Annotated in this window: 50 protein-coding genes, 3 pseudogenes and 2 other annotated features (1 of these 55 running past the window's edge); of the genes and pseudogenes, 13 read left to right on the forward strand and 40 right to left on the reverse strand. The window is 39.8% G+C overall.

Features of this window, described 5'->3' with window-relative positions; translation table 11 throughout:
* Positions 1-1,083 (reverse strand): HD domain-containing protein (locus J416_RS03550; RefSeq protein WP_003465121.1); only part of this gene is annotated, 1,083 nt, incomplete at its 3' end.
* A 126-nt stretch (positions 1,084-1,209) separates the two neighbouring features.
* Between J416_RS03550 and J416_RS03555 the strand changes: the two genes are divergently transcribed.
* Positions 1,210-2,040, forward strand: coding sequence for a lipoate--protein ligase family protein (locus J416_RS03555; protein ID WP_003465123.1), 831 nt, complete (start codon positions 1,210-1,212; stop codon positions 2,038-2,040).
* Positions 2,041-2,043: 3 nt separating this feature from the next.
* Here the strand turns inward: J416_RS03555 and menC are convergent, their stop codons facing one another.
* The 4 genes from menC to pta all read right to left on the reverse strand — a co-directional run bounded on the left by menC (position 2,044) and on the right by pta (position 4,792).
* The gene (menC, locus tag J416_RS03560) at positions 2,044-3,171 is read right to left on the reverse strand and encodes an o-succinylbenzoate synthase (protein WP_003465125.1); all 1,128 of its coding nucleotides are present in this window, start codon (positions 3,169-3,171) and stop codon (positions 2,044-2,046) included.
* Between the two features lie 137 nt (positions 3,172-3,308).
* Positions 3,309-3,524: a hypothetical protein gene (locus J416_RS03565; RefSeq protein ID WP_003465126.1), complete on the reverse strand. Its 216-nt coding sequence runs from the start codon at positions 3,522-3,524 to the stop codon at positions 3,309-3,311.
* A 6-nt stretch (positions 3,525-3,530) separates the two neighbouring features.
* Positions 3,531-3,695: a hypothetical protein gene (locus J416_RS15655; protein ID WP_156809502.1), complete on the reverse strand. Its 165-nt coding sequence runs from the start codon at positions 3,693-3,695 to the stop codon at positions 3,531-3,533.
* A gap of 116 nt (positions 3,696-3,811) precedes the next feature.
* Entirely contained in the window at positions 3,812-4,792 is a 981-nt protein-coding gene (gene pta, locus J416_RS03570) for a phosphate acetyltransferase (protein WP_003465128.1), read from the reverse strand.
* A 223-nt stretch (positions 4,793-5,015) separates the two neighbouring features.
* On the opposite strand from pta, the pseudogene hemQ reads away from it, so the two are divergent.
* A pseudogene (gene hemQ, locus J416_RS03575) lies at positions 5,016-5,761 on the forward strand (hydrogen peroxide-dependent heme synthase).
* A gap of 257 nt (positions 5,762-6,018) precedes the next feature.
* Entirely contained in the window at positions 6,019-6,528 is a 510-nt protein-coding gene (gene gerQ / locus J416_RS03580; RefSeq protein WP_003465131.1) for a spore coat protein GerQ, read from the forward strand.
* Between the two features lie 55 nt (positions 6,529-6,583).
* Here gerQ and J416_RS03585 read toward each other — a convergent pair whose 3' ends face one another.
* From J416_RS03585 to J416_RS03595, 3 genes are read right to left on the reverse strand one after another with little or no spacing between them, the layout of a single operon-like run.
* Positions 6,584-6,952 (reverse strand): DUF423 domain-containing protein, encoded by a 369-nt coding sequence (locus J416_RS03585; RefSeq protein ID WP_040512872.1) that lies wholly within the window; start codon positions 6,950-6,952, stop codon positions 6,584-6,586.
* 18 nt (positions 6,953-6,970) lie between these two features.
* Positions 6,971-7,276 (reverse strand): YwdI family protein, encoded by a 306-nt coding sequence (locus J416_RS03590; protein WP_003465137.1) that lies wholly within the window; start codon positions 7,274-7,276, stop codon positions 6,971-6,973.
* 24 nt (positions 7,277-7,300) lie between these two features.
* The gene (locus tag J416_RS03595) at positions 7,301-8,638 is read right to left on the reverse strand and encodes a sodium-dependent transporter (RefSeq protein ID WP_003465138.1); all 1,338 of its coding nucleotides are present in this window, start codon (positions 8,636-8,638) and stop codon (positions 7,301-7,303) included.
* A 118-nt stretch (positions 8,639-8,756) separates the two neighbouring features.
* Between J416_RS03595 and J416_RS03600 the strand changes: the two genes are divergently transcribed.
* Positions 8,757-9,626, forward strand: coding sequence for a fructosamine kinase family protein (locus J416_RS03600; protein WP_003465139.1), 870 nt, complete (start codon positions 8,757-8,759; stop codon positions 9,624-9,626).
* Positions 9,627-9,691: 65 nt separating this feature from the next.
* On the opposite strand, the gene J416_RS16145 is transcribed toward J416_RS03600, so the two are convergent.
* Both J416_RS16145 and J416_RS16150 read right to left on the reverse strand, forming a co-directional pair.
* Positions 9,692-10,282 carry an acyltransferase family protein gene (locus tag J416_RS16145; protein WP_240407249.1) on the reverse strand — a complete coding sequence of 197 codons (591 nt, stop codon included), beginning with the start codon at positions 10,280-10,282 and terminating at the stop codon, positions 9,692-9,694.
* Entirely contained in the window at positions 10,279-10,719 is a 441-nt protein-coding gene (locus J416_RS16150; RefSeq protein WP_240407250.1) for an acyltransferase family protein, read from the reverse strand. The genes J416_RS16145 and J416_RS16150 overlap by 4 nt, the downstream gene beginning before the upstream one ends.
* A 227-nt stretch (positions 10,720-10,946) precedes the next feature.
* Here J416_RS16150 and J416_RS03610 point away from each other — a divergent pair, with 227 nt between their 5' ends.
* The gene (locus J416_RS03610) at positions 10,947-14,003 is read left to right on the forward strand and encodes an efflux RND transporter permease subunit (protein ID WP_003465140.1); all 3,057 of its coding nucleotides are present in this window, start codon (positions 10,947-10,949) and stop codon (positions 14,001-14,003) included.
* Here J416_RS03610 and J416_RS03615 read toward each other — a convergent pair.
* The 4 genes and pseudogenes from J416_RS03615 to J416_RS03630 all read right to left on the reverse strand — a co-directional run bounded on the left by J416_RS03615 (position 13,949) and on the right by J416_RS03630 (position 17,771).
* Entirely contained in the window at positions 13,949-14,410 is a 462-nt protein-coding gene (locus tag J416_RS03615) for a hypothetical protein (protein ID WP_003465141.1), read from the reverse strand. The genes J416_RS03610 and J416_RS03615 overlap by 55 nt on opposite strands.
* A gap of 79 nt (positions 14,411-14,489) precedes the next feature.
* Entirely contained in the window at positions 14,490-14,936 is a 447-nt protein-coding gene (locus J416_RS03620; protein ID WP_003465142.1) for an OsmC family protein, read from the reverse strand.
* A 60-nt stretch (positions 14,937-14,996) separates the two neighbouring features.
* Positions 14,997-15,769: pseudogene (locus J416_RS03625) on the reverse strand (TerC family protein).
* A 265-nt stretch (positions 15,770-16,034) separates the two neighbouring features.
* Positions 16,035-17,771 (reverse strand): phospho-sugar mutase, encoded by a 1,737-nt coding sequence (locus J416_RS03630; protein WP_003465162.1) that lies wholly within the window; start codon positions 17,769-17,771, stop codon positions 16,035-16,037.
* A 172-nt stretch (positions 17,772-17,943) separates the two neighbouring features.
* Here J416_RS03630 and J416_RS03635 point away from each other — a divergent pair, with 172 nt between their 5' ends.
* On the forward strand, positions 17,944-19,026 hold the full coding sequence (locus J416_RS03635; RefSeq protein WP_003465163.1) for an AI-2E family transporter: 1,083 nt from the start codon (positions 17,944-17,946) through the stop codon (positions 19,024-19,026).
* 73 nt (positions 19,027-19,099) lie between these two features.
* Here J416_RS03635 and dctP read toward each other — a convergent pair whose 3' ends face one another.
* From dctP to J416_RS03650, 3 genes are all read right to left on the reverse strand, one after another.
* Positions 19,100-20,239, reverse strand: a complete 1,140-nt coding sequence (gene dctP / locus J416_RS03640) for a TRAP transporter substrate-binding protein DctP (protein ID WP_003465165.1) — start codon at positions 20,237-20,239, stop codon at positions 19,100-19,102.
* A gap of 69 nt (positions 20,240-20,308) precedes the next feature.
* Positions 20,309-21,586: a TRAP transporter large permease gene (locus J416_RS03645; RefSeq protein ID WP_003465167.1), complete on the reverse strand. Its 1,278-nt coding sequence runs from the start codon at positions 21,584-21,586 to the stop codon at positions 20,309-20,311.
* Between the two features lie 97 nt (positions 21,587-21,683).
* Entirely contained in the window at positions 21,684-22,253 is a 570-nt protein-coding gene (locus tag J416_RS03650; RefSeq protein WP_003465169.1) for a TRAP transporter small permease, read from the reverse strand.
* Between the two features lie 389 nt (positions 22,254-22,642).
* Between J416_RS03650 and J416_RS03655 the strand changes: the two genes are divergently transcribed.
* Positions 22,643-22,828 (forward strand): SE1832 family protein, encoded by a 186-nt coding sequence (locus J416_RS03655; RefSeq protein WP_003465171.1) that lies wholly within the window; start codon positions 22,643-22,645, stop codon positions 22,826-22,828.
* Between the two features lie 16 nt (positions 22,829-22,844).
* On the opposite strand, the gene J416_RS03660 is transcribed toward J416_RS03655, so the two are convergent.
* The 5 genes and pseudogenes from J416_RS03660 to J416_RS03680 form a co-directional block, all read right to left on the reverse strand.
* Complete coding sequence (locus J416_RS03660) at positions 22,845-24,704, reverse strand: cation:proton antiporter (protein WP_003465174.1); 1,860 nt, start codon at positions 24,702-24,704, stop codon at positions 22,845-22,847.
* 421 nt (positions 24,705-25,125) lie between these two features.
* A complete protein-coding gene (locus J416_RS03665) occupies positions 25,126-26,367 on the reverse strand; it encodes an aminopeptidase (RefSeq protein WP_003465176.1) in 1,242 nt (413 codons plus the stop codon).
* 3 nt (positions 26,368-26,370) lie between these two features.
* Positions 26,371-28,260: an ABC-F family ATP-binding cassette domain-containing protein gene (locus J416_RS03670; RefSeq protein WP_003465178.1), complete on the reverse strand. Its 1,890-nt coding sequence runs from the start codon at positions 28,258-28,260 to the stop codon at positions 26,371-26,373.
* Between the two features lie 28 nt (positions 28,261-28,288).
* Positions 28,289-29,730, reverse strand: a pseudogene (cls, locus tag J416_RS03675) (cardiolipin synthase).
* A gap of 104 nt (positions 29,731-29,834) precedes the next feature.
* Entirely contained in the window at positions 29,835-30,305 is a 471-nt protein-coding gene (locus J416_RS03680) for an Hsp20/alpha crystallin family protein (RefSeq protein WP_003465179.1), read from the reverse strand.
* A 141-nt stretch (positions 30,306-30,446) separates the two neighbouring features.
* On the opposite strand from J416_RS03680, the gene J416_RS03685 reads away from it, so the two are divergent.
* The 3 genes from J416_RS03685 to J416_RS03695 all read left to right on the forward strand — a co-directional run bounded on the left by J416_RS03685 (position 30,447) and on the right by J416_RS03695 (position 33,909).
* Complete coding sequence (locus J416_RS03685) at positions 30,447-32,153, forward strand: PLP-dependent aspartate aminotransferase family protein (protein WP_003465180.1); 1,707 nt, start codon at positions 30,447-30,449, stop codon at positions 32,151-32,153.
* Positions 32,154-32,382: 229 nt separating this feature from the next.
* Positions 32,383-33,297 carry a DUF459 domain-containing protein gene (locus J416_RS03690; RefSeq protein WP_003465181.1) on the forward strand — a complete coding sequence of 305 codons (915 nt, stop codon included), beginning with the start codon at positions 32,383-32,385 and terminating at the stop codon, positions 33,295-33,297.
* A gap of 9 nt (positions 33,298-33,306) precedes the next feature.
* Positions 33,307-33,909: a YpmS family protein gene (locus J416_RS03695; protein ID WP_003465182.1), complete on the forward strand. Its 603-nt coding sequence runs from the start codon at positions 33,307-33,309 to the stop codon at positions 33,907-33,909.
* 165 nt (positions 33,910-34,074) lie between these two features.
* Here the strand turns inward: J416_RS03695 and J416_RS03700 are convergent, their stop codons facing one another.
* Positions 34,075-36,249, reverse strand: coding sequence for a DNA topoisomerase III (locus tag J416_RS03700; RefSeq protein WP_003465183.1), 2,175 nt, complete (start codon positions 36,247-36,249; stop codon positions 34,075-34,077).
* A gap of 120 nt (positions 36,250-36,369) precedes the next feature.
* Between J416_RS03700 and J416_RS03705 the strand changes: the two genes are divergently transcribed.
* Positions 36,370-37,026 (forward strand): haloacid dehalogenase type II, encoded by a 657-nt coding sequence (locus tag J416_RS03705; protein ID WP_003465184.1) that lies wholly within the window; start codon positions 36,370-36,372, stop codon positions 37,024-37,026.
* A gap of 39 nt (positions 37,027-37,065) precedes the next feature.
* Here J416_RS03705 and J416_RS03710 read toward each other — a convergent pair whose 3' ends face one another.
* The 6 genes from J416_RS03710 to J416_RS03735 form a co-directional block, all read right to left on the reverse strand.
* Positions 37,066-37,629: a peroxiredoxin family protein gene (locus J416_RS03710; RefSeq protein ID WP_003465185.1), complete on the reverse strand. Its 564-nt coding sequence runs from the start codon at positions 37,627-37,629 to the stop codon at positions 37,066-37,068.
* Positions 37,626-38,324 carry a hypothetical protein gene (locus tag J416_RS15020; RefSeq protein WP_003465186.1) on the reverse strand — a complete coding sequence of 233 codons (699 nt, stop codon included), beginning with the start codon at positions 38,322-38,324 and terminating at the stop codon, positions 37,626-37,628. The genes J416_RS03710 and J416_RS15020 overlap by 4 nt, the downstream gene beginning before the upstream one ends.
* 104 nt (positions 38,325-38,428) lie before the next feature.
* Positions 38,429-39,208, reverse strand: a complete 780-nt coding sequence (locus J416_RS03720; RefSeq protein ID WP_003465187.1) for a sulfite exporter TauE/SafE family protein — start codon at positions 39,206-39,208, stop codon at positions 38,429-38,431.
* A 121-nt stretch (positions 39,209-39,329) separates the two neighbouring features.
* Positions 39,330-39,557: a sulfurtransferase TusA family protein gene (locus tag J416_RS03725; protein ID WP_003465190.1), complete on the reverse strand. Its 228-nt coding sequence runs from the start codon at positions 39,555-39,557 to the stop codon at positions 39,330-39,332.
* A 55-nt stretch (positions 39,558-39,612) separates the two neighbouring features.
* On the reverse strand, positions 39,613-40,740 hold the full coding sequence (locus J416_RS03730) for an MBL fold metallo-hydrolase (RefSeq protein ID WP_003465193.1): 1,128 nt from the start codon (positions 40,738-40,740) through the stop codon (positions 39,613-39,615).
* A 103-nt stretch (positions 40,741-40,843) separates the two neighbouring features.
* Entirely contained in the window at positions 40,844-41,419 is a 576-nt protein-coding gene (locus J416_RS03735; protein WP_003465196.1) for a sulfurtransferase TusA family protein, read from the reverse strand.
* 245 nt (positions 41,420-41,664) lie between these two features.
* Here J416_RS03735 and J416_RS03740 point away from each other — a divergent pair, with 245 nt between their 5' ends.
* Complete coding sequence (locus J416_RS03740) at positions 41,665-43,287, forward strand: ABC-F family ATP-binding cassette domain-containing protein (protein ID WP_003465197.1); 1,623 nt, start codon at positions 41,665-41,667, stop codon at positions 43,285-43,287.
* A gap of 250 nt (positions 43,288-43,537) precedes the next feature.
* On the opposite strand, the gene trpA is transcribed toward J416_RS03740, so the two are convergent.
* The 11 genes from trpA to J416_RS03795 form a co-directional block, all read right to left on the reverse strand.
* Positions 43,538-44,314: a tryptophan synthase subunit alpha gene (gene trpA / locus J416_RS03745; protein WP_003465199.1), complete on the reverse strand. Its 777-nt coding sequence runs from the start codon at positions 44,312-44,314 to the stop codon at positions 43,538-43,540.
* Positions 44,307-45,512, reverse strand: coding sequence for a tryptophan synthase subunit beta (gene trpB, locus J416_RS03750; RefSeq protein WP_003465201.1), 1,206 nt, complete (start codon positions 45,510-45,512; stop codon positions 44,307-44,309). Before trpB ends, trpA begins: the two co-directional genes overlap by 8 nt.
* A 1-nt stretch (position 45,513) precedes the next feature.
* Positions 45,514-46,125, reverse strand: coding sequence for a phosphoribosylanthranilate isomerase (locus J416_RS15660; protein ID WP_003465203.1), 612 nt, complete (start codon positions 46,123-46,125; stop codon positions 45,514-45,516).
* A 3-nt stretch (positions 46,126-46,128) separates the two neighbouring features.
* Positions 46,129-46,908, reverse strand: a complete 780-nt coding sequence (gene trpC, locus J416_RS15665; protein WP_003465205.1) for an indole-3-glycerol phosphate synthase TrpC — start codon at positions 46,906-46,908, stop codon at positions 46,129-46,131.
* Position 46,909: 1 nt separating this feature from the next.
* The gene (trpD, locus tag J416_RS03765) at positions 46,910-47,935 is read right to left on the reverse strand and encodes an anthranilate phosphoribosyltransferase (RefSeq protein WP_003465206.1); all 1,026 of its coding nucleotides are present in this window, start codon (positions 47,933-47,935) and stop codon (positions 46,910-46,912) included.
* Positions 47,932-48,522, reverse strand: a complete 591-nt coding sequence (locus J416_RS03770; RefSeq protein ID WP_003465208.1) for an anthranilate synthase component II — start codon at positions 48,520-48,522, stop codon at positions 47,932-47,934. The genes trpD and J416_RS03770 overlap by 4 nt, the downstream gene beginning before the upstream one ends.
* Positions 48,519-49,898 (reverse strand): anthranilate synthase component I, encoded by a 1,380-nt coding sequence (trpE, locus tag J416_RS03775; protein ID WP_003465210.1) that lies wholly within the window; start codon positions 49,896-49,898, stop codon positions 48,519-48,521. The genes J416_RS03770 and trpE overlap by 4 nt, the downstream gene beginning before the upstream one ends.
* Before the next feature lie 63 nt (positions 49,899-49,961).
* Positions 49,962-50,181, reverse strand: a binding site (T-box leader).
* Positions 50,182-50,252: 71 nt separating this feature from the next.
* Positions 50,253-50,504, reverse strand: a binding site (T-box leader).
* Positions 50,505-50,560: 56 nt separating this feature from the next.
* Positions 50,561-51,109, reverse strand: coding sequence for a 3-dehydroquinate synthase II domain-containing protein (locus J416_RS03780; protein ID WP_003465211.1), 549 nt, complete (start codon positions 51,107-51,109; stop codon positions 50,561-50,563).
* 541 nt (positions 51,110-51,650) lie between these two features.
* A complete protein-coding gene (locus J416_RS03785; protein ID WP_003465212.1) occupies positions 51,651-52,934 on the reverse strand; it encodes a Gfo/Idh/MocA family protein in 1,284 nt (427 codons plus the stop codon).
* A gap of 186 nt (positions 52,935-53,120) precedes the next feature.
* Positions 53,121-53,897 (reverse strand): 3D domain-containing protein, encoded by a 777-nt coding sequence (locus tag J416_RS03790; RefSeq protein ID WP_003465213.1) that lies wholly within the window; start codon positions 53,895-53,897, stop codon positions 53,121-53,123.
* 209 nt (positions 53,898-54,106) lie between these two features.
* Entirely contained in the window at positions 54,107-55,663 is a 1,557-nt protein-coding gene (locus tag J416_RS03795) for a bifunctional metallophosphatase/5'-nucleotidase (protein ID WP_003465214.1), read from the reverse strand.
* Between the two features lie 314 nt (positions 55,664-55,977).
* Between J416_RS03795 and J416_RS03800 the strand changes: the two genes are divergently transcribed.
* On the forward strand, positions 55,978-57,671 hold the 5' portion of the coding sequence (locus tag J416_RS03800; protein ID WP_003465220.1) for a bifunctional homocysteine S-methyltransferase/methylenetetrahydrofolate reductase. Its footprint extends 172 nt past the window's final position; 1,694 of the gene's 1,866 nt are visible here — the first part of the coding sequence; it begins with the start codon at positions 55,978-55,980; its stop codon lies off the right edge, out of view.

The raw sequence follows: 57,671 nt of genomic DNA on the forward strand, positions 1-57,671 counted from the left end.
AAAATCATACGGTAAGTCAGACGATGAATCAACGACTAAATAGTAATCAGGATCAAGCCCAATATCATGAAATAATTGATGTAATTCCATCCATTCCTTCATTTGTAAGTTCGGATTAAATTCCACATATTTAAATAGCCTGCGATTGATAAAACGATAGGTTAAATCCCGTAAAATAATGTCATCCTCTTCGGCCCACATTTGAAAATAATAGAGAACAACCGATTCATCTAATCGAATATAGTCTTGTAAACTGACATCCCCTTCAAAAAACGACAGGAAATGGGTTGGCTCGACTTTAAATCTATATCCTTCATCATACAATTGCTTCACTCGGTGTAAAATTTTCGTTAAAATCACTTCCGCACTACGAGTAACCGGATGAAAATAGACTTGCCAATACATTTGATACCGACTCATAATATAATCTTCTACTGCATGCATGCCGGAAGCTTTGATGACGACTTGATCTTCCATTGGGCGCATCACCCGTAGAATACGCTCCATATCAAAGTGACCATAGCTCACACCCGTAAAATAAGCATCACGCTGTAAATAATCCATCCGATCGGCATCAATCTGGCTCGAAATCAAGCTAATAACGAGCTTGTCATGATACGTCTTATTAATTACATCCGCTACCTTTTTCGGAAAATCTTCACTTACCTTTTCCAAAATGTGACGCACTTCTGTGTCGCCTAAAATAATCGCTCGGGTGAAAAATTCGTGATCGAGTTTAAATACTTTTTCAAACGAATGCGAAAACGGACCGTGCCCTAAATCATGAAGCAAGGCTGCGCAAAGACATAAGAGACGTTCTTCTCGATTCCAATTCGGGCGATCGTCAAAGTTAATTAAAATGCGGCGGACAATTTCATATACCCCAAGTGAATGGTTAAACCGACTATGTTCAGCTCCATGAAAGGTTAAATATGAGGTTCCGAGTTGTTTGATGCGACGTAATCGCTGAAATTCTTTCGTTCCGATTAAGTCCCATATTACACGATCTCTCACATGAACATAACGATGCACAGGGTCTTTAAATACTTTTTCTTCATGCAATTGTTCGTCTTTATAAGTCATGACATTACCTTCCCTTTTTATCTTATATTCAGTATAATATAATTTCAGTCAAACGAAAACCTGTGATTGATTTTTCTGATATAATAAGAGCGCAATAGATGTGAACACTTCAAAGGATGGGACGAAATGAACGGACATACATTTTTTGAACATAAACAGATACGATTGATCGATCATAGTCATCCAGGCGCACTTCAGACGGCTATGGCTTCTTTCGCAGTCGATGATACGTTATGTCAAACCATCGGAAAAAGCACAAATGACGTAGCGGTACGATTTTGGGTGCATCCGAAAACCGTTGTGCTCGGTGCCATTGATACGAGACTACCAGCATTCGCTGAGGCACATTCTTTTTTGCAACAACAAGGATATGAAGTCGTCGTAAGGAATTCCGGCGGCTTAGCGGTGAATCTGGACGATGGTGTGTTAAATGTTTCATTCATTATACCTGATACGCCGGAAATGGGGATTCATTCGGGGTATGCGTTAATGACTGATTCGATTCGTAGCCTTTTTTCTTCATGGACGAAGGACATTGAAGCATATGAAATTACGGGATCTTATTGTCCTGGCGATTATGACCTGAGTATTGATGGCAAGAAATTCGCTGGCATTTCACAACGTCGGGTAAAAGGCGGCATTGCTGTTCAGATTTATATATGCGTTGAAGGAAGCGGCAGTGAACGAGCCGCACTGATTCGTGATTTTTACACTTACGGAAAAGCGAACGTATCTGAGCGTTTCACCTACCCTACGGTTGATCCACAAACGATGCGTTCTGTGAATGAACTTTTACATACCGATTTTTCAACTGCTAAAGTGCAGCAACTCATCATGCAGTGGTTATCTGATACAGGAGCATTTCTTTATGAACATGATATACAAGATGAGGAACTGCTTGAATTTGAGAAACGAATGACACAAATGGTCGAACGAAACGCAAAAGCACTCGAGTAATCTTTAACGTAACCGAGTGCTTTTTTGGTGTACGATTTGTTGGATTCGGTATTGTTCTAATACATCCCAATTGATTTCTCGACCGATTCCTGGCATCTTGGAAAGTTGAACATGCCCGTTTTCAACAGTTACTTCCGGATCGATTATATCTTGATGCCAGTACCGGCTTGACGCTCCAGGATCTGCTGGAAAGCGGAAATTTTCAAGTGTCGCAAGCGCTAAACTTTGCAACCTTCCCACACCCGCTTCCAACATTCCTCCGCACCAAACTGGTATGTGATGCGCGGCACAGTAATCATGAATCTGAATCGCATGCGTGAAGCCGCCAACTTTTCCTAACTTTATACTCATCACTTGGCAACTATGAAGCGCAATCGCCGTTTTCGCATCAGCCAACGTATGAATGCTTTCATCTAAACAAATCGGTGTTTTTAATTTTTCTTGAAGTTTGGCGTGATCCACAAAATCATGAGGCGCAAACGGCTGCTCGATCATCATAAGTTGATACTCGTCGAATTTTTTTAAATGATCGATATTTTCTACACGGTAAGCTGAATTGGCATCTACCATCAGTGGCAAATCTGGATAATGTTGACGAACAAGTTCGAGCGTATGTAAGTCATGTTGCGGTGACACCTTTAATTTTATCCGTTGATACCCTTGATTGAGCGCTGATTGCATCTTTTCCAGCAAATGTTGATCCGTTGCCTGCATTCCAATCGTAGCACCCACTGGAATTTGCGAACGCACACCACCGATCACCTCATAAAGCGGCTTTCTCTGTCGCTTCGCATAGAGATCCCACACTGCGGTTTCGATCGCCGCCTTGGCCATTTGATGACGACGCACGTGTTGAAAGAGAGTGACGAGATCATTCGGATGAACAATGGAAGCGGATTGAAGCGCTGGTATGAGATGCTGCTCCATAATTACGCGGGTTGTTTCCGTTGTTTCTTCTGTATACCAAGGCGAATCAAAGGCGACGGTTTCTCCATAGCCTCTGATCCCGTCTTGATCAACGAGTTCGATGATATAGAGATCTTTGTCCGTGACGGTCGTTAGACTATTGGTAAAAGGATTCTTTAATGGCATATGTACATGGTGTAAAATCACGCGTTCGATTTGGATCATAGACGTTTCATCCTTTTTCGTAATTCTTGACTGCCATGAGTATATCATGTTTCGAGCAATCAGCGGGTGCCAAGGTGAAAATTCCGTTGGATAGATAAAATCCCCTATACATATCATATAGGAGATTCATGCAGGGATTATTTAATTAAATTTTGAAGAGTTTTATTTGTTTGTTCAATTCTTTCTTTATTCTGTTCTTTATAGTTTTTAATAAATTCTCTTGTTTGACGATCGACTTCTTTTTTTTCTTTAGGATCTGTAACAGGATAAGCATAAACGCCATTATGGTACTTATCAATTTCAATAGCTGTTTGACGAATACCTTCTTTATCAATAGAACGTTGTTTCATCATAAGGAATCACACTCCTTTTTTATAGTATAACGTAAGTAAATCATGCGATGTAACGTCATCGATAACTAATCGATAAAATGATATTGGGATAGCTCCAAATCGTTGATAAGAAACTGGTACCACATCCGCTTCATACGTCTCTTGATTATCCTTTGTACTTACAATATACATGGCTTATTTCTCCTCATATACTTTTGTATAAGTATAGCATATAACTTGTAGGAAAAATTACAACAGGTCTCAAATTCCAATACGTTATGCAAAAAAATGCACAGAGGGAAAAATCCCTACTGTGCATCGTATGCTTGTGCTGCGGTAATAACCGCCAATTTGTAGGCGTCATCTGCGCTACAACCACGTGATAAATCATTCACTGGTTTGTTTAAGCCTTGTAAAATAGGTCCAACTGCATCAAATCCACCAAGACGCTGTACCATTTTATAGCCAATGTTTCCTGCTTCTAAGCCCGGGAATACAAATACGTTCGCATCACCTTTGATATCTGAGTCTGGCGCTTTTTTCTCTGCAACGGATGGTACAAAGGCTGCGTCAAATTGGAATTCACCATCTAATGTTAATTCAGGTGCTTTTTCTTTTGCGATTTGCACAGCTTCAGCCACTTTTTCTGTTTCAGGTGATTTCGCCGACCCTTTCGTGGAAAAGCTAAGCATCGCTACGCGCGGATCGACGTCGAATAATGAAGCCGTTTCTGCACTCGTCATAGCAATTTCAGCAAGGTCTTGGGCTTCTGGCGCAATATTAATCGCACAATCAGCAAATACATAACGTTCATCATCACGCACCATGACAAATACCCCTGATGTTTTGCTTATTCCTGGTTTGGTTTTAATAATTTGTAAAGCTGGGCGTACAGTATCCGCTGTTGAATGCGCAGCCCCACTTACTAAACCATCTGCTTGATCCATATATACGAGCATCGTGCCAAAGTAATTGGCATTCAACAATTTCTCACGCGCATCTTCCTCGGTAGCTTTTCCTTTCCGACGCTCGACAAAGGCCGCAACCATCTGATCAAATGCAGCGTACGTGTGCGGATCAATCATATCTACACCATCTAATGGGCACGACAATTCTTCAGCCTTCTGTTCTATTTTTTCTTCGTTTCCGATTAATACAGGTTGAATAATACCCTCTTGACCTAGTTGGCTAGCTGCCGTTAAGATCCTTTCATCTAATCCTTCAGGAAAAACGATTTTACTAGCATTACCAGACAACTTATTTTTCATTTCTGTAAACATATCGCTCATATATTAACCCTCCATATGATATCTGTATTATATATTAACGCTTTTTGTGTTATAATGAAACCCTCATGAAAAATGTATGCGTTTTTATCTAGAAAAATTTTCGAGTGTTCACGCGTTTGTCAAAAACATTGAATTTTATCGGTCATTCGGATAGCGAATCTATGATTAATTTTCCCTATATATGTTATATTAAACGAAACAAGCCATAAAGGAGAGATGAACCATGCCTGAAGCAGTTGAAACCATGGATGGCTGGTATTGCTTCATGATTTGAGAAAAATCGATTGGATCAAATGGAAACAAGCTTCTGAATCTGAGCGAACACAAGCCGTAAAAGAATTACAAGATATGCTCACTGCTTGGGAGGATGTTGAGGAAAATCGCGAAGGAAGTCACGCTTTCTACAGTATTATGGGGCACAAGGCTGACTTCATCCTCATGATTTTGCGTCCGACGATACAGGAAGTTAGTGATATTGAATTACGTTTTAATAAATCGAAATTTGCAGAGTTTACGATACCTAGTTATTCTTACGTTTCTGTCGTCGAATTATCGAAATATATGGCTAAAGAAGGCGAAAATCCAGAAGATAACCCTGGCGTTCGCGCTCGATTGAAACCGCGCTTACCAAAGTGGGAACACATTTGTTTCTATCCAATGGACAAGCGCCGGGAAGGAAATGATAATTGGTACATGTTACCGATGGATGAGCGTCGCCAACTTATGTATGAACATAGCTTCACCGGCCGTAAATATGCTGGAAAAGTAAAACAGATTATTACTGGATCGATGGGGCTCGATGACTGGGAATGGAGTGTTACGTTATTTGCAAAGGATATGCTACAAATTAAAAAATTGATCTATGAAATGCGTTTTGATGTCGTCAGTGCCCGGTACGGAGAATTCGGTTCGTTCTATGTCGGTAATCTTTTAACGATTGATGACATTCCTGATTACTTCGCCGTGTAGAGCTTGCGACAAAGAATATTGAATGATAACCACCCAAATGTTAATTGATTTTGATCCGTTAGCATTTGGGTTTATTTTTGGATATCTCGAGAACACTGCTTCGTCAATATCCTTTCATTTTTAGCTTAGGCTAGTTAGAAACATATATCCCAATCTTTTTTCATTGAAGAAAAGCATGAATCCCTCATTCGGTGCATAGATATGCTTAGTAGGAATGTGTAAAAGCACGCATTAATTATCGCAAGGGGGAACGATCCATGAGTAAAAATCAAGGCGATTTCAGGCAACAGCCCTATCAACAAGGCGGCGGTATGTACAACCCACAACAGTTTTATCCGATGCAAGGCGCACAACAAGGCGGGTATAGTGGGTATCCTTACGGCGGTCAAGGATTTTCTCAAATGCCTATGCAACAACAACCTCAACAGCAGCAACCACAACAACAGCAACAACAACAACAACAGCAACAACAGACGAGTATATCTGACACACCAGGGATGTTACCGATACAAGAATCATATATCGAGAACATCCTCCGCTTGAATAAAGGGAAACGAGCGACTGTTTATATGACATTTGAGAATAACGAACGTTGGAATGCCAAAATTTTCAAAGGAATTATTGAAGCAGCTGGTCGTGATCACATTATTTTAAGCGATCCCGAAACAGGCAAGCGTTATTTACTACTGATGATCTACCTAGACTATATCACCTTTGACGAAGAAATTAACTACCAATATCCATTTGGCCCAGGGTCTAATCAATAATATGACATAAAAAGCACAAGCAATCAATGACTGCTTGTGCTTCTTTTTGTATACTTTAAACAAATTTCATAACGACATAACCAAGTAATATCCAGCCGATTAAAAAGGCGACACCACCAATTGGCGTAATCATTGCAAATCCCTTTAAACCTGATACAGAATAGATATATAGACTACCAGAGAATAATACAACACCAATGAAAAAGAACCAGCCAGCTGTTGTTAAGCTAACAGCATTGATCCGCTGTAATAATAAGCCCGTGACCAATAACGCCATCGTATGAAACATTTGATAATTGACGGCCTTTTCCCATGTTGATAGCATTTTCTCCGATAAACGACTTTCTAATCCGTGCGCACCAAAGGCACCTAGAGCTACCGCTAAAAATCCATTAAGTGCACCAAGTACGAGAAACAACTTCACCATATTTTCATCCCCCGATTAAAAATCAAATATTGAATCGCCATTCGCTTCTTCTTCTCGCGACGTCGATGGCTGTTTCGCATTTTTCTTATCATGCGTACGAGGTAAATCCCCCATCATTTGTTGCATTTCTGCTTGATTCATTGCTGGCTCTACACTCGAAGGCCGCGTACCAGCCACAGACGTATGACTTTTATCTTCCGTCAATAATTCGGTTAATGTTTGAATCGCTCGTGCATGTTCTCTCACATTGCTTTCATGTTCCATCGCTTGATGACACTCAGCAATAATTTTATTAAAAACCGCTTGATTGGAAATCGTCATCGCACTTCACCCTCTCTTCTTTCATTATACAATGCCAATTGCATTTAGGAAAATAAGAAGGATGAGAAGTGGCGCAATATATTTGATCACTGTATACCAAATAGGACCGATGGCCGTGTTCGTTAAGTCACTGGCATCCAATGCTTGTTGTTTCGTAAAATACCAACCGACAAAGAGCGCCATCGTTAATCCGCCAATAGGTAAAAACAGATTGGAAGCGAGAAAATCCATGGAATCCATAATATTGTTATTACCGATGATCGTCACGTCACTCCATCGTCCCATACCCAGCGAAACAGCTGCTCCTGAAAAGAAAATCACGACACCTACAAGCAGTGAAGCGCTTCTTCGTTTCATTTTTGCTGCACGCATTAAATACGCAACAGGTACTTCTAACAATGAAATCGATGAAGAAATGGACGCTAAACTTAACGCGGTGAAAAAGACAAAGCCAATCACACCACCAAACGCCATTTGATGAAAAATCTCTGGCAATGTAATAAATACAAGCGGTGGCCCAGATGATGGCTCAATACCAAATGCAAACACCGCAGGAAAAATCACAATCCCTGAAATCACAGCAAACAGTGTATCCATTATGCCAATCCCTGCTGTTGCGCTAGGAAGTTTATGTTGTTTCGTTAAATAACTCCCATACGTCATCATCGTACCTACACCGAGACTAAGCGAGAAGAATGCTTGTCCTAATGCCGCAATATAGACGGATGGATTTTCTAATACTGACCAATCTGGCTGAAATAAGAACCTCATCCCTTCTGCTGCGCCAGGTAATGTTAAACTGTAAACAGCTAAAGCGACCATCATAATTGCCAAAATCGGCATTAACACTTTATTTGCCATTTCAATCCCTTTTTTGACTCCGACAAGTACAATGATCATCGTAATGCCTAAAAACAATGCATGCCACAATAGTGGGGAATAATCTTGGCTTGTAAATGTACTAAACGCAGCCCCGTAGCCGCCTTCTGGTCGATTGAAGAGCGCTCCGGTTAAATAACCCCACCAGTAATAAATCGCCCATCCAGCAACAACGCTGTAAAAGCTTAAAATTAAAAAAGCACTAATGACACCAAGATAACCGAACATATACCACGGTTTCTTCGGCGCTAATTTTTGATAAGAACCAACGATATCTTGTTGCGCTTTTCGTCCAATACTCACTTCGACAAGTAATAAAGGAATACCTATGACCAATACACTAAGAATATATAAAAGCAAAAAGGCTCCTCCACCATTTTCACCAGCTACATAGGAAAAGCGCCAGATATTCCCTAATCCAACAGCTGATCCCATTGCTGCCAGCATAAAGCCTAGTCTGGAGGCCCAATTTTCTCGTTGCATGTAATAAACACCTCTATCTAAACCATAATTGAAACCTATCCTATTGTACACAACATGTTCTAGCATTTCCATAGTTTTTTTCATCATGTATACTAATCACAAAAGGAGTGATTCATAGATGAAAGCACTGATAGCCGAAAAATTACGACATATTGGCGATGAAAGTTCGATTATATCGATTCAACCCATTGCTGGCGGAGATATCAATCAAGCTTATTATGTCGAAACAGCGAAAGAAATATATTTTATCAAAGCCAATCGAAATGTGCCGCAGAATTTCTTTCAGGCAGAAGCAGAAGGGTTACAACGCATCCAAGAGACGAATACCATTCATGTTCCAAATGTGTATCACTATGACAATACCTCTAACACAGATATGCAAGTTCTTATTTTAGAATGGATTGAGGGAAAGTCACATGCAAATACCGCTCGTCAGTTAGGAGAAAACTTAGCGCGCCTGCATTCTGCTGAAGTTGGAGAAAAATATGGCTTTAATCAGACAACCTTTGTCGGCGAATTAACGCAAAACAATCAATTCCACTCATCTTGGACAAGCTATTATCGTGATCAACGTTTGATTCCACAATTTGAACGAGCGCTTGAGAAAGGAAGAATGCCTCAAAAACGCAAAAAACAAATGGAGTCATTGTTCGAAAAAATGGAGCACCTCGTACCACAACACCCTGGTGTTTCGCTATTACATGGTGATTTATGGGGTGGTAACTGGATTGTTGGGCCGAAGGGCACACCTTATGTCATTGATCCATCTGTTTTATATGGTGATCGTGCATTTGAGATTGCATTTACTGAATTATTCGGAGGGTTTCCACGAGATTTTTATCAAGCGTATCAAGAACATCTTCGTTTACCGGATGATTATCAAGACGTCAAACCACTGTATCAATTATTTTACTTACTGGTCCACTTGAACCTCTTCGGTGAAGCATACGGAAGCGCTGTCGACCGCATTTTGGGTTATTATGTATAAAGTAAGCAGAGATATCTCTGCTTACTTTCATAGGATGTGATATAGTGTTTTTTCTGGCGTGCGTTTTATTTTTCTAGCTCCGCATGATTTTTTGTAGCTTGAATCTTATTTTTCCTAACTTCATTCTGTAATTTGTCCGTTTTCAATTCAATCAAGGGTTGCGTAAGCGTTATAACCCATTTGGATGATAAAAATAGCACAATCGCTGCTGCAATAACAGCCAAACCAATCGTGTCCAAGTTATGATCGAGTTGCAACAGATTAGCCTCTCGTACATATTGAACCACCACACCATGTAACAAGTAAACATACAAGGTATATTGACCGATTGTTGTATAATCGTATCTCTTGTGCGGTATTAATACGAGCAATGAAAATGTCATCAGAATCGCTACAGCATATAACCCCATACGAATGACGCCACCCATTAGGCCAACATCTAAATCTTGATAGGCATACGATCCAAATAACCAATGGGGATGAATCGCTGGTGTGTACATACTCATTAGGAATATAGCCATCAATATGCCTATAGATGACAGTTGCACTTTCCATCCTTTCCATTGATATAATCGTTCTTTCGATAACCAATATCCTATTAAGAAGAAGGGAAAGAACACAAACGTCCGTGATAGACTGAATTCATTCCCAATCATGGCAGATACCCCACTAATAAACCTATTCCAAAGGCAAGTGCAATCCCTGTTATTGGTGTAAGTCGTTTAAACCCAATCAGCAGCATATGCCAACTAAACAAACTTAACAGAAACCACAAGCCCCAATTCGGATCAAAAAAACTCGATTGCCAATCGTTTTTGCCGATCATCATATAATAACCGGAATAAAGCACTTGAAAAATCATATATGGTACCAATATTCGTTTTGCTATCTTTTTTATATAATCCGTATCACCGATCCCTTTAGCAAAAAAGCCACTCACTAAAATAAATGCTGGCATATGAAAAAGGAAAATCCATTGATACATCGCATCGACAGCTTCGATTTCTTGTTTTAACGGTTGAATCAAATGCCCAAACACCACAAGAAAGATCAGAACCACTTTTGCATTGTCAACGTATGCCTCTCGTTTCATTCGCCTCAAATCTCCCTTGTCTGGAACTTACTTATATTTTATCGATTCACTGATTGCAACAAAACCATGTCGATACAAATGTTATTTAATTGTTAATTGTATTTTAAGTCTTTGTAAAAAATCACATAGAATTTCCATTTTCTTATCCAGGGATTGGTTGTTTACCGTTTACTTATGAAAGGAATTGTGTCAATAATAGAATATATGAATGATTAGGGGGGCTATGAATGGCAAGATTATTACAATACCGGAAAATTGTCTGGGTGTTTCTTTTATTATTTTTCATTACGGGAATTTTTACGTATACACAAATCCCAAAGCGAGACATTCCTGAAATCAAGCAAAACATCGCCTCCATCACGACAAGCTATCCCGGTAGTAGTCCAGAAACAGTAGAGGAAACCATTACGTCGCCAATGGAAGAGGTTTTATTAGATGTATCTGGTGTTGAACAGGTATCTTCTGCCTCTTTAAATGGCTTTTCTTCCGTTACAGTCGTAGTCGAAAATAGTACAAATAGCGAGTCGACCTACGCTTCGATTCAACAGTCAGTGCAAGATATACAAAGTGATCTGCCTGAAGAAGCACGTCCACCTCAGGTCAAAACCGACGTCGTGACTTCGAGTGTAGCAACGTATCATCTGTTAAGTGATGAACGTTCATCTTTATATGAGTTACGTCATGAAATCAATGATTGGAAAGAAACACTTTCAAATATTCATGGTGTCTCTTCAATTCAGGTAAAAGGACTCCCTGAGCAACGTATGCTCGTATCCCTCGATCAAGAACAGTTGGCTGAGGCGAACGTCCAACCGAATCATGTCATTGATCTCATCCAAAATGAATTGCGTCCTGTTGCCCTAGGGACAGAAGAAAACGATCAACAAAACTATTTATTACAACTCTCGTCTTTAAGTGAGCGAGAGCAGTTAGAAAATCTATTGATTAAACAACACAATGGTCAGCCGCTATATTTAGACGATGTAGCGTCCATTGAAGTCAACGAGCAACCGATCGATGATAAAATTACGTATGAGGGACAACCAGCATTATCACTCACGATTTATGCTGAAGAAGGTGTAAACGTTCGTTCGCTACAAGAACAAATTACTGAAAAAGTGAATGCATTACAAACGTCTTTACCAGAAGACGTTTCCGTGGATCAGTATTATTCACAGAGCACCATCATAGACGAAGTATATTCGAACTTGTTTGTTTCATTTGCAATATCGATGCTTGCTGTCATTCTCGTTATGGTGCTTGGACTCCCGATATCTTCAGCGATTATCGTCGGAGGTGCCATACCTGCTTCCATTTTAATTGGTTTTATCCCTTTACCTTATAGTGGTGTTGATCTAAATCAAATCTCTGTTATCGGGATCATTGTAGCATTAGGTATACTTGTGGATGACGCGATTGTCATTAATGATAATATGATGAGACGGTTTCAACTTGGAGATAGCCCCCTTGAAGCGACGAAACGTAGTATGAGAGAAGTCGGTGTATCCATCATCACTTCTACCCTTTTAATCGTGTTTAGTTTCTTTCCGCTCACATTTTTATCGGGGAGTAATGGCGATTTTATTCGTGCGTTACCAATCGCACTGATTAGTACCGTGTTGGCGTCTACCTTAATCGCTTTGACGGTCATTCCTACGATTCAATATACAAGACAACTGAAGTGGTACCATACGAAGAAAAGAAGAATCGGTGTGCTGTCTCGTTTATTTCGCAACTTGGAACAATTTTATACGGAAACGGTTCTTCCCCTTGTACTTAAAAAACCACTCGCAACTGTCATCAGTGGTATCATCGTTTGTTGTTTATTATTGCTTTTGGTCGTCAAAGTACCTTTTGAATTCTTCCCTGCTGCTGATCGACAGGAAGTCACGTTATCGTTAACGTTAGACGAAGGTACACCGATCGAAGAAACCGATCAAACATTAGAAAACATCGAATCCTATATTTTAAAACATACAGAACACGTGACAGAAACAACCCGTTACACGGGCGGAGGACTACCGAATATATTCAGTTCAAGTCTTGAGCGTCCCGGTGAGAACACAGGGCAATTAGTCGTCAGAATCAATCGTGACAAAACATCCGCCGCTACTTTTATTGAAAACTATCAATCTGACTTGCGCGAGGCTTTTCCTGAAGGTGAAATTTTCTTAGAAACGATCGTATCAGGTCCACCTCCTTCTGCTGATCTAGAACTGCAATTGCAAGGTGATCACATGGCGACGATATGGGAAGAAGCTCGTGCCATTAAAGAAGATTTTGAAAAACAGTCTTCTGTAGCACTGGCCCGTTTAAATACTGGATCCGAACAACCCGTTAAGGAATATACAATCGACCAGGACTTTTTAGAAGAGCACAATTTCAACCAGCGTCAAATCACACAAACGATGCAACTTGCCAATGTCGGCATGCCTATTTCTGAAATACGCGTCGACCAATCTAGAATGCCGTTACAAGTTACGTTAGATGAAGGAAAAGCTGATGGGATTGATTTAAGCGCCCTTACGTTGGTAAATACAAACGGTGAACTTTTTACTTATGATCAATTTGTATCGGAAGAGACGCGTGATCAAATTGCCATGATACCGCATTTAAATGGGAAACGAACGATTACACTTTCCGTTTATGCCAAGTCGGATCAAAAGACACGTTTTGACACAGATGCAAATTCCGTTATAGATCAAGCGAATCAACGGTTATCGGATGATGTAACAATGATTGAAGAAGGTGAAGCAAGTGCAGAGAATGAATTTTTCCTTGAAGTCGCTAAATTGTTCGTCATTGTCTTGTTTCTCATTTACCTTACGCTTGCGATTCAGTTTAATTCACTGCTAACACCCGTATTAATTACGAGTACAGTTTTACTAGCTGTTACTGGTGCAATCGCTGGACTGTTTGTGACGAATCAACCATTAAGCTTTTTAGCGGTATTAGGTATTGTTTCCTTATCAGGCATCGTTGTCCGCAATTCCATTTTAATGATCGAATTTATTGAACAACAGAAGGCCAAAGACAAACCATTAATGGAAGCGATCGTTCTTGCAGGAAAAGCGCGATTACGTCCGATTATTTTAACAACATTAACTTCAATTGCTGCATTAACACCGATTATTTTTGTTGGGGATGTGCTATTCCGACCACTTGCTATTTCGATTGTCTCTGGGATTATATTCTCGAGCACATTAACCTTACTTTTATTGCCACCGCTTTACGTAACAATGACAAAATTACGTAAACGAAAATCTATGCACGCGAGAAAATAAGCCATTTTGATGCGAAAACTTGCTTGAGCAGATGTCGCAGTCCATGGCACAGCCTTGAGTCCCTTGCGCCGAGGGAAATCACTTAGAAGCGATATGAATAGAGAAGCAGATGCGATGCAAACAGCTACTTTCTTTTTCGCTGTTTGACGCGAATCTACTTTTTTGAGGCAAACAGCTAGCTTCCTTTGCTCTGTTTGACGCGAATCGCCTTTTTCGAGGCAAACAGCTACTTTCTTTTTCGCTGTTTGACGCGAATCGCCTTTTTCGAGGCAAACAGCTAGCTTCCTTTCCTCCGTTTGACGCGAATCCACTTTTTCGAGGCAAACAGCGGCTTCCCTTCTCTCTGTTTGACGCGTATCCCGCCAAATAAAACGATACGCAACAATTTGAATATCATCTCGATACATTTTCTCGTCTTTTATAATGACGTGTAGATAACAAAAAAGCGGGTGTGAATCAAGCCACATCCGCTTTTTTCTGATTCTTTTATTCGATGGCCAATTGTTCCTCTAATTCAATTGCAACATTTCCTTGGATGGCTCGAGAAATCATACATGAAGATTCCGCTTTTTTTACAAGAGTTTGCAGTTTATCGAGATCAGCTTGTGTCGCTTCTGAGCGTAACGTTACTGACGGTTTGTGAATGATTTTTTTATACGTGAACACACCGTTTGTCACATCCACTTCACCGACAGAACGTAATGCTAGATGGCGTAACGGCAATTCAGCACGTTCAATCATCGCTGCCAGCGTAATTACGTAACAAGTAGACGCTGCGCCTAATAACATTTCATCAGGATTCGTACCGACACCAGGACCATCCATTTCTGGCGGGATCGATATTTTGGTATCTAAGTTCCCTGCATGTATACGGCCTACTTCATTTCTCCCGCCTGGCCATGTCGCATCTAAATGAAATTGGTGAATCGTCATTTGTATCAACTCCCTTTTACGTATTATAAAAGAAAGCCTGTCATCCCTACAATCTTTTGATTAATCGGTCTGCTTGTCAACTTCGTGTTTATCCGATAAAAACCAACCTGCAACTGCAATAATGACAAGCACACTATAAAAGATCAGTTTCCAAAGCCCTGAGTGAACAAACCCTTCAGGAATAATATGCAACGCTTCGTGTCCTAACACGCTAACAACGAGTTTCACACCGACCCAGCCGACGATGATAAATGCAGCAACTTCAAGGCCTGGTCTCTCTTTCAATAAATTAACAAATACGTTGGCGGCAAAACGCATAATAATCAGACCGATCATACCTCCTGCTAGCACAACCGCAAATTGACCACCATCTAAACTTCCGATATTCGGTAACCCGGTTGGCGGAAGAGCAACGGCTAAAGCAACGGCTGCCAAAATAGAATCGACCGCAAATGCTAAGTCAGCAAATTCCACTTTTAGTACCGTCATCCAAAATCCACTGCCACTCGCTTCTGCTTCATCCTCCACGGCTTCTTCTGTATCCGTATCTTTATTTTTGTACGTATCATATAAATGTTTCCCTGATATCAATAATAAGTAAGCCGCTCCAATGGCTTGCACTTGCCATACATCAACTAAGAACGAAATAATAAACAATGAACCAAAGCGAAGAACAAACGCTCCAGCTAACCCATAAAATAGCGCTCTTTTTCGTTGTTTTTTCGGTAAATGTTTCACCATGATGGCAAGTACGAGGCATTATCGGCTGCCAAAATTCCCTCCAAACCAATTAATACAAGTAGTACCCAAGCATATTCAAAAAATAGTTCCAATTACCTCACCTCTACTATGATTGATTTCGAGTGGTAAAGACGCAAAAAAGCGAGACCTTTACCACTAATGGTAAAGGTCTCGCTAACAACACATGTTGCCAATGGCGCCGGAGAGAAAACTCTCGAAATGACGACAACCATTGCTTCTAGCTACTCCCCTTTATGTATGTACATCACTATACGTTTTTTCGCGTCAATTGTCAACTTATTCGAAATCCTTTTGTCCATTAGGGTGTTAGGGATAGGTTTGTCATAACGAGTGAACTTATACTTGTTCCCCTAAAACTTCTTCCATGCGTTGTTCGACTTCTTCTTGAATCTGTTGAATAAATGATTCACTTTTGGCTTGATCATTTGTTTTGACACCAAAATAACTCTTCATTTTTGGTTCTGTACCTGATGGCCGGAAGCACACCCAACCCTCATCTTCTAATAAAAACTTTACGACATTTTCTTTCGGTAATTGGATCGTTTCTTTGTTCTTCGATTGTGTATACAAACGTTGACTTGAAGCATAATCCTCTACCGCAAACACTTTTTGATTCGCAAGCGTTTCGAATGGATACTCACGGATATTATTCATTATCTTCGCTATTTGCTCAGCGCCGTTAATTCCTTTTAAAGTGAGGGATTTCATCTTTTCTAAATAGTATCCATGCTTTTCATATAAACTTGTTAGTGCTTGTTTGAGTGTTTTTCCTTGTCTTTTCCAATAATCAGCCATTTCACATGCAGCAATCGCGCATTGAACAGCATCTTTATCACGTACGAAGTCACCGATTAAATACCCATAGCTTTCTTCATATCCAAACAAGAAATGGTCTTCAGTGGATTCAAATTGTTTCATTTTCTCACCAATGAATTTGAATCCTGTTAACGTATCAATCGTTTCAACACCGTAATGCTCAGCTACCGCTCGTCCCATTTCTGTTGTTACAATGGTTTTAATGACTTTCCCGTTTTGGCGATCTGTTTCGTTCATATGGGCTAATGTATAGTCTAATAATAGTGTGCCTAGTTGATTGCCAGTTAGTACTTGATAAGACCCATCGCCATCCTTCACCGCTACACCAAGTCGATCAGCGTCTGGATCTGTTCCGATTAAAATATCAGCATCGATTTCTTTTCCTTGCTTCATCGCCATTTCAAATGCTTGATGTTCTTCTGGATTCGGCGATGAAACCGTTGAAAATTCGGGATCTGGTTTGGCTTGTTCATCTACAATTTCTAATCGTTCAAATCCTGTTTGTTTCAAACCTCGAACGACAAGATCATAGGCTGTGCCATGCAACGGTGTAAAAACGATTTTTAATGGATGGCTATGTTGTTCATTCACGTTAGTTTTCTGAATGGATTGTAATTCTTTTAGGTATGCTTCATCAATATCGTTACCAACCCACTTAAGTAGTCCGTCTGCTTCGATCTCATCCTGTGGTTGAACATCAATCTGGAGTTCATCTTCCACACGGTTCACTTCTTCTATAATAGCCTCGGCTTCTTTTGGCGGGATTTGCCCACCATCTTCGTTATACACTTTAAATCCGTTATATTCTGGAGGATTATGGCTAGCTGTAATCATAATGCCCGCAGCCGTTTGTAAGTAGCGCACAGCAAATGATAATAATGGTGTAGGGCGTAATGATTCAAATACATATGCTTGTATTTGATGCTGTCCTAAGACGCGAGCCGATTCAATAGCAAATTCCTTCGACATATACCGTGAATCGTAGGCGATGACAACGCCTCTTGTCTTTGCTTGATCGACATGTTTTTCTATGTAATTGGCTAACCCTTCAACAGCTTTACGGATCGTGTAAATATTCATCCGATTGGTACCTGGTCCAAGTTCTCCGCGCATACCACCCGTTCCGAATGTCAATGATTGATAAAAAGCATCTTCTAGTTGCGCTTTGTCCTGTTCCATTGTTGTTAATTGTTTTTTCAACGATTCATCTAACTGATGAAAATTCGACCATTTTTTCCATTGATCCTGCCATGACATGTTTTCCCCTCCATGTATTTATATAATCTATCCGTTTACATCTTAGCATAGATTGGGGGTTTTTTCTATTTGTTTCTGCTACAATGTCATTTCCTGTATCTCTTACTTTTATGATAGAATAAAGTTAACATTTTGATAGGATCTAATCTATAAATAAAAGGTGTGAGCATGTTTGTTTCAGAAAAAAAGTATACGAATCTTAGTGACGTTGATTCTTGTTTTTGCATTAATTTTCCTTATTTATAAAACACGTTTTATTTTCCAACCCATTGGTGCATATGTAGCAGCTATCGCCGTACCGATTATCGGTTCTGGGATCATTTTCTATATTACCAATCCGATCGTGAATTGGTTAGAAAGAAGAAAGGTTCCACGAATGATCGGAACTTTTATTGTCTTTCTACTGATTGTGACAGCCATATCAGTTATTACTATATATATCGCACCAATTGTTCAAAAGCAATTTACAAATCTCATTGATAATATTCCGCGGATGGCTAACAATGCAACGAGAGTGATTGAGCTTTGGCAAGATAATCAAAATATTATACCACCACAAGTTGAGAGTAGCATTAATCATATGCTCGATAATTTAAACGTGTATGCTGAACGGTTAACATCAGCTGTTTTTGATATTATTGGCCAAGTGTTTAGCTTTGTGTTTTCATTTTTCCTTATTCCATTCTTTTTGTTTTTCATGTTAAAAGATGGATACAAGTTCATTCCATTTGTGACTCAATTTTTAAGTCCTGGGAAAGCTAACAGTTTCAAAACATTAGCAACGAATATTAATCATACGTTATCTTCTTTTATTCAAGGACAATTTATCGTCAGTATTTGTGTCGGGGTGATGCTGTATATAGGTTATAATATCATTCAATTAGACTATTCATTATCACTTGCATTATTTGGCTTGGTGATGAATTTTATTCCTTTTGCAGGCCCGTTTTTATCGGCTATTCCTGCTATTATTGTTGGTTTCTTACAAGAACCGATATTAGCATTATGGGCAACGGTTGTGATGGTCGTTGCACAACAAATTGAAAGTAATTTGATCTCACCAAATGTGATGGGAAGAGCATTATCATTGCATCCTTTAACTGTGATTACACTAATTCTTGCAGCCGGTGGTATCGCTGGTTTTATTGGTCTACTGTTTGTTATTCCTGCTTATGCTGTCGTCAAAACGATCATCGCCCACTTTTATCATGAATGGCAAAGAAAACAACCAGAAGAAGACCCTGACCTTATGTAAAACTGTTTTTGCAAACGATGAAAAGGTCATAAAAACCCCCTTAGGCATTTGTGGCCCAAGGGGGTTTTTTCTTTTATTCTCCAGTTACTTCTGCAATTTCTTCTTTTAACTTATCATAAATGTCTGCATCAATTTCTTGTTCAGTCAATTCATTATTACGATACTGTTCATGAACAGGTTCTGCTTTTTCTTTGAATGCAGTAATCTGATCTTCTGTCAGTTCAATGATATCTGTTGAACCTTCTTCTTCAATTGCTGCTAGACCTTCTTCATTTTGACGTTTCTGTTCTTCAAATACCCATTCTTGCATTTCTGTTACAGTTTCATCAACGAGCTGTTTTTCTGCATCTCCTAGACTATTGTACCATTCTGTATTAGCTGTTGTCATAGCAACATAGTTGTTGTGGTTAGAAATAGTTAGTGTATCTTGTACTTCATGGAAACTTGCTGAGTTAATAAAGAACAGTGGGTTCTCTTGTGCATCAACTGTTTCACGGTCTAATGCTGTGTACAACTCACTCCAGCTAATAGATTGTACAGTAGCCCCATAAGCCGCATATGTTTCACGCATTAACGGTGACTCTTGTACACGCATATTTAAGCCTTCCCAATCAGAAGGTGATTCAATTCCTTGGTTACTTGTCCAAGCCATCGCACCTTCTGTCCAATAAGCAAGCGGACTGATGCTATGTTCTTCATATTTGGCACGAAGATCTTCATTAAGTGCTTCACTATTTGTTAGCACCTCTTGTGTCTGCTCTGGATCAGCAGGGAAGAAATAGTGTAATGAGAAGATTTGACCGTCAGCGACTTGCCCACCAGTAAAACCTGGCGACATCACTGCCATTTCAACACCGCCTTGCATTAATAAATCGGCTTGGTCGGCTTCGCTACCGATCGTACCATATTCGTATGGCGTCACTGTAATGGCACCGTTTGTTTTCTCTTCGATACGACTTGCAAATTCAGCCGCATACTCATACTGAACCTCCCCTTGAAGTTCTTCAGTCACCATCTCCCATTCTTGCTCTTCATATTCCGTTGCTTCCTCACCGGAACCTTCATCGCTGCCTTCGGTTTCTGAACCTGTATCTTCACCTTCGTTGTTACTGGCTCCTTCTTCTGATTCTCCTCCACCACAAGCTACTAATAAAACGCTCAGTGTGAAAATCGAGATCAGCATTAACAAAAGTTTTTTGTTAAAAATGATCATTACCCCCTAGTAAAAAATATTTTTATATTAAGCGGCTAGCCATCTATTAAACTAGCACACCTTAATACCTTAATTCGGAACAAGCATTAGCGATAACTGTGGAAATAGCACTAATAATACACCAATTACCAATAAGATGATAATAAACGGTGGCGTGCTTCGTATCACTTCTAAATATGGTTTCTTAAACACCGCACTAGCTGTAAATATGTCCACACCAAATGGCGGTGTTGCTGAACCTAACGCTGCTTGGAATGTCACAATAATCCCTAAATGAATCAAATTGACATCTGCTGCTTCGGCTGCTGGGACAAAGATTGGTGTTAATACTAAGATCACCACAATCGGATCCACGAACATACAACCAATAAAGAAAAAGACACTGACAATTAATAAAACAAATAATGCACTTGGATCTGTTCCGAGTACGGCTTCGGTTATTTGTTGCGGAATCCGTTCAATCCCTAACACCCATGTAAACACTTGTCCACCAGCGACTAAAACAAAGACAGCTGAAGTAACTAGACCAGTGGATAATGCAATACCTGGTATTTTTTTTATATGAATCGTTCGATAAATAAGCACTTCTAAAATAAAAGCATATAATACGGAAATACCAGACGCTTCTACGGGTGTAAATGTACCTGTATAAATACCACCAATAATAACGATTGGAAAACCAAGTGGTAGTAATGATTTACGGAAAGCTATTAACCTTTCACGCCAGCTAACACGATCCGCTAGTGGAATATCTTTTACTTTTGCATAGACGATACTATAAATGGCAAAAGATAAAAACACCATCAACCCAGGTATAATACCCGCGATAAATAAATCACCAACGGAAACCCCTGATCCTGCTGCAAGAGCATACATAATCATACCAATACTTGGTGGAACTAATAATGCAGCATCACTTGCATTAATAATCAGTGCCATTGCATTGGAATCTTTATATCCGATTTTCAATAATCGTTCACGCATCGGGCGGCCAATCGCTACAACCGTCGCTTGGGTTGAACCAGAAATCGCACCAAACATGGTACATGCAGCGGCTGTCGTTACAGCATACCCACCACGAATGTGTCCCACAAATGCACCAATAAAATCGAGCAATCGTTGTGACGTTCGACCAGAAGTCATAATGTCAGCTGCAAAAATGAATAATGGCACGCATAATAACACGGGCGATTCAATTCCGGTTATAAGTTGCCCCATCAATATATCTGTACTCATGACAGGGTTGTAAATTAACAAGATAACTAGTGGTGCAACAATCAATGGTATCATCATTGGAAAATTTAACAACAGCAATACGATCATAATTGCTAATAATGTACCTAACATATCCGTTTCCTCTCTAACGTTTATCATTTTTATTGAACTCTATCGTGCCCACGCAAACGAAACCTTCTGCGATCAGTTTCGTAGAGATCGGTTGTACCTAAACTGATAAATCTTCTAATTCTACATCTCGATCATCTTTGTCATTATAATCGACAGCATCTACACCTAAATACACTTTATCCTTAGCTTTTGCGGTAAAGTTAACGATGGTGTTACGAAGAAATTGTATACCTGCCATAAAAAATCCAATTGGCAGAAACATTGCCATCCAATATGTAGGCAGCTGTAATGAGGTTGTTAGTTCACCTGATCCATACTCAAACATGGTATATTTATAGGTGAAATACGTTAAGGCGAACATAACGATCGACGTAATAAAGTTGATCAGTATCATCATGACTTTTCGCACTTTAAACGGAGCAAAGTCATAAAAGGCTGACATACTGATATGGCGCCCCTTTCTAGCGGCATAGCTAATCCCCATAAATGTGGCAATAACGATGGCAAATTGGCTCACTTCATAACTGAAGTAAAAAGCCCCCGACTCAAAAACTTCACGAGCGATCACATTCCCAACGATCATAATCGATATAAGAATAATCGCAAAGCTTAAGATAAATTCCTCAAGCTTCATTATCAATTGATCTATCCATCGAAACAGCTTCAAAGCTTCTATTCCTCCTCTATAGTCTCACGTACATGCAAAAATTGTTATTCATTATGTTACAGAATTATTTCATTTTCTACAAATTTACTATGCCCTTATAAATTGGGATCTAACCACAAATATTCGTGTAAGCGATAAATGAATGCTTAACATGGATATATAGTGGCAAATGCTTGCAATTCTTTCTATATACTTGAACATCTTTATGGGCTATCGTTACATTCACCTCCCTTTTCCCTATTGCATATGTGATAACATTTCGATAGTCTGATAGTAAAGTAAATTGTACCAAACAAATTCAATCGTATACAATCATTGGGATGTTAAAAATGTACAGAAGCCTTGCCTTTGGCTTGATTACATCTCATATATGAAGGGAGTAGAGTGAGTTGACTATTAAGGAATTAGAAGATAAAATCAACGACTTAAAAGCTGACCATATGCGACTTTCAGGCGACATGGAAAAGCTCGTCTATGTTGGTAGTAATCCTGAATCCACCGAAAAAGAACTCGCCCAACTGGAATCACAAATTTCAGAACTACGCCAACAATTAGCAGATGCAAAAAAAAGCTAGCAACTTTCCTTTGTTGCTAGCTTTTTTTCGTTTCATCATCTTCTCTTTTCTTCTCTAATTTCTCTTGAATTTTATGAAATTCTTTGCTTGGTGGTGTGAAACTGACAATCGTATCACCTGGGGCTGCTGTGATATCTCCATTTTTAGTAAAAAACGCAATTTGTTTTGATTTTCTTAAAATAAATAATAATACAGTTTCTTCTTCACGGTCCTTCATGTATTGTTGGAAAGTATATTGTGACGTAATCTGTGTCTTACGAAAGACATAGCCACCTTTTTGCTTATACTTTAATTCTTCAAGGCCGTACTTTGGCGAAAATAGTTCTCGCCCACCTAAGGCATGATCGATTTCATGAATTTGATCACCACTTAAATTTTGTTTCGATAATTGATAGACATTATTTCGACCAAATTCAGCCACAAATGTCGAGCAAACAAGCGCATTATATGAATCATATTCGGTTGCACTGATTAAATAATCATACGGTGTAAAATCAATCGTGTAATCCGTCTGTTCTGATAAAATCTCGCAATGGGTGTGCTTAATCCCGGCTCGTCTCGCCTTATATAACCGGTCCCAAGAATTATCGACGACAAGGATCGGTATTTCTAATTCTTCCATGACCTTCGCAAGTGCGATAGAGAAACGATTGGAACCCACAATCAAAGCACCTGGTTTTCCTTCGGCAGATAGATTCAGTTTTTTGGCGAGCCAACCAATCGAAAAACCGTGCACACAAACCGTCGCAAACACTAACGCAAAGGTTAGCGAAGTCACAATGGACGCCCCACGAAATCCTTCATCTTGCAATACCGATGCAAAATAACTAGCTACCGTCAACGCTACAATCCCTCGTGGCGCAATCCAACCGACTAACAGTTTTTCCCGAATCGATAGACCAGAATTAATCGTTGAAATGAAAATCGATAACGGACGAACCACAAATAACATCAATAATACATAGCCAATAATTTCTGGACGAAATACATCAAGCAACGTATTTGTTGTCAGTGATGACGTTAATAGAATAAATACAGACGATAATAAGAGCATGGAGATATTTTCTTTAAAATGCCGCATTTCTTTCAAAGAAGAAATCCCCATATTGGCAAATGTCATCCCCATGGCTGTCACCGCAAGTAGCCCAGTTTCATGTTTGATCTCATCAGCAATCGTAAAACACGCCACCACCGCTGTAAACACAGCAGGAGATTTCAAATATTCTGGAATATGGCCGATTTCGAGTAACCAGCCAATTAACTTGGCAAAGAAATAACCTAACACGACAGCAAAAACTGAAGCAGCAAGGAATAATAATAGTGCTGATGCATCATGACCATCTCCTGTTAAGAAGAGAATCGTTTCAAAGGCAAATACGGCGATGAGTGCGCCAAATGGATCAACAATAATTCCTTCCCACTTTAATATTTTTGCTGGTGTGGACTTCAATTTTGATTGCCTGAGCAGCGGAAGTATAACGGTTGGACCTGTTACAATAAAAATCCCGCCAATGACAAACGAAACAGCCCAAGATAAATCGGCAACAAAATAGGCCGTTAAGGACCCCAATATCCATGCTAAAAAGGCACCCCATGTGACAATTCGGAACACAGGTTTTCCAAGGCCCCTTATTTCTTTAATATTTAGATTCAAGCTACCCTCAAATAAAATAATGGCTACAGCAATCGAGACCATCGGACGAAACAAGTCACCGAAATCTTCAGCTGGATTCATAACGCCAAAGATAGGACCAACCAACAAGCCTGCAATTGACATGACAACGATCGCTGGTAATTGAAACTTCCATGCCATCCATTGCGAAGCGATTCCTAAGACGACAACGAGCATTAACACAAGTAACAGTGATTCCACCATCGTACTCCCCCCTCTTGTCTTACATATCATATTTTGAATCAAAATAGGAAAAATATTTCATTCCATTTTGAAAACTGTACAAATACCGCTTTTATAGAATAATGGTTATAAACACGAAATGCAATCAAAAAAAACCATTTGAAATCAAATTTTAAATTTTCACCCATCATAAGTTCCATTTCCGCTGAATTACTTTCATTTTTGGTACGTATGCACCTTTTTCAATATCATTTTCATGTTGGAAGCTGTATTCATTCCTTTTGTTATGTGAAGAAATTGGAACAAAAGTGATGACCTCGTAGGCGATATACTTGAGTATAATAGGAAATGTATATTTCCAAAAAGAAAATAAAATATCCTCAGTCAAGAAGGGGGTTATCTTCAAAACTGGGGATATTCGTAAAATCACTTGTCATCATTTTTAGCTGTTAAAATCAATCGCCCATGCGCCGTTACGGAAAACAGGTTCTCTTGTACCATCTTCCGTGATGCCATCAATATCTAAATCAGCTGAACCGATCATAAAGTCAACATGTATCAAGCTATCATTCACACCATGTTGATCCAGTTCCTCATTATTCATATCTGATCCGCCTTCAACGTTCGTTGGATAGGCTTTACCAAGCGCAATGTGACAAGATGCATTCTCATCAAACAAGGTATTATAGAAGATAAGCCCAGATTGTGAAATGGGTGATGCATGAGGCACAAGAGCCAATTCACCGAGATGCTTTGCACCTTCATCTGTTTCCAATAAGTGCTTCAATGTGTCATAGCCTTGTTCAGCATCAAAATCGACAACTTTGCCATTTTCAAAAGTCATACTGAAACCGTCAATCATGTTACCGCCATGAACAAGTGGTTTCGTTGCCGTAACCGTTCCGTTCACACCGTATTTATCAGGCAAGGTAAACACCTCTTCTGTTGGCATATTCGGGTTAAATGCATTCCCTTCTGGCGTCTGGGCTGCACCACCTTTCCAAATATGCCCTTTCGGTAAATCAAATCGAATATTCGTACCTTCTGATTGGAAGACAAGGGCTTGGTATGATTTTTGATTTAAATATTCACGTGCTTGGTGCAACACTCGGTTGTGTTCATCCCAAGCAGCTACTGGATCTTCACGATCGACGCGAACAATCTTGAAAATTTCTTCCCACAAGCTTTCTTTGGCTTCTTCTTCCGACAGATCTGGATAAATCTTTTTCGCCCAGTCACCAGTTGGTATCGAAATGATAGACCAAGGAATACGATCATTCATAATGTATTGACGAAATTCTTTCATCGCTGTAGCACTCGCTTTATTTGCTTTTGCGACACGTTCTGGATCGATATCTTTTAACAGATCTGGATTCGTTGATCGAATCGACAATAAAGCAGCGCCGTCTTTAGCAAAATATAAATGCTTATCAATTTGCCATTGCGGGATTTCCGTTAACACTTCGTCAGGGACATTTTCAAACTTCATTAATGTCAAATCATCGTCTGTCCAATTCACATGGACATTTTTAGCGCCTAATTCGTAAGCTTTTCGTACAACAATTTTCGTAAAATCAGCACCTTCAATCGATGAATTGATCACCAACGCCTGATTCTCTTGTACATTCACACCAGTACGCAGGGCCAGTTCTGCATATTTTTCCAAGGATGTAAGGTCTGCCATGGATTATTCCTCCTTTAATTGTTCAATAAGTAATGATAGTTCTTCCCAACGATTCATTTTCTCTTCTAATTGATCCTCTAACTCTTGTTGTTTTTCATATAATGGCTGAATCGTTTCTGCGTCACTACCAGCTTCAGCAATCTCCTGCTCCACATTTTCAATTTCAGTTTCGATTGCTGTGATATCATCTTCAATCGTTGCCCATTCTTGTTGCTGCTGATAGGACAGCTTCTTTCGCTTACGTGCAGGTCGATGAGACGTCTTTTCTTGTGTTTGCTTCGCTTCTGCTTCTTTTTCTTTTTGCCATTTGCGAAAATCGCTGTAATTCCCATAATAATGTTCTAATTGCTTATCCCCCGTAAATGCAATCAGTTGGTCGACCGTTTTATCAAGGAAGTAACGATCATGAGAAACGGTAACAACAACACCAGGAAACTGCTGCAAATAGTCTTCCAATACAGTTAATGTTTCGGTATCTAAGTCGTTTGTCGGTTCATCTAAAAATAACACATTCGGTTGCTGCATTAAGACCTTCAATAAGTATAACCGCTTGCGCTCACCACCTGATAGTTGGCGAATATTGACCCATTGCTGCGGTCGCGGAAATAAGAATCGCTCTAACATTTGTTCAGCCGTTATTTCATCTCCATCCACCGTCGTCACAACGGACGCTTCTTCACGGATAAAATCAATCACTGTCATCGACTCATCAAGCGCTGGGTGTTCTTGCGTATAATAGCCAATTTTGACTGTTTCACCGACATCAATGGTCCCTTGATCCGCTTTTATCCGTCCAGCAAGAATATGTAATAACGTTGTCTTACCACTTCCATTGATGCCAACAATACCAATCCGATCTCCCGACTGAAATAAAAAGTGAAAATCTTCAAACAATACATGGCCATCAAAACTTTTGCGTAACCCTTCTACTTCAATTACTTTTTTACCGAGACGACTCGCACCGATTGGCACATCAATGTGTTCTTCTTTGGTATCAAACGTCTTTTCCTTCATGGCCTCTACTCGGTCGATACGCGCTTTTTGTTTCGTTCCTCTAGCTTTTACCCCACTTTTTAGCCAGGCGATCTCTTGTTTTAACATGTTTTGGTGCTTTCTCTCAGCACGTGCCTCTTGCTCCTGTCTGATCGCTTTTTGTTCGAGAAATGTCTCATAATTGCCTTCATACGTATATAATGTACCCTTGTCGAGTTCAAAGATACGATTTGTTATTCGGTTAAGAAAATAGCGATCGTGCGTCACAAGTAATATAGCGCCTCGATATTGGGGCAAATATTGTTCTAACCACTCAATCGTATCATTATCTAAATGGTTGGTCGGCTCATCTAATAACAGTAAATCAGCTGGTTGAATCAACGCCTTGGCAATCGCCACACGCTTTTTCTGTCCACCAGATAACGATTGTACCGACTGATTGAGCTTAGGCACACCGAGTTGTGTCAAAATCGCCTTCGCACGCGTCATTTCGTCCCATGCATCCGCTTGATCCATTTGTTCTTGCAAGTGTATGAGTTCCTCTTGCAGTGATTCATTTTCAGGTTGATTCTCTAATGCCAACGCCGTACGTTCATATTTCCGAAGCAAGCTCATCCGCTCTGTTGCGCCATAATAAATTTCATCAAGAATCGTATCTTCTGATAACACTGGCTCTTGCTCCAAATATTCAATATGATAATCTTTTGGATGATCAAATGAACCTTTCTCTACTGTATCACGTCCAGCCAACACTTTTAATAACGACGATTTCCCCGTACCATTGACACCAATCAGTCCGACACGATCTTCTGTCGTTAATGCAAACGTGAGATCCATAAATAATTGTTTATCACCATACGTTTTATCTATATGTTCGACTTTTAATGTGCGGATACGCATCACCTCCTACTTTCAAACAAATGGTCTCTTATAAAATAGGCGAAATCAAACGTGAGAAGGACTCTTTGATTCGAATCCATATCGATCGCTTTTTATATGTCTCAAGCGTTAACTCTGTTACATGATCCATATCTTTTTCAAATTCATCGACGAGCATTTCGGCAATCGTTTCATTAAATAAAAAGGCATTGACTTCAAAATTCAATCGAAAACTTCGCACATCGATATTCGCTGTTCCTACCGATGCAATTTTACTATCGACAATAATCATTTTGGCATGTAAAAAGCCGTTTTCATAAATATACACCTTCGCACCTGCATCAAGCAATTCTCCGATATACGAATACGTCGCCCAATAAACAAATGGGTGATCGGGCTTATTCGGAATCATAATACGCACATCTACCCCTGATAGTGTCGCCACACGTAATGCATCTAATAAACTGTCATCTGGGATAAAATAAGGTGTTTGAATATAGACGTAATCTTTGGCTGACATAATCATTTTGATATAACCGTGTTTAATTTGTTCATAGTCAGAATCAGGACCACTGGAGACAATTTGCATGCCGACATGACCAGCAGATTCTGCGTCATAATAACGATCTTGGTAAGGGATATCATGACGTGAAGCTTGGTTCCAATCGAGAATAAAACGCGTTTGCATATGTTTCACAGCACTACCTTTTATCCGCAAATGGGTATCACGCCAATGGCCAAATCGCTTATCAACGCCTAAATATTCATCGCCAATATTAAAACCACCTATGTACCTATTTTACCATCAATAATGGCCAGTTTCCGATGATTTCGATGGTTAATTTTGAAATTGACTTTGGGAATTAACGGTGGAAAAAAACCTTCCACTTCAGCTCCAGCATGGCGCATGTCACGCATCAATCGTCGGCTCAGTTTCCTTGAACCTAAATCATCATAGAGCAGGCGAACCTCAATACCTTCACGTGCCTTTTCTTTTATCACATTTACGAGACGGTTGCCTAAATGATCAGAACGTACGATGTAATATTGTAAATGAACATGATCTTTGGCTGCTTTAATGTCTTCCATGAGAGATTCAAATTTACGGTTGCCATCGGTAAAGATATCCACATCATTATCTTGGGAAAAAATCGCATCATTGTTACGAAGATGTAAGTAATATAAATCTTTATACGCCATTAAGCGTGGGTCATGAAGATAAAATTTCCCATTTTCGATATTACGCATTTGGTGTTGAACAGCGTGTTTGACACCTAATTTACTTTTGGTATCCCACGTGAATATCGTTTTGTTACTTAGCTTTCGCCCAAAAATAAGATATAAAATAAAGCCAAATATCGGTATAAACGTTAACACCATAATCCAGGCCCATGTTGCTGTGGCATTTTTACGCTCTAGGAAAATAATCGTGAGTGAAAGAATAATATTAAATAATAACAATGAGCTAATCACAAGTTGTAAAATTTCCACTTGCATCCCCCTCCTTTCTATCTAAGGGTTATAGCTTTAATATACCATATATTGTCGAATATGACTCGGCTTTCACCTTAGCGATTTGGTGAAAGCCTTTTCTGCTACAAAATATCTATTTGTTCATTTTTGGGATGTTCTTTCGGTCCTCGTATTTCTAACACACCGTGGTGTAATCGCGCCTTAGCTGTTGCTTTATCGACTTGATAAGGGACACTGATGGTTCGTTCTCTTTTTTCGCGCCTGCGTTCTTTTTGATAATACTTGTTGGATTCATCATATCTTTCAGTTTCTTGATCATCATCCACTGCAATGCGGATTTGATTACCAGTTAGCTGCAATTGAATTTGATCTTTCTCCACTCCTGGTAATTCAGCAGTTACGATCCATTCTTTGTCGGTTTCCTTGCGATCGACTGGCATACGACCTGGTAGATTCGCTTTCTGAAAAAAGTGATCCATCGTATTTAACAGATTATTCGATGGCTTTTCATGGAAGAAAGCATCCATCTTTTTCAGTAAATCTTCGCTCATCTGGCGAAAATCACTCGGCTTGTGTTGATTTGATTCACTCATCGATTATACCCCTTTCCTACATTTATCTTTTTTATTTTATGTATGTAGCTTGCACATGGAATGGGCGCTACTCATGGCACGCTTTCATTGACGTTGAAAGCCGTTTCACATATAATGATGGTTATTGAGGAGGGGATTATTTTGACAAGTGAATTTAACCTTTATGGAAATGAAACGAATCTTCTGCATGCCGGACAACAGGTAGACCCAGCGACAGGTGCACGTGCGGTACCCATCTATCAAACGACTTCTTACGTATTCCGCGACAGTGAGCACGCACAAAATTTATTTGCACTCGCCGAAGAAGGAAATATTTATTCTCGCATTATGAATCCGACACTCGACGCATTTGAAAAACGAATGGCGGTACTTGAAGATGGCGTGGCAGCGGTTGCTACAGCTTCTGGTGCTTCTGCTATTACACTATCTATCTTAAATCTCGCGAACAGTGGCGATGAAATTATTGCAGATAGTAATTTATATGGTGGCACATTTAATTTGTTTAATACAACGTTGCCAAAGTACGGCATTGATGTAACATTTGTCGATGGCACCGACCCAGAAAACTTTCGCCGTGCCATTTCAGATAAAACAAAAGCGATTTTCGGGGAAGTCATTACAAATCCTAGCTTGAACGTATTTGATATGGAAGCTGTTGCTGATATCGCTCATGAGCATGATATTCCGCTCATTATTGATAATACGTTTGCGACTCCTTATGTGTGCAAACCGATTAAATGGGGAGCAGACATCGTCGTTCACTCTGCCACAAAGTGGATTGGCGGACATGGCACGTCCATCGGGGGAATTGTTGTTGATGGCGGCCGTTTTAATTGGAATCATCCGAAGTTCCCTGGATTTATTGAGCCTGATGAAACCTATCACGGGGTTCGCTTTGGCATTGACCTCGGACCGCCTGCGTTTGCACTAAAACTAAGAGTACAGCTTTTGCGTGATATTGGAGCAGCACTCAGTCCACAAAACGCATTTTATTTCTTACAAGGTTTAGAAACATTGCATTTACGCATGAAACGTCACAGCGAGAATACAGAAAAAGTTGCCAACTACTTACAAGAGCATCCGCAAGTGGAATGGGTATCTTATCCTGGATTAGAAAATCACCCTTCCCACCAACTGGCGAAAAAATATTTGCATGACCATTTCGGTTCAATTATTGTATTCGGCATTAAAGGCGGACGTGACATAGGGCGACAAGTCATTGATAACGTCACATTATGGTCTCATGTTGCCAATGTCGGTGATGCGAAATCGTTAATCATTCACCCGGCATCCACCACACATCAACAATTGAGTGCCGATGAATTAAAATTATCAGGTGTAACCGAAGAATTAATTCGTTTATCTGTCGGTATTGAATCAGCTGATGATATGATTAACGATCTCGATCAAGCGATTGCCACAGCCACAGGTACTGAACCTAGGATACGCGTGACGGAAGAACAAGCCATCAATTGGGCCTTGTCTTCACCTTTTGCTCGAGAAGAAGCAGGGATCCGTCAAAAAACCATCGCGATTGCTGGTTATCAAGCAGCAAAAGCCGATACCATCAAAAAGTTGCAAAAACTGGGCTATCAAATCGTGCCTATTAGCCGTCAAGAAACGTCCTTATATGGCATGGAAACGATCGCTCACACCAAAGATATGGAAGATGTCGTTGATATTTTATATATCGTTGATGCCAACGAAGCAGAAGGGCAAATCAATGAACAAACCAAAATCGTTTGGTTTGCTGAAGGACAAGCGAACGAAAGCTTGAAACAAGATGCGAGCGGAAAAGTCATCATCGAAAATCGTTGCCCTTTTGAAGAAGCCAATCAATTACGATAACACATAGTTGCAAAGCCACGAATGGTCGTCATTCGTGGCTTTTTATCATTATTTTCGATGGAGTTGAGAATAAATCCGGCAAAGTTGAGAATAAATCACCTAAACTTGAGAATAAAACCATCGCAACATGTTTACGAAAATTCATGCATATGGTTATAAAAGCAGGGATGTTACAATATAGGTAGGAAAGGGTATATAGATGGTAGAACAACAATTGTAGGTGTTAGTCATGAAGAAAAAATGGGCACTATTTATTATCGTCTTCACTCTCTTAAGTTTTATTTTTATTTTCACAATTAGCCAAAAAGAACGTCCGCTCCCATCATCATCAGAAAAGACGCCCGCACAAGTGAATTCTGAAGCAAGCGATCAACAAGACCAACATGAGACTTCAGAAGATACAAATCAAGATGCGGAGCCAGAACAAGATAATCAAAACGGAATTACCGATCAAATAAAAAATGTCGTCACAGAAGCGATTCAAATTTTTCAAAAAGAAACCAATATTGTAGCGATTGGTGACTCGCTAACGCAAGGGGTTGGTGATGAGGCTGGTAATGGTGGCTATGTCGGCATACTCGAAAACAGGTTAGATAGCCAAAACGTCAAAGTATCGATTGAAAATTTTGGGAAAAGAGGCAATCGAACGGATCAATTATACGAGCGATTAAATAACGAGGATATTGTTGCATCGATAGAGCAAGCCGATATTGTCCTCATTACGATAGGCGCCAATGATATTATGAAGATTGTAAAAGATAACTTTATGAATTTAACCGAACAGCCATTTATTGAAGCTCGCGGTCCATATCGCCATCGATTAGAACAAATTTTACAACAAATTCAAACAATACAACCAGATGCTCAAGTGTATTTATTAGGTTTCTTCAATCCTTTTGAAAAATATTTTAATGATATTGAGGCATTAGACCGTATTATGACACGATGGAATAATGAAAGTAAAAATGTCGCCAATCAATTTGAACAAACGACATTCATTCCGATGAAAAATATCTTTCAAGGAAGATCAGAAAACGTATTTGCAGAAGACAATTTTCATCCAAATCAGCGTGGCTACCGAATCATGGCTGAACGTGTCATTTCCTATTTACAAGAAGATGTCGATGCAGGTAGTGATGAGTAGGTGAAGTAGATGAAATCAAAGATATTATCATGGAAATATTTATTTTTTATTCTCGTAACAGTGAATCTTGTTTGTATACTTGGCGTGCTTGCATTCATTTTTTGGCCCGTATCGAGTAATGAGATGCCGAATAAAGAGTATATTGAAGATGAATCAGGCGCAACTTTTACCGTCCACTCAAGTAAAGAAAATTTAAACGAATTGGTGAACGCCTATCTGGATAAAGAATTAGGAGCTAATGGCAGTGATTACACCATTCGCTTTGACGAAGACGTTCAGTTGATGGGATCGATTATAGCTTTTGAAACCGAAGTCCCTGTTAATATTACGTTTGAACCAGATGTTCAAGAAAATGGGGATATCATCTTACAATCCACCGAAATGTCTTTAGGTCTGCTACGACTGCCTAAAAACAAAATTCTTGAATATGTTGATAAGCGGATTGATACACCGGAATGGCTAACGATAAATCCAAAAGAAGAACAAATCTATATTGCCGTCACTCAAATTGAGATGAACAATAACTTCCGTGCCAAAGTCCAACGATTTGACTTAGAAAATGATCAAATTTCGTTCCGGATTAAAGTACCGAATCAAAAATTAGGCTTGTAACGACGCTCAACCAGCGATCATTTTGCGAAATTGGTAATATTTTCGCGAAACATCATTTAATTTTGCGAAATCGCTAATAATCTTGCGAAACATCATATATTTTTGCGAAATCTCTAATAATCTTGCGAAACCTAAAAAAACAAGCGCTCAAACAAAAGCGCTTGTTTATTCATCTTGTTTTTTCAATTTTGATAATGCTTCTGCTAATGCAGGGTTGGTAAATTCATCATCTTGTTGTTTCATATATTTGTTAACGTCTCGTTTGCTTGCTTTTTCTTGTCCTTGTTGATTCTTTCGTTTTTGAAAGGCAGACATTTTCTCACGATAACCACAGACACAAGAAAAAGTTTGTGCCTCTCCTTGTCCGCGCAGTTCCATTTTCTTATGACATTTGGGACAACGGGCATTCGTCTTTTTCGCGATTGGTTTACGTTCACCACAAGATCTGTCTTGGCAAACGAGCATACGACCTTTCTTCCCATTCACCTCAAGCATAAGCTGGCCACAACTCGGGCATTTGGTCCCCGTCATATTATCATGTTTATATTTCGCATCACTTGTCTTAATTTCCTGTACTACTTGCTTCGTATAACCTTTGATCTCGCCTATAAATGATTGCTTATCTAATGTTCCGTTTGCAATTTTCGCTAATTTTTCTTCCCATTCCGCTGTAAGAAGCGGTGATCTCAATTCTTCCGGTACTAAATCTAATAATTGCTTCCCTTTCGACGTTAAATAGAGATACTTTCCTTTTTTCTCGATGTAAAATGTGTTAAAAAGTTTCTCAATAATGTCTGCTCTTGTCGCAACTGTTCCGAGTCCACCCGTTGCCTTTAACGTTTGGGTCGCTTGCTGTTTGCTGTGATCCATAAACTTACTCGGGTTCTCCATCGCTTGAAGCAATGTCCCCTCTGTAAAACGTTCAGGCGGCTGAGTCTCCCCTTCTTCTAATGCGATCTTCGGTTGTTTCCAACGCATGTCTTTTTCAACAGTTGTCATTGGTTGCTCTGTTTCTTCCTGCTCATCATTGGTAGCAAATACCGCTTTAAATCCTTGCTTTAATTCATTGTTTCCGCGTGCGGTAAAGGTTTCACCACCGATTTCTGCTGTTACATCAATTTGTTCATATTCATAAGGCGGTAACAGTACGGCTAAAAATCGTTTCACGACAAGATCGTATATTTTTTGTTCTTGATGAGATAACTTGTCCAACCGCACACGCTCTTCTGTCGGAATAATCGCATGGTGATCAGATACTTTATCATTATGAACAAACGATTTATTTGTTTGAATCGGTTGTTTTTTTATTTGAGCTGCTGCCTTTGCATACGGTCCAACACCACAAGCGTCGACTCTTTCCTTCAATGTCGGAACAATGTCTGTCGAAAGATATTTTGAATCCGTTCGCGGGTACGTGACCACTTTATGTTGCTCGTAAAGCTTTTGCATGATGGATAATGTTTGTTTCCCAGAGAAACCAAAGATCCGATTGGCGTCACGTTGCAAGTCTGTCAAATCATACAGCGACGGTGCATACTGTTTCTTTCGTTTCTTATCAACTTGTTTGACAACGGCATCTTGTCCGTTTAATTGTTCTCTTAAGCGTTGTGCCTGCTTCTGATCAAAGATCCGTGATTGATTGTTTTGATTCTTCCATGTTAAACGAATACCATCTTTCGTTTTTGCTTTCAGTTGATAAAAAGGTTGTGGCTGAAACTGCTTAATTTCTTGTTCTCTTCTTGCGATCATGGCTAATGTTGGTGTTTGTACGCGCCCCGTCGATAATTGTGCATTGAATTTTGTCGTCAACGCCCTTGTTGCATTCAAACCTACATACCAATCCGCTTCTGAGCGAGCAACAGCTGAAGCATATAAGTTCTCATACTGTTTGCCCGGTTTTAATTGTTGAAAACCTTGTCGGATGGCTTGATCTGTGACGGAGGAAATCCATAACCGTTTGACCGGCTTTTTTACATGCGCTTTGTGTAAAATCCATCGAGCGACTAATTCCCCTTCTCGCCCTGCATCAGTAGCGATCACGACTTGATCAACATCTTTACGTGTCAATTGTGATTTTACCGTTTGAAACTGTTTTCCCGTTTTCTTGATCACGACTAATTTTAGTTGCTCAGGAAGCATTGGTAAGTCATCAAGCTTCCATGTTTTGTATTTGTCATCATATGCACCGGGGTCAGCTAAGGTAACGAGGTGTCCTAATGCCCATGTGACAATATATTTTGACCCTTCCATATATCCATTATGTTTCTTACCACAGTTCAAAACACGAGCGATATCACGACCAACGGAAGGTTTTTCAGCTAATACCACTGTTTTACTCATAACTACACATCCTCCTATAATTCCACTCTACTATAGCATAATAATAGGAAGACTTGAAACTGGACAAGTTCTTCAAACACGAGATAAGCTAGAATAAAAATCAAAGGAGAGCAGTCTCTTATGATCAAAGCTTACGTATTTGATGTATATGGAACGCTATTTGACGTTCATTCCGTCATTCATAAATGTAATCAGTTTTTCCCTCATAAAGGAAGCAAAATTAGCCACACATGGAGAGAGAAACAGTTAGAGTATTCATATCTCAGGCAATTAATGGGCAATTACACATCCTTTTCTACAGTGACAAAAGATGCTTTACGTTATGCAGTTCACAAACACGGTGAACAGTTAGACCCACAAACTGAAAAAGAGCTGTTCCATGCTTATTTCCATTTAGATCCTTATCCAGAAGTAAAAGAAGTGTTATCTCAATTACAACACAAGAAACTTGCTGTATTCTCCAATGGATCACATGATATGCTTGACCCTTTAATTGCACAATCAGAGTTACATCATCTATTTGATGAAATCATTAGTGTCGATGAAATACAGCAGTTTAAACCAACGCTCGCTTCCTATGAACACGCGAGAAAATGTTTAAACGTCAAACCAGAAGAAGTACTCTTTATGTCTTCCAATGGATGGGACATAACAGGTGCAAAAAACTATGGGTTCCAAACCGCCTGGATTAACAGACATCACCTTCCTGTTGAGGAGTTAAACCTGGAGCCTCATACCATCTATTCAAATTTATCTGGTATTTTAGAATGGGAATAAGGGATCACTGGCGTTGGTCAAAAGCATGTCCTTCGCCTGTTATTCCAATTGATTATACTCTAACATCATACCTTCATAATCTAACGGGCCGAAGATGCGAAACTGAATGACCCCTTTCGAATCAATCATATAAGACGTCGGTAGCGGGTGGATTTGATACGTAACAGCTACCTTATCCTCTGAATCTACTAAAATAGGAAACGACAGTTGATATTCATCAATGAAATCACGCACATCACCGATATTCTGTTCAGTAGTCGTCATATTTATGCCTAATACGACTGCATCACTATCTTGATAAAAGGCTTGCAAATCTGGCATCTCTTCTCGACAGGGCGGACACCACGTGGCCCAGAAATTTAACATGACACGATCGCCGCGATAATCTGACAACTTTACCGTTTCGCCGTCTATCGTCTGTAATGTAAAGTCAGGAGCTACTTGTCCCACTTTTAATCCCACTTCTCGTTCCATCGCTTCACTTGTGGAGCTCACTTCCTCTGTCTGATGATCTGATGTAACTTTTTCTTTGTTATGGAAAAAATCAAATGTAGCCCACGCCAACATAGATAAGACAAGAACACCGATGATCATTCGTTTCATATGCGAAAACCTCCAGATTCATCACCAGTATGTGACGACATACGCCGTCTCCAGTAAATTATATGAACGATGGACATGATTAGAAGAACAAGGTAAAAAAGTGTATGTAAATGAAATTGAAAAATCGATGTTTGCCAAAAAAAGGAGATAGCAAGTTGTCCCAATGACCAAAAGAATAAAAGACTTGATGTGATCCCATATAAAGATGCCCTTTGCAGCGAAAAAAGCGCACCCACTAATAACATAACTAGTAAACTAAGATACAAGCCATTGCCATCATTTTCAATCGAGATTTGGATAAATTGGTAAACAAAAGAACTCGCAATAAATACAAATAGCCAGGAAAATAGCCATTGAAAATAAGTGACGTGATCCATGTGGCTTGTGATACGCCATCTACTATAAACAGCCGTCAAAAGAATTCCTACATAAAAAGCTTGCGAATTACTTGGATAAGCTAAAATAGCGACCGGATCTTCGATGAACGTAGACCAATGAAAAAGGATTTTTCCTAGCCATAAACATATCATAAATGTCAGCAATAGCTGGAATATCTCATCCATTCGTTGCTTCATTTCGTTCTTAGAAAATGGCCGAATGAATAAAAAAACGATAACGCCTAGCGCAATACTGATCGCTATCAGTACAAGTTCGACTTTCACAATAAACGGGCCAAATACCCATGCAGGTGGCATTCTTGTCATCCTCCTCAGATTCCAAATCGATGTACAAATATATTTCCTTCATCCTATGTATAACATCACTTGGCAGTCAACCGAAATTGATGCCAAGTGATCTGTTACAGTATATCCATCCAAATTTTTATCGCCGTTCCTAAAATTAATAGCGCCAAAGATATTTGTAACACTTTTGTATTCATTCGTTTGCCAACAGCAGCTCCTAGTGGTGAGGCCATAAGACTTGCAATGACCATAATCACGGCTGGAAAATAATCGACTTGTCCAGTGGTCACTTTTCCAACAGTTGCACCAATTGAGGAAATAAACGTGATTGCTAGCGAGGAAGCGATCGTCATCTTTGTCGGAATCTTCAGTACCACTAACATAATCGGTACAAGCAAAAAGGCGCCTGCAGCCCCGACAATGCCAGCACCGATCCCAACGAGAAGTGCAAACATCGCAGCAAGTGACTTATTAAATGTGACTTGATCAAATGGAATATCATCGACGCCATTCTTTGGTATAAACATCATAATAGCTGCAATTAGTGCTAGAATACCATACGTTACATTAATTCCTGCTTCTGGTAGTAACTTCGATCCATATCCACCAATAAAACTTCCGATTAACACACTAACTCCCATATAAATGATAAGTGTTTTATTTAAGTAACCGCCTTTACGATAAGCCCAAACACCACCAATGGTCGCAAATAACACTTGGACGGCGCTAATTCCTGATACTTCATGAGCAGTAAATGCGCTCACACCTACAAGTGGCGGAATATAAAGTAGCATCGGGTATTTAATAATCGAACCACCAATGCCGACCATTCCTGAAATAAAGGACCCCACAAAACCAATTAAGAAAATGGTAAGGATAAACATTGCCATCTCCATACGAATTACCTCCTTTCATGACGAAAAAATGGGCTTATCGCTCATTTCCTAGCGATAGCCTTTATAGTCCTTATGTAGGTAAGGAAGTCTTGTCCTTCCTTACCTCCTAAGGTGATGTCATTTACCCTTTTTTGATCCAAAATTTGAGCACGCCGTCTTCCTCTGTATCTTCTACGAGTTCATGGCCACCAGATGAAGCCCATGCGGTTAAGTCACTTTTAGCCCCTTGGTCTGTGGCATGTACTTCGAGAATTTCACCAGAATCAATATCGTTGATCGCCTTTTTCGTTTTTACAATAGGCATAGGGCATGCGAGTCCTGTTGCGTCTAATACTTTTGCTGCGTTCATTTTGATACACTCCTTTATTTTTTATTGACATATTGTTTTGTAGACATGTTCATTATTATCGGACGGCACAACGGTTTGGGCCAATTTCCATTTCACGTTGCTCTTCATCTTCTGGGGTTATTTTACCCATATTGGTTTCTCTTATTTGTTGATAGCTATTTGGTTGTGGAGGCAAGTTTTCAGTTACCATTTTTCTAAACGCTGCTTCATCTTCAATGTTCAGTCCGTGGTTTTTGCTGAAAAGCGTACCTAGTGTCGCACCTACTGTCCCATCTTCGTTTAATTCATCCATAATCATAAAGTGAGCAGGTAGAACGACAAGATCTTCAGACAACGCTTTGTAACGCGAATATAGGCTTTCGCGTAAATCCGCTACCCAGTCTTCTGCTTTTCCAGCAAGATCTGGTCGTCCAATTGAATCGATAAACAGAATATCGCCTGTCATCAAATATTTTTCATCGACAATAAATGACGTCGAACCAATGGTATGCCCTGGTGAATACAATGCATGAATATCAATCGCTGTATCACCAATGGTTACTTGACCACCATCTTCAAGTGGTTGATAGTTAAACGTGACTTCCGTTGCATCTTTCGGTGGCATCCAGTATGTCGCACCTGTTTCTTCAGCTAACATAGTGCCACCCGAAATGTGATCAGCATGTAGGTGTGTATCAAACACATGTTGAATCGTCACACCTTTTTCTTTCGCAAATTGAGTGAATACATCTGTCATCCGCGTCGGATCAATGATTGCTGCTTCCCCATCTGAAATCACCATGTAAGATAAGCATCCTTTGCCGATGCGGACAAATTGATACAACTCGCCGCCATTCTTTAAGTCGCTCACTTTCACAGGTTCAAGGTGTTCACTCCACGCTTTCATACCACCTTTGAAGTAAGAAACATCCAGTCCAGCTTCACTTAGCATCTCGGCAACCATCACTGAAGAGCCTTCCTTCGCACAAACAACGAGTGTCTCTTTATCTGATGGGATTTGATCAAGAATCTCCTCTACACCATCTAATAATTCAAAGTAAGGCACGTTTACATGTTCAAAATTTTGACCTTCGATTTTCCAATCTTGAAATTCACTTTCATTACGAACATCTAATATAAACAATGACTCCTGATTGAAGATTTTTTTCGTTACATCGCTAGCTGTCATTACGTTTACAGCCATTATTAATACCCCCTATAGTATTATTTTTATTAAAAAAAATAGAATAAAAATGTTAATGATACATCAGCATCTTTCATGAATTTTTACTCATGAAAATGCCTCCTTAATTGTTTAACTTTTCAGTATCTCCAGACCATTCACTCATGCCTGGAACGACGTTTACTACGTTCTGAAATCCTTTTTCAGCTAGTTTTTGTGAAGCTAGATCACTTCTACTTCCTGTACGACACACGACATAAATATTATCGTCTTTATTCAATTCATCTGCTCGTTCATCTAATTCACCTAATGGAATGGATACAGCATTCGGTATATGGCCAAAAGCATATTCTGCAGATTCACGCACATCAAGTACGATCATCTGTTCATTATTAGAAAGTTTTGCTTTTACATCCTCATTGCTAGCCGTATGCGGATATTTTGTTTCTGTAGTGTCTTCATCGCTTGATTTACGAATATAGTGTTTCAATACGTCTTCTTCTTCAATGGTTCCTAAATACTGATGACCTGAGCTATTGGCCCATGCTTCCATATCTGCCGTTGATCCTTGATCAGTTGCTTGTACCTCTACAACTTGTCCGGCGTCTAATTCTTTCATCGTTTTCTTTGTCTTTACAATTGGCATTGGGCAAGCCAGTCCTTTTGCATCCAATAAATAATCTGTCTTCAATTGATTCATGTTTATTCCTCCTTATACCTTATGGGGTATATTTTTGTGTAAAAAAATATGTGTAATCATGAATTTCGTTCGCCCTCGATTACCCCTATGGGTATTATAATATAGCATACTGATTCAGATGTCAACAGCAAAGATAATTTTTTTCAGTCATTCCTAAGATTCATTGTGTCTTGCGTGAATTGACTTCATTGATAAAATCCCTTAAGCTTACCATATGATATAGAATGTATGGAGGAATTCAATAAATGCTACAAGCAACAAATGTAAGTTTACGCTATGGTGATAAGAAGTTATTTGAAGACGTGAACATAAAATTCACGCCTGGGAATTGTTATGGGCTCATTGGCGCAAATGGTGCTGGAAAATCGACATTTCTCAAGGTTTTGTCAGGTGAAATTGAACCGCAAACAGGGAATGTGTCCATTGGGAAAGATCAACGTCTCGCCGTTTTAAAACAAGATCACTTTGCTTATGAAGAATATGAAGTGCTTCAGACCGTTATCATGGGACATACGCGTTTGTATGAAGTGATGAAGGAAAAGAATGAGATTTATATGAAAGGTGATTTCACTGAGGAAGACGGCATGCGCGCTGCTGAACTTGAAGGTGAATTTGCAGAAATGAACGGTTGGGAAGCAGAATCCGATGCAGCCATTTTATTAAAAGGTCTTGGCATTGGGGAAGATTTACACCATAAATTCATGGCTGATTTAACAGGTGCCCAGAAAGTGAAAGTGTTACTTGCACAAGCATTATTCGGTAATCCTGATATTTTGCTACTCGATGAGCCGACCAACCACTTGGATATTCAAGCGATTCAATGGTTAGAAGAGTTTTTGATTAATTTTGAAAACACAGTCATTGTTGTTTCTCACGATCGTCACTTTTTAAACAAAGTGTGTACACACATTGCTGATGTTGATTATGGCAAGATCGAAATCTACGTCGGAAATTATGATTTCTGGTATGAATCGAGTCAACTGGCTATGAAAATGGCGAAGGAACAAAATAAGAAGAAAGAAGAAAAAATTAAAGATCTCCAAAACTTTATCGCACGATTCAGTGCCAATGCATCCAAATCAAAACAAGCCACATCACGTAAAAAATTACTCGATAGTATCACATTAGATGATATTAAGCCGTCTTCTCGTCGCTATCCGTATGTTCATTTTGAACCAGGACGCGAAATTGGTAATGACTTATTACGTGTGGAAGGGTTAAGCAAAACGATTGATGGAGAGAAAGTGCTCGATAACGTTAGCTTCACACTGAAACCTTATGACAAAGTCGCATTTGTCGGACCGAACGAGAATGCGAAAACTGTCTTGTTTGATATTTTAATGGGTGAAATGGAGCCAGATGAAGGAAGTTATACGTGGGGCGTCACGACGTCACAATCTTATTTCCCTAAAGACAATTCACGCTTTTTTGAAGGAAATGATATGACCTTAGTCAATTGGTTACGTCAATATTCACCTGATGATCAAACGGAAACCTTCTTACGTGGATTTTTAGGGCGCATGCTTTTCTCTGGTGATGAAGCTTTGAAAAAGGCAAATGTGCTATCAGGTGGAGAGAAAGTACGTTGTATGCTATCAAAAATGATGTTAAGCAATGCAAACGTCTTAGTGTTTGATGAACCGACGAACCACTTAGACTTAGAATCGATCACATCATTAAACAAAGGGTTGATTCGATTTAAGGGCTCGATTCTATTCACATCGCATGACCATGAATTTATTAACACGGTAGCTAACCGCTTGATCGAAATCACACCAGCAGGCATTATTGATAAAGAAATTAGTTATGACGAATATGTCGCCGACCAAGAATTACAAGAAAAAATAGCAAAAATGTACGAAGGGTAAAAAAAGCTGAATCACTCTAGAATAGGACCATACTGAAATATAGAGATTTTCTTTTCTAAATAAGCTATAAACACAACGTAACTGGAAAATATACTTGCTTGCCTGGGGCTCGGACCAAGCCTCCTCACGAGAAAAACACTCGTTGCGGGGTCTTGGCACTCTCGCTTTTCCCCTAGCGTCTCGTATATTTTCCAGTTACTATTGTACAGTGATTTTACAAATGTTCTTTCTTCCGCTCTCTAGCTTTAAATTATTGCTTTGCTGCTTCAATCAATTCACGAATGGTATCTCTGTCACCTTTATGCAATGAGTCTACAATTCTACTGCCTACAACCACACCATCGCAATGCTTCGTAAGTGCCTTCACATGATCAGGTGTGGATACGCCAAACCCAGCAAGAACAGGTGCTTCACACTGTTGTTGCAGTGAAGCGAGATGCTCGCCTAAATGTTCTTGAAAAGAGGAACGCGCTCCCGTTGTCCCTGTGACAGTCACAGCATATAGAAAACCTTCTGTACGTTGAGCGATGTCAGCAAGACGCTCTTTTGTGCTCGTTAATGCAGCAAGACGAATCAGCGCGATATCATGCTGTTGTAATGCTGGAACAATGATCCCTTCTTCTTCCAATGGCAAGTCAGGAATAATTAAGCCATCCACTCCTGCTTCTTGGCAACTCTTCGCAAAAGCCTCTACGCCATAAGCATGGATCGGATTGATATAAGTCATTAAAACGATCGGAATGTTACGACGTTCTTTTGATTCTTTCAACTTTTCTAAGACAGCTGTTAACGAAACACCATTCGCGCGCGCTCGGAGTCCTGCTTCTTGAATCGTTGGGCCATCCGCTACTGGATCAGAAAAAGCAATCCCCAGTTCGACAACAGTTGCTCCCGCTTCTTCTAAAAAGGCAAGTTGCTCATCTAGCTGATCAAGTCCACCGTCGCCTGCCATAATATATGGAACAAATGCTTTATCACCTTGTGCTTTCACTGCCCTAAATGCTTGATCTAACTTTTCTTTACCCATTCACTTCACCTCCGAACGCATCTCTTACCGTTTCAACGTCTTTATCACCACGACCCGATAAGCAAATCACCATCACTTCATCTTCCGTCATTTCTTTGGCAAGCTTCATCGCATAGGCAATCGCATGAGCACTTTCTAATGCAGGAAGGATTCCTTCGGTGCGCGATAATTCTTTCAATCCTTCTAGTGCTTCTTCATCTGTAATGTGTACATAATTGACGCGACCTTCTTCTTTTAAATGACTATGTTCTGGACCAACACCCGGGTAATCCAAACCAGCGGAAATTGAATGAGCTTCCTGAATCTGCCCATCTTCATCTTGTAACAAATACGTCATCGTTCCATGTAAAATCCCTTTTTCACCATATGTTAAAGTGACGGCATGTTTGTCCGTATCAACACCTTCGCCACCAGCTTCTACTCCGTATAAACGAACCTTTTCATCCTCAACAAATGGGTAGAACATCCCCATCGAATTACTGCCGCCACCGATACAAGCCACAACAGCATTCGGTAGCTGTCCTTCTTTTTCTTTTACTTGCTTTTTCGTTTCACGTCCAATCATGCTTTGGAAATCACGTACCATTTGCGGAAATGGATGTGGTCCAACGACAGACCCGATGATATAATGCGTATCTTCAACATGGCTTACCCAATAACGCAAGGCTTCATTAACAGCATCCTTTAACGTTCCGCTTCCTTGCTCAACACTTTCTACACGCGCACCAAGCAATTCCATACGAAAGACATTCAGTTTCTGACGACGGACATCTTCTTTGCCCATAAAAATGACACATTCTAACCCAAGCAATGCACATACCGTTGCCGTCGCTACACCGTGCTGCCCTGCACCCGTTTCAGCAACCACTTTCTTCTTACCCATTCGCTTCGTTAATAACGCTTGTCCGAGCGCATTATTAATTTTATGAGCGCCTGTATGATTTAAATCTTCTCGTTTTAGATACACCTTAGGTCCACCGAACTTTTTTGAAAAACGCTCAGCGTAATACAATGGTGTCTCTCGTCCAACATATTCGGATAAATAATCTTGAAACTCATCAACAAACGTTGGATCATTCTTTGCTTCTTGATACGCTTTTTCTAATTCCAATACTGCAGGCATGAGCGTTTCGGGAATAAAACGTCCACCAAAGTTGCCAAAATGACCTGTATGATTGGGTTCATTGTATGTTGCCATATTACTCACCTTTCTTCACCGTATTTATAAATGCTTGTATTTTCTCAACATCTTTCTCTCCATCGGTTTCAACACCGCTAGACACATCAACTGCTGTAGGTTGTACTTCATCAATTGCCTCTTGAACATTATCTTGTCGCAAACCGCCAGCAAGAATCACGCGTTTATTTAAAAAATCATACTGTTTCGTGAGCGTCCAATCAAACGTCTCACCATTTCCTCCACGATATTTCCCTGCTGGACTATCGAGTAAATAATAAGCACAATCATACGCACCTATTTGTTCCACATCTTCTGTCGATATCACTTGAAAAGCTTTTATCACAGGAACTCCTATTTGCTGACAAAACGCAGGTGACTCATCACCATGGAGTTGGACATAATCAAGGCCTGCTTCTGTGATTGCGTGCTGAATGCTGGAGAGCTCTTCATTTACAAATACACCGACTTTCTTGACATGTGATGGCACGTTTTGGGCGAGTTGTTTCGCTTGTTCAACGCTCACTTGACGCTTACTATGGGCAAATACAAATCCTAGAAAATCAGCTCCCACATCAACAGCTGCTCGCACGGCCGTTTCATGTTTCAATCCACAAATTTTTACTTGAACCATTATCTACTCTCCTAACGGCACCCGTAGTATATCAAACGTTTCCTTCAAGTCAGCCGAACGCATCATCGTTTCGCCGACGAGAATGCCTTTTGCGCCAGCTCTCTTCACTCTCTCTACATCCTTCTTTTCCTTCATACCACTTTCACTAATTAATAACACTTCATCTGGATTGACTTGATCAGCAAGCCTTTCCGTTGTCGCTAGATCCACATGAAATGTTTTTAAATCGCGGTTGTTAATACCGATAATCTCAGCACCGATTGTTTTGGCCACCTTCATCTCTTCTTCGTTATGCACTTCAAATAAAATATCTAAGCCTTGTTTTTTTGCGTACTGATATAACTCGTCTAAACGCTTAAGCGGTAAGGCAGCTGCAATGAGTAAAATGACGTTGGCTCCTGCGTCTTTCGCACGATCAATTTGAATTTCGTCGATCATAAAATCTTTATTTAGAATCGGCACATCAACAACTTCTCGAACGGCTTGTAGATCTTTCATTGTACCTTGAAAAAAAGGTTCATCCGTTAACACCGATATCGCCCCAGCACCACAAGATTGATAGATTTGCCCTTGTTGCGCTGGATTGATCCCATCATTAATTAATCCTTTCGATGGTGACGCGCGCTTCATCTCGGCAATAATACTGATATAATCAGCTTCCATAAACTGCTTGTAGAGCGAAGCATTTACTTTCTTTGTTTGTAAGGTGCCTGGCTGATAGTCAGCTTTTAATGCGGCTACTTCCTTTTCTTTTTCAATGAGTATCTTGTCTAGAATGGTCATATTACACCTCTTGACTGATCTTTTGGCTATATGTGATCAATTGATCGAGTTTTGTTAATGCTGCACCTGAATCGATGGACTCACGTGCGAAATCAACACCTTCTTGGACAGTTCCAGCTTTTCCATTGGCAAAAATCGCAAGACCCGCGTTCATGATCACCGTATCGCGGTAAGGACCCGTTTCTCCTTCTAACACACGACGAAGAATCGCAGCATTTTCTTTTGCGTCTCCACCTTTAATTTGTTCATTATCAATCGTTGATAAACCAACTTCTTCAGGCGTTAACGTAAACGGTAATAATTCGCCTCGATCTAATAATACCAAATGATTCTCCCCAGCTAAAGAAGCTTCGTCCATATACCCCGCACCGTTTAAGACCAATGCGCGTTTCCTGCCTAATTTATTCAATGCATTTGCCATAATATCTAATGAATCCCGTCGATACGTACCTAACAATTGGGTCGATAATTCAATCGGATTGGTTAATGGGCCAATTAAATTAAAAATCGTCGGTATGCCTAGATTTTTACGCACTTGCATCACACGCTTCATGGCCGGGTGGACGTGCGGTGCAAATAAAAAGGCAATGCCGTTCTCTTTCAAAATCTCTTGTGTTTGTTCAGGTGAGAAATTCAACGATACCCCTAAATGTTCGAGTACATCAGCACTGCCTGTTTTGCTTGAAACGCTGCGGTTACCATGTTTCGCTACCGTAATGCCAGCGCCTGCGATCACAAAGGCTGACGTCGTACTAATATTAAAGCTTTGTGAGCCGTCGCCACCAGTACCACAATTATCTAGAGCATCTGCTATATCTTGTGGTAGCTGTAAGGTTGATTTTTCTCGAATCACATGGACAAGGCCGGCTATTTCATCAGATGTTTCACCTTTGGACGATAATGCTGATAAAAAACCACCAATCGCAATATCACTCGTTTCCTCTTGAAACATCACTTCTGCTGCTTGTTTCATTTCCTCGAGGGTTAAATCTTCTTGGTTAACGACTTTTTTCAGATATTCCTTCATGATTTCGTCTCCTTTCTCTTAACAGCTTGAAAGAAATTGTCTAATAACTGTTTTCCTCTTCCGGTTCCGATTGATTCAGGGTGAAATTGTAATCCGTAAACGGGCAAATACGTATGCTTGATGGCCATAATTTCTTTGTCATCCATAGCCGTTGCAGTGACGAGTAATTCTTCAGGCACGCTTTTTTTACCAATTGTTAACGAGTGGTATCGCATCACTTCTAACGGTTGTTCCAAATAGTTAAAAATTTCATCATTATTGTGACGAATCATCGACGTTTTACCATGTTTGATTTGTTCAGCATGTGTAATCTCCGCTCCATACGCTGCACCAATCGCTTGATGGCCTAAACAAATTCCTAAAATCGGATATTCACTGGCCAGTTCCTTCACAACATCTATGCATATGCCTGCTTCTTGTGGCGTCCCAGGTCCCGGTGAGAGAATAATCGATTCTGGTTGTTTTTGTCGGATATCTTCTATCGTAATCTTATCATTACGGACGACTTCGACTTCGTTCCCAAGCTCTGAAATATATTGATATAAATTATACGTAAATGAATCATAATTATCGATTAACAACATCATTTTTGACTGACCTCCAATAAAGATTTCGCTTTATTTAACGTTTCTTGATATTCTGATGCGGGATCAGAATCATATACAACGCCTGCTCCTGCCTGCACATAAGCAAGTTGCCCTTTAATCACCATCGTCCGAATCGCCAGTGCTAAATCTAAATCGCCATTCATGTTAATATAACCAACAGCCCCAGAGTAGACACCACGTTTTTTCGCTTCTAAGTCGTTAATAATTTGCATCGCTCGTATCTTGGGGGCACCTGACACTGTTCCCGCTGGCAATGTTGAGATCAGTGCATCCAGTCCCGTATAGTCATCGGTTAATGTGCCATGTACTTCTGACACAATGTGCATCACATGCTGATAGCGTTCAATGGTCATATATTTTGGTACATTGACAGACCCAACATTACAAACACGACCTAAATCATTACGACTGAGATCCACCAACATCTTATGTTCGGCCCGTTCTTTATCATCGGCAAGTAATTCATCAGCTAACGCTTGGTCTTGATGATCAGTTTTTCCTCGCGGTCGTGTGCCTGCAATCGGGTTCGTAATGACTTCACTTCCTGTCGTTTTGATTAAACTTTCAGGCGAAGCGCCGAGTACAATATAATCTTTGAAGTCAATAAAATACATATATGGTGATGGATTCGCTACGCGCAGTCTCCGGTAAAACGTGAAAGGATCGGCATCGAAACTCGCCTTCATCCGCTGTGAAAGAACCACTTGAAACGTATCACCATCGATAATGTGTTGTTTCGCCTTTTCGACCATTTCCATATAATCCGCTTGTTGAATCGAGGTATGAAAGTCAATCTTTAATTCTTCATCTGTCATCTTCGTTTCTGGTGTGGTGACTTGCTGTTTCAAGTTGTCCAGGCTTATGTCCAATTGCTTTTCATCTCTTGTACCGTCCAAATTAATACTCATAATGGTTAGCTTTTGTTTGAGATGATCATAGACAATCACATCTTGATAAAACATCATGTGAACATCTGGCATATCAATTTCATCATCGAGTAATTCACCGATATCTTCATATTGACGAATCGCATCATAACCGATATAACCAATCGCGCCACCATAAAAAACATAGGGTAGTGGCAATTCTTGCTGTGGAATATGTGCTTTAACCACTTCTAACGGTAATTGCTCAAATCTTTCTTCGGTTCCTTGCACATGGTTGATGACGGTGGTTGACCGTTCTTCGCCAATAATCTCTTTATATGGGTTGAACCCAATAAAGGAGAACCGCCCTTTGTCATGATGACTACCTGAACTTTCTAATAAAAATTTCTTTTCTCCTTCCACGCGATGAAAGATCGATATCGGTGTGATCATGTCACCATTCAACGTTTCACTTTTATATTCGACCATCTGCTTCACTCCTTTTTGCGAAATAAATAAACCGTCCCTATAAACGCAAAGCTTTGTTACGTTGATAGGGACGGTTTATGACGACCGCGGTGCCACCTCTACTTGAAGGATTATTTTGTTCCTTCCGCTCATTGATCCAATAACGCTGATCAAGCGTTGCTCTATACTATATTCCAGAGCACTCTCGAAAGCCCATTCCTTTTCCCATGCATGCCGGTTTCCAGCTACCCCGACTCTCTGTGATGCAGCGGAGAAAAGTACTTCCCTTTCTCATCGATTTGTCCGATTCCATTGTAAACACTGATAGTTTTTCACTAGACGAGCGTATAAACAAAAAACGGGTCCCCTCATCCCAAAAAGGACGAGAAAACCCGTGGTACCACCTTTGTTAGCTGATTGAATCAGCTCACTTATCACACGTCAGATGTAAAACATGTAACGCTACCCCTTTGCAACGAGTGGGCCTCTCGCCAAATCCTACTAACAAAACTGCGTTCGGTTTGGAGCTCGGAAGTCCATTCACTTATCACGCACACTGGTTCACACCAACCACCAGCTCTCTTTTTGTGCTGCAAATAAGCTACTTCTCTTCGTCAACGCCATCCGATTCAAATGTTACTCTTATCTTATTATGTAATCATGCGTTTGTCAACGATTCTTTTTTAATATTCAGAAATTTCCTCATCGATCTTTTCGCCAAGATGCCTACCAGGCTGATCCACTCTTACCAAAATTTTATCTCCTGTTTTCAAATGGATCGCTTGTTGTTCCAATGGATCGTTCCCTAATAGATGAACACTATCAGCTTCTTGAACGGTGGCTGAAATCTCTGTCGCATTAGTTCGTGCGACTATACGCATGAGTGGACGCTTTTCAATTTTCACTCGTCCGACGGCAATCAACCTTGATTCCCCTGTCTCTGAAACAACACTTAATAGATCACCTGGTTGTACCTCCGCTAAGTAGGCAGTCTGTTCTTCTTTTTTTACAACATAATGATGGATCGCCCCACTATTCACTCGAAATGGTCGGGCTGGATATGTATCTGTGGAACGATTTTCTGCCAACGCCATCATATAGCCATGTCCCGTATTTCCAACCAATATTCCTTCTGTCGATTTCAACTGATCAACAAAATCAATACAGACGCGTGACCCTTCACCAATCGATTCAATATGGACAATTTCAGCTTCTTGAAACTCATTTGTCATCATTATCCTCCTGTTCACAAAATTGTAATAGCAATTTTATTTCCTATCATATACAATAATCAATAGATTGACAATTAGGAGGGATAACAAAATGAGAAAACTATTAGCTACGTTATTTCTTCTATTAATTGCTTTCTTTGGTGTGATTGGTATCAACAACGCAACAGACTCCGTTTCTGAAGAAAGCATTCAAATAGAACAAACACAATAGAAGATCAACAAATATAGTGAAAACCAGTTACTTTACGATTACTGGGAAATCTATGCCTGACGCTTGCTCGATTTCCCGGTAAATCACAAATTACTGGGAAATCGGCACCGTAATGCTAATCGATTTCCCAGTAATATTCAGATCAACTTATTTTTCATGCAAACAGCGCTAGCTACATCATCTATTTGAAGCATAAATGGATTTTCGATGCTAACAGCTACCTTTCAATTCTCTGTTTGACTCATATATTCATTTTTCATGCAAATACAAGTATTCTATCTTTCTGTTTGACGCATTTATACATAAATCCGTCTATTCCGCTTCCACCTTTTAAAAATCTACTAAATCATCCACTTTTACTGCTTGACCTGTTCGTAATGAATGATTCCCTGCAATGCCAGTAAGGATAGAAACAGCGCCGTCAATATGGGAAGCGGCTCGATTGAATTCATCCTCAGCTGGCTTTCCAAATAAATCATTTAACAATACAGGATCGCCACCGCCGTGTCCGCCTTTTCCTTCTTTCACTTCTACTTCATAAGGCTCGCCAAACATCGGTAATACGCGAATAACTTTCTCATCCAGTTTCCCTTCATCACTTTTATCGCCGCCTGAATTGATATAAGATTGTTCACGCACTTGAACTTCAATGCGTCCTTTACTACCATTAAACGCAATCATAAATCCTTCCCAAGGCAAATACGCATTGAGTGAATACGTTAAAATAGCATTGTTTTTATACGTAACAATCACCCCTAACGTATCTTCTATGCTAATTCCATCACCGAATACACTTTGATCGCGCTGATATCCGTCTTCTTTTTCCGCATCTAAATACATCGACTTTAAATGTTCATTGGCTTCTAAATCAATCGCGAACGGATCATTTTTCGCATGTTCACTGCCATATGCTCGTTGATAGAAATTCGTTTCTCCCCTTCGTTCCGCATTTTCTTTCCCATAAAAATGAAGACCACCCGTTGCATAGACAGTATCAGGTGTTGTATCTAACCAAAAATTCACTAAATCGAAATGGTGTGTCGATTTATGAACCAAAAGTCCGCCACTGTTACGTTTATCACGATGCCAACGCCTGAAATAATCCGCACCATGTTGTGTGTCAAGCGCCCATTCAAAATGAACGGAATTCACTTCACCAATCGCGCCATCACGAATCAGCTCTCGTATCTTCGTATTGTGCGGGGCATAACGATAATTAAATGTTACTCTTACCTGCTTGCCCGTACGTTCAATAGCATCAAGAATTGCTTGTGTTTTTTCTTCATCAACCGTCATTGGCTTTTCTGTAATGACATCACAACCTAATTCCATGGCGCGAATGATATAACGGTGATGCGTTCGATCCACAGAAGTGACAATGACAATATCAGGATTTTCAGCCTGAATCATCTCATCAAATTGATCTGCTTTATACGTACGAATTTTTTCGACATCATACTTTTCTACTAATAATTGATTCGCATAATCCAGTCGTGTTTGATTCGTGTCACAAAAGGCAATTAATGAACAAGTCTCTTGAAAATCTCGAACCATCGCTCCATAAAAAAATTCCGCACGTCCACCCGTACCTACTAAAACATATTTCTTTTTCACCTGACACACTCCCATCTGTAATCGCTAACATTTTATAATAACAACGTTGTTAAAATTATAAGCGATTCCACCTATTTTAGCAAGCTGTATTTGTAAAATGATGGACCTATTTTGATTGATATGGTTTTTATATAAGACTAACCTAAACCAAAAAAACCTCCCAACATTACGTTGAGAGGGAATAGATTAAGACTCTAAAATGGTCACTTTGACTTGGCGTCTGCCCCAACTATATGCTTCATCTTTCGTTGGTACGTGTACGTCAATTCGATTTCCATTGATCGCGCCACCTGTATCAGCAGCAATGGCTTCACCATATCCTTCGACATGAACACGCGTTCCAAGTGGAATAACATTTGGGTCAACGGCAATTACTTTCATGTTACGATTTTCGAGTAAGTTAATACCGGTTGCTGTTGTTCCAGAGCAACCATCGCATTGCGCCGTATATGCCGTAGCTTCCATTGTGATTGTTTTTTCTTCACTTTCTGCATTGTTTTCTTTAGTTGATGTTTGTTCAACGTTCGGTTCACTAGCGACAGGTGTTGCTTCTGTTTCCTGCTTTGTTTCTTCTTGCTTTTTAGATGAGTCATCCTCTTTATCTTTTTCAGTTACACCTTTAATTGTTAATTCTTCTCCCACTAAAATAAGGTTCGTCGATAACTGATTCCATTCCTTTATATCATCGACTGTCACACCATATTCTAATGCAATCTCACTCAATGTATCTCCACTTTGAACTTGATAAGTAATTTCTTTATCTATCTGTAGTGTTTGCTTAGGTACAATAAGATCTGATTCCAAATCGTTCATTTCTTTCAATTTGGCAACAGTCGTATCGTATTCTTGAGCTATTTCCCATAAGCTATCTCCTTCGACCACTTCATATTCCGTTGCAGAAAGTGGTACAACAACTAGTAAGCTAGTTAATAGTAGCGCAATACTCACAACAATTTTTCTCATCATTGTTGCCTCCTTTCATGTTGACAAGCCGTAGCATAACACATGATTTCACCATTTGTGGTTACATCGAGATTAAAAGATCGTAACAAACATTACGATGTTACATGGGCTTGTCATATTTGTCATTATTGGGCAACAATGATAGATTTTATACATTCAAACTGAAATTTTTTTATACAATTGATATATTTCATCATAGAAAATGGGAATTATTCATAGACTACTTTCCAGTTTTGATTGCAAGAAGCTTCAATGATTTGCTCTTGTAATAAGTCATTAGCAATGATCTCGGTCATATCAGTCTGGATATCTTGTAATACTTCTTTACCAGAAAACATTTCATAACCGCCACCACCACTGGCACGATAATGATTCATCACCACCGCGAATTCTTCTTCCATATCCATTGGACGCTCGTTATAATCTAGTTGTACAACCCGTTGACCTACAGGCTTGGACACATTGATCGTATATTCAATCCCTTCCCACATATCGTAATTATAATGTTGGGGTTTCGGATAAAGAAATTCGGGGTGAATGCCCATTTCACCATTCTCTTTTACTTGAAAATAATGAGCTGTTCGTTCTAGCGCTTCCTTGATATCTCGTCCTCTCAGTTTGATTACTTTTAACGTATTGGGAAAAATATAATTCGTTACAACGTCACGCATGGATATGTTTTCTGGAAAACCCGGTGCTTGATTATCAAAAATAGCCGTACAAGAAATCGAGGCACCACTAACTTTCATCTGCAACTGGTTGATATATTCGATAAAAGGGTGTTCGGTTAATCGAGCTTGAAAGGCATCATCAATGGTCATGTCCCCTCTCGTACGTGCCATCGGTTGATCGAGCCAATCTTGCACTGTTTTTTCTTTATCTTCCATATCATTTAAAACCGCTTCACTAGTATTTGTTGTTTCCTCTACCTCGTGAATCATGGGTCGAACAGAAGTCACAGCTTTGTTTTGATCAAACGTGACTTCGATTTCGCCGAGTGCAGCTCCTTGATGACCCACTTGAATCAATGGGGTCTCTTTCACTTGATTTACGAGCAAGCGATGTTGATGACCTGTTAGTAGTAGGTCAATCCCATCGACTTCCTGACATATTTGAACGGCTTGATTTTCTCCCGTAATCGGTTCAGTTGCTTCTTTCGTTTCAGGATCTCTTTCTAATCCGCCGTGGTAACAAACGACTAAGAAGTCAGGACGCTCTTGTTTTCGCACATAGGGCACCCAACGTTTTGCTGCTTTACACGCATCTTCAAAGACAAGTGATTCAATATGTGATGGGTCTTCCCACTGCGGGATCAAATGTGTCGTCAGCCCGATAAAACCAATCTTCAAACCCTTTATTTCTCGTATGACATATGGCTCGAAATATGGCTCTTTCGTTTGCTTATCCAATATATTCGCTGATAACCATGGATACTGTGATGCTTCTATGGCATGATTCAAATAAGAAATGCCATAATTAAATTCATGATTCCCAAGTATACCTACATCATACCCCATCGTGTTAGCCACCTGAATCATTGGGCTAGGTGTTTCTGGATATTGTTTTGCATAATAGTATGTGAACGGACTCCCTTGAATAAAATCCCCGTTATCAATTAAAAGCATATGCTTCTGTTCTTTTATTTGTTCTATTATTGTAGCAAGCTTCGCAAGTCCTAATGGTTGTTCAGTTGAATCACGGTAATTCGTTGGATGCACATACCCATGAACATCACTCGTAAAACAAATTGATAGACTTGTTGACATAGCAATCCTCCCCTTTCTCGTTCCATTATAATCAAAAAAACGAAGATGAGGAAAAAGTTTACACGATTTTAACGAAACGTTTACACCTATTTAGTATTCATTTGATATATTATAATTGTTCCAAATGGAGCAATGCTCTCAAAATTGCTTTCTCACAATATGATAGCCCCTTTTTCTTCATACCGGTGATTGCCTTCATCGGTATATTTTTTTCTTTTTCCAAATTTGCTTGATTTTATCACCACGTTTCTGTAACATGTTATAAAGATGTATCCTGTCAATTTTTTCTAGAATTATCGAAAGGAGGTAGATACATGACGTTATTGCAAAAACTGCAAAATGAGATTGTGGTTGGTGACGGGGCGATGGGAACACTTCTCTACTCTCACGGCGTTGACCAATGCTTTGAATCATTTAATCTGACCAATCCAGAACAAGTTCAACGGATTCATCAATCATACATTGCCGCTGGCGCTAACGTGATTCAAACCAATACGTATGGAGCCAATTTCATTAAATTATCGCGCTATGGACTTGAAGAGAAAGTACACCAATTGAATCAACAAGCAGTCAAGATTGCCAAACGAGCAGCCAACGAAGATACGGCTGTCTTAGGGACAATAGGAGGAATCAGAGGCGTTCAAAAGCGCATTACGAGCAAAAAAGAAATCATTCGTAGTTTTCAAGAACAATTTTATACCCTTTTATCTGCGGGCGTTGATGGTATTTTACTAGAAACGTATTATGATATGGATGAACTGATGACAATTTTAAAGATTGCTAGAGAAGAAACGTCGCTCCCTATCGTAACGAATGTATCAATGCATGAACCAGGTATTTTGGAAAATGGAACATTATTAGCGGATGCCCTCCACCAATTGGAAGAATTGGGCTCTGATGTTGTCGGTGTAAATTGCCGACTAGGTCCTCATCACATGCTGGAGGCACTCGAGACAGTTCCCATACCAAATCATGCCCACTTAGCGGCTTACCCAAATGCAAGTTTCCCAGCTTATGAAAATGGAAAACTTGTCTACCATCAACATGCTGAATATTTTAAACAATGTGCAGCATCTTTCCGCGAACAAGGTGTGCGACTAATCGGTGGTTGCTGTGGTACAACACCAGAGCACATTGCAGCCATTAACGATGCGACACAAACCTTAGCACCGATCACATCAAAACAAGTAAAACCAAAAGTGGATATCATTACACAAGCAGCTCCACCTCATTCTACGGCAACTTCTTTAAAAGACTTAGCGAAAGAGCGTCATACAGTCATCGTTGAATTGGATGCTCCGAAACATTTGGATACATCACTCTTTTTTCAAGGCGTTCGCGAGCTAGATGATATAGGTGTTGACGCCATTACCTTAGCCGATAATTCGTTAGCTACACCACGAATCAGTAATACCGCCATAGCCATGAAAATGAGAGAAATCGGTATAAAAACGAAACTATTAATTCATCTGACATGTAGAGATCGTAACTTAATCGGTTTACAATCACATCTCATGGGATTACATACGCTTGGGTTTAATGAAATTTTAGCGATTACCGGTGATCCGACACGAATTGGTGGTTTTCCTGGGGCTTCTTCTGTATTTGATGTCACTTCAGGGGAATTGACTCGCTTAATCAAGCAATGTAATCAAGGGCGATCCTTTGCTGGAACGTCACTACAAACACAAACAAACTTTCACGTTGCAGGTGCACTGAATGCCAATGTCCAGAAATTAGACCGTACCATCAAGCGTATGAAACGAAAAATCAATAATGGAACAGATTATTTTTTGACACAGCCGATTTTCACCCATGAAAAAATCATATCATTATACCGAGAAACACAACATCTTGACACCCCCATCTTTGTAGGTATCATGCCACTTATCTCTCACAAAAATGCAGAATTTCTCCATCATGAAGTTCCTGGCATCGGGCTTTCCGATGAAGTCCGAGCAAGGATGCAAGCACACCGTAATAAAAAAGACGCCAAACAAGAAGGCCT

Origin of the sequence: Gracilibacillus halophilus YIM-C55.5, from assembly GCF_000359605.1 — a bacterium.
GTDB classification, from domain to species: Bacteria; Bacillota; Bacilli; order Bacillales; family Amphibacillaceae; genus Gracilibacillus; species Gracilibacillus halophilus.

Coding starts and splice junctions, on each gene's coding strand:
- trpB (WP_003465201.1), bottom strand. CDS start 45,512: ATGGCAACATACAATGAACCCAATCATACAGGTCATTTTGGCAACTTT.
- J416_RS03670 (WP_003465178.1), bottom strand. CDS start 28,260: ATGCGTATCCGCACATTAAAAGTCGAACATATAGATAAAACGTATGGT.
- trpC (WP_003465205.1), bottom strand. CDS start 46,908: ATGACCATTCTAGACAAGATACTCATTGAAAAAGAAAAGGAAGTAGCC.
- J416_RS03610 (WP_003465140.1), top strand. CDS start 10,947: ATGGCAAGATTATTACAATACCGGAAAATTGTCTGGGTGTTTCTTTTA.
- J416_RS03690 (WP_003465181.1), top strand. CDS start 32,383: ATGAAGAAAAAATGGGCACTATTTATTATCGTCTTCACTCTCTTAAGT.
- J416_RS03680 (WP_003465179.1), bottom strand. CDS start 30,305: ATGAGTGAATCAAATCAACACAAGCCGAGTGATTTTCGCCAGATGAGC.
- J416_RS03555 (WP_003465123.1), top strand. CDS start 1,210: ATGAACGGACATACATTTTTTGAACATAAACAGATACGATTGATCGAT.
- J416_RS03725 (WP_003465190.1), bottom strand. CDS start 39,557: ATGAACGCAGCAAAAGTATTAGACGCAACAGGACTCGCATGCCCTATG.
- J416_RS03595 (WP_003465138.1), bottom strand. CDS start 8,638: ATGCAACGAGAAAATTGGGCCTCCAGACTAGGCTTTATGCTGGCAGCA.
- pta (WP_003465128.1), bottom strand. CDS start 4,792: ATGAGCGATATGTTTACAGAAATGAAAAATAAGTTGTCTGGTAATGCT.
- J416_RS03720 (WP_003465187.1), bottom strand. CDS start 39,208: ATGGAGATGGCAATGTTTATCCTTACCATTTTCTTAATTGGTTTTGTG.
- J416_RS03795 (WP_003465214.1), bottom strand. CDS start 55,663: ATGTCAACAAGTCTATCAATTTGTTTTACGAGTGATGTTCATGGGTAT.
- trpE (WP_003465210.1), bottom strand. CDS start 49,898: ATGGTCGAATATAAAAGTGAAACGTTGAATGGTGACATGATCACACCG.
- gerQ (WP_003465131.1), top strand. CDS start 6,019: ATGAGTAAAAATCAAGGCGATTTCAGGCAACAGCCCTATCAACAAGGC.
- menC (WP_003465125.1), bottom strand. CDS start 3,171: ATGATCCAAATCGAACGCGTGATTTTACACCATGTACATATGCCATTA.
- J416_RS15660 (WP_003465203.1), bottom strand. CDS start 46,125: ATGGTTCAAGTAAAAATTTGTGGATTGAAACATGAAACGGCCGTGCGA.
- J416_RS03740 (WP_003465197.1), top strand. CDS start 41,665: ATGCTACAAGCAACAAATGTAAGTTTACGCTATGGTGATAAGAAGTTA.
- dctP (WP_003465165.1), bottom strand. CDS start 20,239: ATGATCATTTTTAACAAAAAACTTTTGTTAATGCTGATCTCGATTTTC.
- J416_RS03565 (WP_003465126.1), bottom strand. CDS start 3,524: ATGATGAAACAACGTTCTATTGATAAAGAAGGTATTCGTCAAACAGCT.
- J416_RS03645 (WP_003465167.1), bottom strand. CDS start 21,586: ATGTTAGGTACATTATTAGCAATTATGATCGTATTGCTGTTGTTAAAT.
- J416_RS03700 (WP_003465183.1), bottom strand. CDS start 36,249: ATGAGTAAAACAGTGGTATTAGCTGAAAAACCTTCCGTTGGTCGTGAT.
- J416_RS03660 (WP_003465174.1), bottom strand. CDS start 24,704: ATGGTGGAATCACTGTTACTTGTGTTAATGCTCGTTGTCGTCTTAGGA.
- J416_RS03705 (WP_003465184.1), top strand. CDS start 36,370: ATGATCAAAGCTTACGTATTTGATGTATATGGAACGCTATTTGACGTT.
- J416_RS03620 (WP_003465142.1), bottom strand. CDS start 14,936: ATGACGATTCACCAATTTCATTTAGATGCGACATGGCCAGGCGGGAGA.
- J416_RS03735 (WP_003465196.1), bottom strand. CDS start 41,419: ATGAATCAATTGAAGACAGATTATTTATTGGATGCAAAAGGACTGGCT.
- J416_RS03790 (WP_003465213.1), bottom strand. CDS start 53,897: ATGAGAAAAATTGTTGTGAGTATTGCGCTACTATTAACTAGCTTACTA.
- trpA (WP_003465199.1), bottom strand. CDS start 44,314: ATGGGTAAAGAAAAGTTAGATCAAGCATTTAGGGCAGTGAAAGCACAA.
- J416_RS03590 (WP_003465137.1), bottom strand. CDS start 7,276: ATGACGATTTCCAATCAAGCGGTTTTTAATAAAATTATTGCTGAGTGT.
- J416_RS03710 (WP_003465185.1), bottom strand. CDS start 37,629: ATGAAACGAATGATCATCGGTGTTCTTGTCTTATCTATGTTGGCGTGG.
- J416_RS15020 (WP_003465186.1), bottom strand. CDS start 38,324: ATGCCACCTGCATGGGTATTTGGCCCGTTTATTGTGAAAGTCGAACTT.
- J416_RS16145 (WP_240407249.1), bottom strand. CDS start 10,282: ATGATTGGGAATGAATTCAGTCTATCACGGACGTTTGTGTTCTTTCCC.
- J416_RS03770 (WP_003465208.1), bottom strand. CDS start 48,522: ATGATGTTGTTAATCGATAATTATGATTCATTTACGTATAATTTATAT.
- J416_RS03695 (WP_003465182.1), top strand. CDS start 33,307: ATGAAATCAAAGATATTATCATGGAAATATTTATTTTTTATTCTCGTA.
- J416_RS16150 (WP_240407250.1), bottom strand. CDS start 10,719: ATGAAACGAGAGGCATACGTTGACAATGCAAAAGTGGTTCTGATCTTT.
- J416_RS03665 (WP_003465176.1), bottom strand. CDS start 26,367: ATGGCAGACCTTACATCCTTGGAAAAATATGCAGAACTGGCCCTGCGT.
- J416_RS03780 (WP_003465211.1), bottom strand. CDS start 51,109: ATGACAAATGAGTTTCAAGAAGCTGAAATTGTCCATATTGAATCGATT.
- J416_RS03630 (WP_003465162.1), bottom strand. CDS start 17,771: ATGTCATGGCAGGATCAATGGAAAAAATGGTCGAATTTTCATCAGTTA.
- J416_RS03730 (WP_003465193.1), bottom strand. CDS start 40,740: ATGGCTGTAAACGTAATGACAGCTAGCGATGTAACGAAAAAAATCTTC.
- J416_RS03615 (WP_003465141.1), bottom strand. CDS start 14,410: ATGTATCGAGATGATATTCAAATTGTTGCGTATCGTTTTATTTGGCGG.
- trpD (WP_003465206.1), bottom strand. CDS start 47,935: ATGAAGGAATATCTGAAAAAAGTCGTTAACCAAGAAGATTTAACCCTC.
- J416_RS03600 (WP_003465139.1), top strand. CDS start 8,757: ATGAAAGCACTGATAGCCGAAAAATTACGACATATTGGCGATGAAAGT.
- J416_RS15655 (WP_156809502.1), bottom strand. CDS start 3,695: ATGTATATTGTAAGTACAAAGGATAATCAAGAGACGTATGAAGCGGAT.